This window comes from Exiguobacterium sp. s146, assembly GCF_018618415.1.
GTDB lineage: Bacteria > Bacillota > Bacilli > Exiguobacteriales > Exiguobacteriaceae > Exiguobacterium.
This window is the reverse complement of sequence record NZ_JACSMA010000001.1, coordinates 1082326-1139996: the sequence shown is the minus strand read 5'-3', so window position 1 is coordinate 1139996 and position 57671 is coordinate 1082326. Positions and strand designations below refer to the sequence as shown.

The 57671-nt window shown below is 53.6% G+C and carries 58 protein-coding genes (1 of these 58 running past the window's edge); 21 read left to right on the top strand and 37 right to left on the bottom strand.

What is annotated here, in order from left to right:
- A protein-coding gene (locus KNP83_RS05890) for a cation:proton antiporter (RefSeq protein ID WP_214761370.1) crosses the window boundary here: on the top strand, positions 1-501 show its final stretch. 675 nt of this gene lie to the left of the window's left edge; the window shows 501 of its 1176 coding nt (coding positions 676-1176); the start codon falls outside the window, past its left edge; the stop codon is at positions 499-501.
- A 43-nt stretch (positions 502-544) separates the two neighbouring features.
- On the opposite strand, the gene KNP83_RS05885 is transcribed toward KNP83_RS05890, so the two are convergent.
- Positions 545-1165: a DedA family protein gene (locus tag KNP83_RS05885; RefSeq protein ID WP_214761369.1), complete on the bottom strand. Its 621-nt coding sequence runs from the start codon at positions 1163-1165 to the stop codon at positions 545-547.
- Between the two features lie 101 nt (positions 1166-1266).
- On the opposite strand from KNP83_RS05885, the gene KNP83_RS05880 reads away from it, so the two are divergent.
- From KNP83_RS05880 to KNP83_RS05845, 8 genes are all read left to right on the top strand, one after another.
- A complete protein-coding gene (locus KNP83_RS05880; protein ID WP_214761367.1) occupies positions 1267-1824 on the top strand; it encodes a DNA-3-methyladenine glycosylase I in 558 nt (185 codons plus the stop codon).
- A 123-nt stretch (positions 1825-1947) separates the two neighbouring features.
- On the top strand, positions 1948-3435 hold the full coding sequence (gene putP / locus KNP83_RS05875; RefSeq protein WP_214761365.1) for a sodium/proline symporter PutP: 1488 nt from the start codon (positions 1948-1950) through the stop codon (positions 3433-3435).
- Positions 3436-3561: 126 nt separating this feature from the next.
- A complete protein-coding gene (locus KNP83_RS05870; RefSeq protein WP_251139195.1) occupies positions 3562-4710 on the top strand; it encodes a CapA family protein in 1149 nt (382 codons plus the stop codon).
- 126 nt (positions 4711-4836) lie between these two features.
- Positions 4837-6048 (top strand): argininosuccinate synthase, encoded by a 1212-nt coding sequence (locus KNP83_RS05865; RefSeq protein WP_214761363.1) that lies wholly within the window; start codon positions 4837-4839, stop codon positions 6046-6048.
- Positions 6041-7423 (top strand): argininosuccinate lyase, encoded by a 1383-nt coding sequence (gene argH, locus KNP83_RS05860; RefSeq protein WP_214761361.1) that lies wholly within the window; start codon positions 6041-6043, stop codon positions 7421-7423. The genes KNP83_RS05865 and argH overlap by 8 nt, the downstream gene beginning before the upstream one ends.
- A gap of 202 nt (positions 7424-7625) precedes the next feature.
- Positions 7626-7874, top strand: coding sequence for a helix-turn-helix domain-containing protein (locus tag KNP83_RS15210; protein WP_214761359.1), 249 nt, complete (start codon positions 7626-7628; stop codon positions 7872-7874).
- A gap of 138 nt (positions 7875-8012) precedes the next feature.
- Positions 8013-8543 carry a biotin transporter BioY gene (locus KNP83_RS05850; protein ID WP_214761357.1) on the top strand — a complete coding sequence of 177 codons (531 nt, stop codon included), beginning with the start codon at positions 8013-8015 and terminating at the stop codon, positions 8541-8543.
- A gap of 63 nt (positions 8544-8606) precedes the next feature.
- Entirely contained in the window at positions 8607-8801 is a 195-nt protein-coding gene (locus tag KNP83_RS05845) for a hypothetical protein (RefSeq protein ID WP_214761355.1), read from the top strand.
- Positions 8802-8935: 134 nt separating this feature from the next.
- On the opposite strand, the gene KNP83_RS05840 is transcribed toward KNP83_RS05845, so the two are convergent.
- From KNP83_RS05840 to KNP83_RS05805, 8 genes are all read right to left on the bottom strand, one after another.
- A complete protein-coding gene (locus tag KNP83_RS05840; RefSeq protein ID WP_214761351.1) occupies positions 8936-9784 on the bottom strand; it encodes a sulfite exporter TauE/SafE family protein in 849 nt (282 codons plus the stop codon).
- Positions 9785-9871: 87 nt separating this feature from the next.
- The gene (locus KNP83_RS05835) at positions 9872-10135 is read right to left on the bottom strand and encodes a transposase (RefSeq protein WP_214761349.1); all 264 of its coding nucleotides are present in this window, start codon (positions 10133-10135) and stop codon (positions 9872-9874) included.
- 110 nt (positions 10136-10245) lie between these two features.
- Complete coding sequence (locus tag KNP83_RS05830) at positions 10246-11001, bottom strand: hypothetical protein (RefSeq protein WP_214761347.1); 756 nt, start codon at positions 10999-11001, stop codon at positions 10246-10248.
- A 183-nt stretch (positions 11002-11184) separates the two neighbouring features.
- Complete coding sequence (locus KNP83_RS05825) at positions 11185-11496, bottom strand: WapI family immunity protein (protein ID WP_214761345.1); 312 nt, start codon at positions 11494-11496, stop codon at positions 11185-11187.
- Between the two features lie 91 nt (positions 11497-11587).
- The gene (locus KNP83_RS05820; protein ID WP_214761343.1) at positions 11588-12475 is read right to left on the bottom strand and encodes an alpha/beta hydrolase; all 888 of its coding nucleotides are present in this window, start codon (positions 12473-12475) and stop codon (positions 11588-11590) included.
- A 40-nt stretch (positions 12476-12515) separates the two neighbouring features.
- The gene (locus KNP83_RS05815) at positions 12516-13298 is read right to left on the bottom strand and encodes an AAC(3) family N-acetyltransferase (protein ID WP_214761341.1); all 783 of its coding nucleotides are present in this window, start codon (positions 13296-13298) and stop codon (positions 12516-12518) included.
- A gap of 5 nt (positions 13299-13303) precedes the next feature.
- Positions 13304-16315: an AAA family ATPase gene (locus tag KNP83_RS05810; protein ID WP_214761339.1), complete on the bottom strand. Its 3012-nt coding sequence runs from the start codon at positions 16313-16315 to the stop codon at positions 13304-13306.
- Positions 16312-17418 (bottom strand): exonuclease SbcCD subunit D, encoded by a 1107-nt coding sequence (locus KNP83_RS05805; protein ID WP_214761337.1) that lies wholly within the window; start codon positions 17416-17418, stop codon positions 16312-16314. The genes KNP83_RS05810 and KNP83_RS05805 overlap by 4 nt, the downstream gene beginning before the upstream one ends.
- Before the next feature lie 105 nt (positions 17419-17523).
- Between KNP83_RS05805 and KNP83_RS05800 the strand changes: the two genes are divergently transcribed.
- Genes KNP83_RS05800 through KNP83_RS05790 form a run of 3 tightly spaced genes read left to right on the top strand, consistent with a single transcriptional unit; the run spans position 17524 to position 20406 of the window.
- The gene (locus KNP83_RS05800; protein ID WP_214761336.1) at positions 17524-19257 is read left to right on the top strand and encodes an ABC transporter ATP-binding protein; all 1734 of its coding nucleotides are present in this window, start codon (positions 17524-17526) and stop codon (positions 19255-19257) included.
- A complete protein-coding gene (locus tag KNP83_RS05795; protein ID WP_214761335.1) occupies positions 19254-20126 on the top strand; it encodes an NAD(P)-dependent oxidoreductase in 873 nt (290 codons plus the stop codon). Before KNP83_RS05800 ends, KNP83_RS05795 begins: the two co-directional genes overlap by 4 nt.
- Before the next feature lie 46 nt (positions 20127-20172).
- The gene (locus tag KNP83_RS05790; RefSeq protein WP_214761333.1) at positions 20173-20406 is read left to right on the top strand and encodes a DUF2188 domain-containing protein; all 234 of its coding nucleotides are present in this window, start codon (positions 20173-20175) and stop codon (positions 20404-20406) included.
- 15 nt (positions 20407-20421) lie between these two features.
- Here the strand turns inward: KNP83_RS05790 and KNP83_RS05785 are convergent, their stop codons facing one another.
- The 12 genes from KNP83_RS05785 to KNP83_RS05730 form a co-directional block, all read right to left on the bottom strand.
- The gene (locus KNP83_RS05785) at positions 20422-21072 is read right to left on the bottom strand and encodes a DUF975 family protein (protein WP_214761331.1); all 651 of its coding nucleotides are present in this window, start codon (positions 21070-21072) and stop codon (positions 20422-20424) included.
- Between the two features lie 58 nt (positions 21073-21130).
- Positions 21131-21793, bottom strand: a complete 663-nt coding sequence (locus KNP83_RS05780) for a copper homeostasis protein CutC (RefSeq protein ID WP_214761329.1) — start codon at positions 21791-21793, stop codon at positions 21131-21133.
- A 14-nt stretch (positions 21794-21807) separates the two neighbouring features.
- Complete coding sequence (locus tag KNP83_RS05775) at positions 21808-22578, bottom strand: DeoR/GlpR family DNA-binding transcription regulator (RefSeq protein ID WP_214761327.1); 771 nt, start codon at positions 22576-22578, stop codon at positions 21808-21810.
- A 304-nt stretch (positions 22579-22882) separates the two neighbouring features.
- Positions 22883-23500, bottom strand: coding sequence for a glycerol-3-phosphate 1-O-acyltransferase PlsY (plsY, locus tag KNP83_RS05770; protein WP_483297894.1), 618 nt, complete (start codon positions 23498-23500; stop codon positions 22883-22885).
- Positions 23501-23511: 11 nt separating this feature from the next.
- Positions 23512-24447: a M15 family metallopeptidase gene (locus tag KNP83_RS05765; RefSeq protein ID WP_214761325.1), complete on the bottom strand. Its 936-nt coding sequence runs from the start codon at positions 24445-24447 to the stop codon at positions 23512-23514.
- A 75-nt stretch (positions 24448-24522) separates the two neighbouring features.
- A complete protein-coding gene (locus KNP83_RS05760) occupies positions 24523-24942 on the bottom strand; it encodes an acyl-CoA thioesterase (protein ID WP_214761322.1) in 420 nt (139 codons plus the stop codon).
- Between the two features lie 30 nt (positions 24943-24972).
- The gene (locus KNP83_RS05755; RefSeq protein WP_214761320.1) at positions 24973-27234 is read right to left on the bottom strand and encodes an AAA family ATPase; all 2262 of its coding nucleotides are present in this window, start codon (positions 27232-27234) and stop codon (positions 24973-24975) included.
- A 57-nt stretch (positions 27235-27291) separates the two neighbouring features.
- Complete coding sequence (locus tag KNP83_RS05750) at positions 27292-27975, bottom strand: hypothetical protein (RefSeq protein WP_214761318.1); 684 nt, start codon at positions 27973-27975, stop codon at positions 27292-27294.
- Positions 27976-28077: 102 nt separating this feature from the next.
- Complete coding sequence (locus tag KNP83_RS05745; protein ID WP_214761316.1) at positions 28078-29646, bottom strand: BCCT family transporter; 1569 nt, start codon at positions 29644-29646, stop codon at positions 28078-28080.
- A 126-nt stretch (positions 29647-29772) separates the two neighbouring features.
- Positions 29773-30261, bottom strand: a complete 489-nt coding sequence (locus KNP83_RS05740) for a DUF3939 domain-containing protein (protein ID WP_251139194.1) — start codon at positions 30259-30261, stop codon at positions 29773-29775.
- Positions 30262-30369: 108 nt separating this feature from the next.
- Positions 30370-33084, bottom strand: a complete 2715-nt coding sequence (acnA, locus tag KNP83_RS05735; protein WP_214761313.1) for an aconitate hydratase AcnA — start codon at positions 33082-33084, stop codon at positions 30370-30372.
- Between the two features lie 197 nt (positions 33085-33281).
- The gene (locus KNP83_RS05730) at positions 33282-34877 is read right to left on the bottom strand and encodes a peptide chain release factor 3 (RefSeq protein WP_214761312.1); all 1596 of its coding nucleotides are present in this window, start codon (positions 34875-34877) and stop codon (positions 33282-33284) included.
- 193 nt (positions 34878-35070) lie between these two features.
- On the opposite strand from KNP83_RS05730, the gene KNP83_RS05725 reads away from it, so the two are divergent.
- The 3 genes from KNP83_RS05725 to KNP83_RS05715 all read left to right on the top strand — a co-directional run bounded on the left by KNP83_RS05725 (position 35071) and on the right by KNP83_RS05715 (position 37707).
- Positions 35071-35502 carry a DUF2621 domain-containing protein gene (locus tag KNP83_RS05725; protein ID WP_021067576.1) on the top strand — a complete coding sequence of 144 codons (432 nt, stop codon included), beginning with the start codon at positions 35071-35073 and terminating at the stop codon, positions 35500-35502.
- A gap of 313 nt (positions 35503-35815) precedes the next feature.
- A complete protein-coding gene (locus KNP83_RS05720; protein WP_214761310.1) occupies positions 35816-36148 on the top strand; it encodes a DUF485 domain-containing protein in 333 nt (110 codons plus the stop codon).
- Positions 36145-37707 (top strand): solute symporter family protein, encoded by a 1563-nt coding sequence (locus tag KNP83_RS05715; RefSeq protein WP_021067578.1) that lies wholly within the window; start codon positions 36145-36147, stop codon positions 37705-37707. Before KNP83_RS05720 ends, KNP83_RS05715 begins: the two co-directional genes overlap by 4 nt.
- A 34-nt stretch (positions 37708-37741) precedes the next feature.
- Here KNP83_RS05715 and KNP83_RS05710 read toward each other — a convergent pair whose 3' ends face one another.
- Positions 37742-38194 (bottom strand): CcdC family protein, encoded by a 453-nt coding sequence (locus KNP83_RS05710; RefSeq protein WP_214761683.1) that lies wholly within the window; start codon positions 38192-38194, stop codon positions 37742-37744.
- Between the two features lie 19 nt (positions 38195-38213).
- Positions 38214-38912 carry a cytochrome c biogenesis CcdA family protein gene (locus KNP83_RS05705; protein ID WP_021067580.1) on the bottom strand — a complete coding sequence of 233 codons (699 nt, stop codon included), beginning with the start codon at positions 38910-38912 and terminating at the stop codon, positions 38214-38216.
- A gap of 192 nt (positions 38913-39104) precedes the next feature.
- On the opposite strand from KNP83_RS05705, the gene KNP83_RS05700 reads away from it, so the two are divergent.
- Positions 39105-39287, top strand: a complete 183-nt coding sequence (locus tag KNP83_RS05700; protein ID WP_214761308.1) for an aspartyl-phosphate phosphatase Spo0E family protein — start codon at positions 39105-39107, stop codon at positions 39285-39287.
- 80 nt (positions 39288-39367) lie between these two features.
- Here the strand turns inward: KNP83_RS05700 and KNP83_RS05695 are convergent, their stop codons facing one another.
- The 7 genes from KNP83_RS05695 to KNP83_RS05665 form a co-directional block, all read right to left on the bottom strand.
- A complete protein-coding gene (locus tag KNP83_RS05695; RefSeq protein ID WP_214761305.1) occupies positions 39368-41131 on the bottom strand; it encodes an ABC transporter ATP-binding protein in 1764 nt (587 codons plus the stop codon).
- Complete coding sequence (locus KNP83_RS05690; protein ID WP_214761681.1) at positions 41121-42875, bottom strand: ABC transporter transmembrane domain-containing protein; 1755 nt, start codon at positions 42873-42875, stop codon at positions 41121-41123. Before KNP83_RS05690 ends, KNP83_RS05695 begins: the two co-directional genes overlap by 11 nt.
- A 129-nt stretch (positions 42876-43004) precedes the next feature.
- Positions 43005-43235 (bottom strand): YneF family protein, encoded by a 231-nt coding sequence (locus KNP83_RS05685; RefSeq protein WP_021067584.1) that lies wholly within the window; start codon positions 43233-43235, stop codon positions 43005-43007.
- Positions 43236-43358: 123 nt separating this feature from the next.
- Positions 43359-45350 carry a transketolase gene (gene tkt, locus KNP83_RS05680; RefSeq protein ID WP_214761302.1) on the bottom strand — a complete coding sequence of 664 codons (1992 nt, stop codon included), beginning with the start codon at positions 45348-45350 and terminating at the stop codon, positions 43359-43361.
- Between the two features lie 198 nt (positions 45351-45548).
- Complete coding sequence (locus KNP83_RS05675; RefSeq protein WP_214761299.1) at positions 45549-45782, bottom strand: DUF896 domain-containing protein; 234 nt, start codon at positions 45780-45782, stop codon at positions 45549-45551.
- Positions 45783-45842: 60 nt separating this feature from the next.
- Positions 45843-46487, bottom strand: a complete 645-nt coding sequence (locus KNP83_RS05670) for a YneB family resolvase-like protein (protein ID WP_214761297.1) — start codon at positions 46485-46487, stop codon at positions 45843-45845.
- A gap of 72 nt (positions 46488-46559) precedes the next feature.
- Positions 46560-46796, bottom strand: a complete 237-nt coding sequence (locus KNP83_RS05665; protein WP_214761295.1) for a hypothetical protein — start codon at positions 46794-46796, stop codon at positions 46560-46562.
- A gap of 205 nt (positions 46797-47001) precedes the next feature.
- Between KNP83_RS05665 and lexA the strand changes: the two genes are divergently transcribed.
- Both lexA and KNP83_RS05655 read left to right on the top strand, forming a co-directional pair.
- Positions 47002-47622 (top strand): transcriptional repressor LexA, encoded by a 621-nt coding sequence (lexA, locus tag KNP83_RS05660; RefSeq protein WP_214761293.1) that lies wholly within the window; start codon positions 47002-47004, stop codon positions 47620-47622.
- Positions 47622-48062: a metal-binding protein gene (locus KNP83_RS05655; RefSeq protein WP_214761291.1), complete on the top strand. Its 441-nt coding sequence runs from the start codon at positions 47622-47624 to the stop codon at positions 48060-48062. Before lexA ends, KNP83_RS05655 begins: the two co-directional genes overlap by 1 nt.
- A 90-nt stretch (positions 48063-48152) precedes the next feature.
- Here KNP83_RS05655 and KNP83_RS05650 read toward each other — a convergent pair whose 3' ends face one another.
- The 5 genes from KNP83_RS05650 to hflX form a co-directional block, all read right to left on the bottom strand.
- Positions 48153-49256, bottom strand: coding sequence for a DNA alkylation repair protein (locus tag KNP83_RS05650; protein WP_214761289.1), 1104 nt, complete (start codon positions 49254-49256; stop codon positions 48153-48155).
- Between the two features lie 156 nt (positions 49257-49412).
- Positions 49413-50753 carry a type I glutamate--ammonia ligase gene (gene glnA / locus KNP83_RS05645; protein ID WP_214761287.1) on the bottom strand — a complete coding sequence of 447 codons (1341 nt, stop codon included), beginning with the start codon at positions 50751-50753 and terminating at the stop codon, positions 49413-49415.
- A 46-nt stretch (positions 50754-50799) separates the two neighbouring features.
- On the bottom strand, positions 50800-51198 hold the full coding sequence (locus KNP83_RS05640; protein WP_214761285.1) for a MerR family transcriptional regulator: 399 nt from the start codon (positions 51196-51198) through the stop codon (positions 50800-50802).
- 93 nt (positions 51199-51291) lie between these two features.
- On the bottom strand, positions 51292-52587 hold the full coding sequence (locus KNP83_RS05635) for a methionine gamma-lyase family protein (protein ID WP_214761679.1): 1296 nt from the start codon (positions 52585-52587) through the stop codon (positions 51292-51294).
- A 7-nt stretch (positions 52588-52594) separates the two neighbouring features.
- The gene (gene hflX, locus KNP83_RS05630; RefSeq protein ID WP_214761282.1) at positions 52595-53839 is read right to left on the bottom strand and encodes a GTPase HflX; all 1245 of its coding nucleotides are present in this window, start codon (positions 53837-53839) and stop codon (positions 52595-52597) included.
- Positions 53840-53941: 102 nt separating this feature from the next.
- Between hflX and KNP83_RS05625 the strand changes: the two genes are divergently transcribed.
- Positions 53942-54940, top strand: a complete 999-nt coding sequence (locus KNP83_RS05625) for a tyrosine-type recombinase/integrase (RefSeq protein WP_214761279.1) — start codon at positions 53942-53944, stop codon at positions 54938-54940.
- 62 nt (positions 54941-55002) lie between these two features.
- A complete protein-coding gene (locus KNP83_RS05620; protein ID WP_214761276.1) occupies positions 55003-55398 on the top strand; it encodes a hypothetical protein in 396 nt (131 codons plus the stop codon).
- On the opposite strand, the gene KNP83_RS05615 is transcribed toward KNP83_RS05620, so the two are convergent.
- Positions 55399-55947, bottom strand: a complete 549-nt coding sequence (locus tag KNP83_RS05615) for a GNAT family N-acetyltransferase (protein WP_214761274.1) — start codon at positions 55945-55947, stop codon at positions 55399-55401. It lies immediately after the preceding gene.
- A 144-nt stretch (positions 55948-56091) separates the two neighbouring features.
- Between KNP83_RS05615 and KNP83_RS05610 the strand changes: the two genes are divergently transcribed.
- Positions 56092-57252: an MFS transporter gene (locus KNP83_RS05610; protein WP_214761272.1), complete on the top strand. Its 1161-nt coding sequence runs from the start codon at positions 56092-56094 to the stop codon at positions 57250-57252.
- A gap of 52 nt (positions 57253-57304) precedes the next feature.
- On the opposite strand, the gene KNP83_RS05605 is transcribed toward KNP83_RS05610, so the two are convergent.
- Positions 57305-57649, bottom strand: coding sequence for a hypothetical protein (locus KNP83_RS05605; RefSeq protein ID WP_251139192.1), 345 nt, complete (start codon positions 57647-57649; stop codon positions 57305-57307).
- Positions 57650-57671 lie beyond the last annotated feature (22 nt).

The window sequence follows — 57671 nt, the reverse complement described above, 5'->3', positions numbered from 1 at the left end:
GGAATCGGGATGGTGTTCGGACTGTCTGAGATTCTCGGTGCGTTCATCGCCGGGATTATGCTGGCGGGCATCCACGACGTGCGCCCGTTGAAACGGTTGACCGTCCCCGTTCGCGATTTGTTTTTACCGATTTTCTTCATCTCGTTCGGAATTTCAATCAACTTGGAACAAGGCGTCATCGTCAACGCGCTCTTCTTCGTTTTAATCGTCTGGGGTGTGTTATCGAAATGGATCGTCGGCCGCGTCGGGGGCCGTCTGTATGGCCTGACACGTATTCAAGCCAACGAGGCGGGTTTCTCGCTCGCTCCGCGCGGGGAGTTCTCGATTCTGTTCACAGCCTTGTCGAACGGGGCAATCAACTTGTTCGTCGGGCTATATATCTTTGTCTCGGCCATCATCGGAATCGTTTTGTTCCGTTTCTCTGAGATTTTAGCGGCGAAGACGGAGGAAAAACTTGAAAGAGTCTTGCCTGACGAGAACAAGGATGATGCAAATCGATGAAACGACAAGGACCGATCTTCGTATGAGGATCGGTCCTTGTCGTTTAGAATGAAGAGGCCTGTTTCTTCTTGCGTTTTTTGCGCCAAATGAAAAACACGATTACCCCGACGGCCAGAAGTCCGTAAATGGCATACGAATACACATCCAAATAGCTTAAAATCGATTCCCAGTTCTCGCCGACACGAATGCCGATATAGATGAGAATCGTATTCCAAATTACCGTCCCCGCCGTACTGAGCAATAAAAATTTCAAGAACGGCATATTCGACATACCGGCCGGGATTGAAATCAAACTCCTCACGACCGGCATCAAGCGGCCAAAAAACACCATCCATCCCCCGTATTTATCGAACCAGGCGTCGGCCCGATGCACGTCGGCAATGTCGAGCCGAATCCATTTGCCGTAGCGTTTCGTCCATTTTTCGATCTGTTCGACATCCAAATACAGTCCGATACCATACAACAGGACCGCTCCTAGGATGGCGCCTGCCGTCGCTGCGAAGATGACGAGCGGGACAATCAAATCGGTCTTCACGGCGAAAAATCCGCCGAACAAGAGGACGACTTCCGAAGGAATCGGCGGGAACACGTTCTCAATAAAGATCATGAACGCGATACCGAAGTAACCGAACTGTTCAATGACCTGGATCATCCAGTCTCTCATGTGCTTCACCCTCCAATAGTTCCTACTATACCCGTCACGCCCGGTCAAAAACCGAAGCAACATGTTAAAATGAAGTACTTGAAAGAAAGCGAGGACATGACATGACTGAAGTTACACGTTGCCCATGGTGCGGTACCGACCCGTTGTACGTTCGTTATCACGATGAGGAATGGGGCAAACCCGTCCATGATGATCAAAAGCACTTCGAATGTTTGACGCTCGAGAGCGCCCAGGCCGGTCTCAGCTGGATCACCATCTTACGGAAACGCGAGCATTATCGGGACGCCTATGCCGGGTTTGACGTCACGACCGTCGCGACGTTCGACGAAGCGGACGTGGAACGGTTGCTGACCAATCCTGGCCTCGTCCGAAACCGACAAAAAATCGAGGCGTCCATCAATAACGCCAAGCGATTTCTCGAGATTCAACGAGAGTTCGGGACGTTCGATGCCTACATTTGGTCGTTCGTCGACAACACGGTGATTCGCAACGAGTGGGAATTGACCGACGACATCCCTGCCACGACCGAATTGTCCCATCAAGTGAGCAAGGACTTGAAACGTCGCGGATTCAAATTTTTAGGACCGACGACGGTCTATGCCCACCTGCAGGCGACAGGCCTCGTCAACGACCATCTCACGTCTTGCTTCGCCAAATAATTTGATTATTTGGTCAATCGTCAAACAAAATCGTGCACTTCATTCATTTTTGTGACAAAATTTTGTCATGGTGCAATCCATCATATTTGAAAGCGTTTTCATTATGAGTGAGGGGGATGTTGTATGAACGGTGTATTGATTTCGATTACAGTGTATATGGCGCTCATGGTGTTACTCGGTGTCATCGCCTATCGGCGGACTGAGAGCATCGGCGACTATATGCTCGGAGGACGCGGCCTTGGTCCGGCCGTGGCGGCTTTGTCGGCCGGTGCTTCCGATATGAGTGGTTGGCTATTGATGGGGTTGCCGGGGGCGATGTTTGCGACCGGACTCTCGAGCGGATGGATCGTCATCGGGTTGACGATCGGTGCGTATTTGAACTGGTTGCTCGTCGCACCTCGCTTACGGACATATTCGTATTTGTCCGAGGATGCCATCACGATTCCAGATTTCTTTGAGAAACGATTTAAAGATTCACGCGGGACGCTCCGGACGTTCTCGGCGGCCGTGACACTCGTGTTCTTCACGCTATACGCCACGAGCGGGTTCGTGGCCGGTGGTCGCTTGTTCGAAGCCGTCTTTAATATCAATTTCGGGACCGGGGTCGTCATTTTGGCTTCAATTATCATCTTGTATACGTTCATCGGTGGCTTTTTGGCCGTCAGTTGGACCGACTTCGTCCAAGGGCTGATCATGTTGTTCGCTCTCATCCTCGTACCGGCCATCGCCATCACGGCGACCGACGGGGTGAGCGCCGCGTTCCAGACGATCGGTGATATCGATGAGGCGTTACTTGATCCATTGACGGGGCAATCGCTCATCGGTATCGTCTCGCTATTCGCTTGGGGACTCGGTTACTTCGGACAACCGCATATCATCGTCCGTTTTATGGCCATCGAGAAGTTGCAGGACATCAAGAAAGCACGACGCATCGGCATCTCGTGGATGTTGTTCACCGTCGTCGGGGCGATGGCGACCGGATTGTTCGGCCTCGCCTACTACACCCAGCGCGGACTTGAAATCGACAACCCGGAAAATGTTTTCATCAATTTATCTGATTTGTTGTTCGTCGATCTCATCACCGGTGTGTTACTCGCAGCCTTGCTCGCTGCCATCATGTCGACGATCTCGTCACAGCTGCTCGTCTCATCGAGTGCCGCGACGACCGACTTCTATCAGAAGTTCTTCCGAAAAGACGCCGGCGACCGCGAACTCGTCATGGTCGGCCGGATTACCGTCATCCTCGTCTCGTTGATTTCGATTTGGCTCGCGTTCGGGGCGGATGACACGATTTTGAACTTGGTCGGCTATGCTTGGGCCGGATTCGGCTCGTCATTCGGGCCACTCATCTTGTTCAGCCTGTTCTGGAAGCGGACGACACGTCAAGGTGCGCTGGCCGGTATGTTGACTGGGGCATTGATCGTCATCGTCTGGAAAAACTTTGCTGCCGATTGGTTCGGGACCTTCGGCGAGCTGTATGAGATGATTCCAGCGTTCTTGTTGTCGAGCCTCGCCATCTATGTCGTCAGTTTGATGACACCGCCGCCGAGCTCGATCATCACGAACGAGTTCGAGGAAATGGAACACATCTTGAAGACAGAACGAATTTAACAAACAGTGTGCCAGGCTACGATTGCCTGGCACTTTTTTCTTGTCCCCTGACAAGGACATTCTTCTTCCATGGCGAATGAGTGAAGTAGACCTATCTGAACCATATGAAAGGAAGTGACTCGTCCGTTGAAACGAGTAATCCGATATAAACAAACGATGTTGACCTTGCCCCTCCTCCTGCTGTTCGGCTGTGCGACCGCCGACGTCGAGACGTCTACGGAACAACCGGAGACAGCCACGCCTGAGACCGAGGCGGAAGCTCCGGCACCCGTTCCCGAAGAGCCAGAACCGGTCGTGACGACAACGTCGCTCTATGCGATCGGCGACATCTTGTTACACGACAGTGTTTATAACGCCGCCAAGAGCGGGGACGGCTATGATTTCACTTCCGCCTTCGAACCGATTGCGCCGATTTTGACCGAGGCCGACATCGCCATCGCCAACCAGGAGAGCATGATTGGCGGCAGTGAGATTGGCTTATCGAGTTACCCTGCCTTCAACAGTCCGTCTGAGGTCGGCGATGCGCTTCAAGACGCGGGCATCGACCTGGTGACGACCGCGAACAACCATACGCTCGACCGTGGTGTGACGGCCATCGAGAACTCAATCGCGCATTGGAACGAGATTGGTATGCCATATACCGGCTCCTTCTTATCAGAAGCGGACAAGGCCGAATTGCGAACGCTGACCGAAAATGACATCTCGTTCGCCTTTCTTGCCTATACGTACGGGACGAACGGTGTCGTGCCGAAACAACCGTATCACGTCAATTACATCGATCTCGAGGCGATGACGCCAGAAATCGAAGCGGCCGAGCAAGCGGCCGACATCACGGTCGTCTCGCTTCATTTTGGGAACGAGTACGAGACGGTCCCGAACGAGGCGCAACAGACGCTCGTCCAACAACTGTCCGACCTCGGGGTCGACCTCATCATCGGCCACCATCCTCACGTGCTCCAACCGGTCGCCTGGGTCGAAGGCGCCGAAGGCAACCGGACGTTCGTCGCCTACTCGCTCGGCAACTTCTTGTCCGGTCAACAAGGGGACGACCGGAATACGGGCGGCATCGTCGGCATTGATGTCGTCAAGACGGTCGAGGACGACAACGAGACGATCGAACTCGCCAACCCGATGTTCTATCCGACGTTCACGCGCCGTGCAAGCGCAGACGGTCCGTTCGAGGTCGTCCCGCTCCAGTCGGCCAAGCCAGAGCTGTTTGAGGCCACGAGCCAACATATGTCCCAGTGGATGCCTGAGCTCGAAATCGTCCAATGAAGGATCACTTTCACAAGTGATTCTTTTTTTTTCGTCAAAAAGGTTGCTTTCCGATGAATCATACGTTAGAGTAATTCGTATATTTATAAATACAGATGAATAATTATGTATAAGGGGTGTAAGGAAATGAAACAAAAACTCGTATTAGCTTATTCAGGTGGACTTGATACATCGGTCGCAATTAAATGGTTGGATGAACAAGGGTATGACGTCATCGCCTGCTGTTTGAACGTCGGCGAAGGAAAAGACTTAGAGCGCATTCAACAGAAGGCACTCAAAGTCGGGGCCGTCAAATCGGTCGTCATCGATGCGGTCGATGAATTCGTCAACGATTTCGCCCGTTACTCGATGCAGGCCCATACGATGTATGAAGGCGTCTATCCGCTCGTCTCAGCCCTATCGCGCCCGCTCATCTCGAAGAAGCTAGTCGAGGTCGCACAAGCTGAAGGCGCTGTCGCCGTCGCTCACGGATGCACGGGGAAAGGCAACGACCAAGTCCGGTTCGAAGTGTCGATCCATGCGCTCGACCCGTCGCTTGAAATCATCGCGCCGGTCCGGGAATGGAAATGGTCACGGGAAGAAGAAATCGCCTATGCGGCCGAACACGGCATCCCGATTCCAATCGTCCAAGAAGAACCGTTCTCGATCGACCAAAACATTTGGGGACGGGCCGTCGAATGCGGAATCCTTGAGGATCCTTGGGCCGCTCCACCAGCGAGCGCCTATGAATTGACGGCGCAACTCGAAGACACACCGAACGAACCGACGTATGTCGAAATCGAATTCAACGCTGGAATCCCGGTCGCCATCAATGGACAAGCGGCGACGTTCACATCGATTCTTGAGCAGTTGAATATCGTCGCCGGAGCCCATGGCATCGGGAAAATCGACCACATCGAAAACCGGGTCGTCGGCATCAAATCGCGGGAAGTATACGAGGCACCAGGTGCGATGACACTCATCACGGCGCACCAAGCGCTCGAGGCGCTCACGCTCGTCCGGGAAGTCGCCCATTTCAAACCGATTGTCGAACAAAAGTTGACGGAGACGATCTATAACGGTCTCTGGTACTCACCGCTCACGAAGGCACTCCTCGCCTTCATCGATGAGACGCAACAGACGGTGACGGGTACGGTCCGGATGAAACTGTTCAAAGGACAAGCCATCGTCGACGGACGGAAATCGCCGATCTCGCTCTATGACGAGCACCTCGCGACATATACGTCAGCCGACACGTTCGACCAACAGGCGGCCGTCGGCTTCATCAAACTTTGGGGACTGCCGACGAAAGTGCAAGCGGAAGTGCTCGCCGAGAAAGGAACGATGGTGCATGAGTAAACTATGGGGCGGCCGGTTCGAACAGACGGCCAGTGAATGGGTCGACGAGTTCGGTGCCTCGATTCATTTCGACGCCCAGCTCGTGTTAGAAGATATCGAAGGGAGCATCGCCCACGTGACGATGCTCGGGGAGCAACAGATTTTGACGACAGAAGAAGTCGCACAAATCATCGCGGGTTTGCAGACGCTAGCTAAAAAGGCGCAAGCAAACGAATTGACGTTCAACGTCTTCCATGAAGATATCCATATGAACCTCGAGGCGTTGTTGCATGAAGAAATCGGACCAATCGCGGGCAAGATGCATACGGCACGCAGCCGGAACGACCAGGTCGCGACCGATATGCACCTTTATTTGAAACGCCGTATCCTCGAGACGATTGAAGGGATTGAAGCCGTGCAGACGGCGCTCTATGACCACGCCTCAGATAACGTCGAATCGATTATGCCAGGCTATACGCATCTGCAACGGGCGCAACCGGTCTCACTCTCCCATCACTTGCTCGCCTACTTCTGGATGCTCGAGCGTGACAAGGAACGCTTCAGCGACAGCTTGAAACGGATCGACATGAGCCCGCTCGGTGCCGGGGCACTCGCCGGGACGACGTTCCCGATCGACCGCCATCGTTCGGCCGAACTGCTCGGCTTCGCCAACGTATATCCGAACAGCCTCGACGCCGTCAGCGACCGGGACTTCATCTTGGAATATTTGTCGAACGCGTCACTCCTCATGATGCACTTGTCACGTTTCTGTGAGGAATTGATTCTCTGGAGCAGCGAGGAGTTCAAATTCATCACCATTTCCGACGTGTTCTCGACCGGCTCGAGCATGATGCCGCAGAAGAAAAATCCAGACATGGCCGAGCTCGTCCGTGGGAAATCGGGACGCGTCGTCGGCAACCTGATGGGACTGCTCACAATCATGAAAGGTCTCCCGCTCGCCTATAACAAAGATCTGCAGGAAGACAAAGAAGGCATGTTCGACACCGTCAAGACGGTCCAAGGCAGCCTCAGCATCATGGCCGGCATGATTCAAGACATGACGTTCCATACCGATACGATGAAACAAGCGACCGAGCGTGATTTCTCGAACGCGACCGAACTCGCTGACTATTTGACGGCGAAAGGGATGCCGTTCCGTGAGGCACACGAAGTGACGGGGACACTCGTCCGCTACTGTATCGACCATCGCCTGTATTTGGCAGAACTTCCACTCGAGACGTATCAAGCGCATTCCGAATTGATTGAGCAGGACGTCTACGTGGCGCTCTCGCCGGTGACGGCCGTCAAACGCCGCAACAGTTACGGCGGGACGGGCTTCGACTCGGTTCGCACCCAATTGAGCGAGGCAAAAGCGAAGTTACCGACTAAGGTGTGACGATGACATCAAAACAAGCGTCCGTTCCGCGAGGAATGGACGCTTGTTCGTGTGGATGACTCGTTGATTATAATTGTTCGCCATTCGATGCGAATCCGTGCTTATACCAATCAAATGACTTTTTCTTCTTACGCTCGAGCATTCCGTTGCCATAGTCGAACAGTTATACGAGGACACGTCGTTAAAGCGTGTCGCTCAGTTCGTGGGGCTTTATCCGAACTACTCGTCCTCGCTCTTTATAAAAGAGGTCGGCCTGTCATCTACGGAATACGTCTTGAGAGAAAAAGTGACGGTAGCAAAAAAACTGCTGAAGTATACGGATGACCCCATTTCAGAGATTTACACATGGCTCATTTTCCGTGACCAAAGTCAATTCTTGAAAGTCTTCAAACAATATACAGGCATGACCCCCAAACAATTCAAGTCGAGGGAAGCGATGACTGCCCTATAACCGTCATTGGCATTCGATGATCGTCATTTGTTGGAAGTTCCAGCCCTTTGTGACCAAGTCCTAATTTTCTACTTGTCATGACTCGGAATTGATGTTAACCTATTTTTAGTCAACGTTAACAGAAAAGAGGTTTACATAGTGAAAATTCATGATTTGACACAAATCGCCATCGGCGCCGCTCTGCTCGCGAGCATCGGCTCGATCGCCATCCCAATCGGTCCGGTCCCAATCACCCTGCAAATGCTCGGCATCATGACGGTCGCATCCGTTCTCGGTGCCAAAAAAGGCGGACTCGCCGTCGTCGTGTATCTGTTGCTCGGTTTAATCGGATTACCGGTGTTGAGTGGGTCAGGCGGACTCGCCCCGTTCGTCGGCCCGACGGTCGGCTATCTGCTCGCCTTCCCGATTGCGGCCTTCTTGATCGGCTGGTTATCGGAACGTCATCGTTCGTTCCCAGCGCTCGTCGCCTATAACGTCGTCATCGGACTCGGTCTCGTCTATGTGCTCGGCAGTCTCGGACTTCAAGCCGTGTTCGGCATAACATTCATCGATGCCCTCAAAGTGAACATCCCGTTCATCCTCGGAGACTCAATCAAAGCGGTGTTGGCGGCAGCCATCGCCTATAAGGTCGCGACCAATCCTCAAATGCGCCGAACTCTCGCTTCCTGAAGGTTTGAACGTTTCAGCGGAAAGTATAGGTGGAACGTATATAGTATGGAAGGGGGTGTCCTTATGAGCGATTCAACGTTTCGCAAGCGATTGGTCAAAGCGACCCATCTCCATCGTTCGCCGAAAGGACAACGCCACGGAGAAGACAAACCGCGGCGTGAAAAACGCGACATCGATGCGTTCGAAGAACGTCTTCGTGAAGCGAAGAGTAAGGTCGGGGAGATTCAGGAAAACATTGACCATATTGCTAGACGTTAATACCTCGTCTTCGGACGGGGTTTTTTTACTGTATTGAACAGGTGACCAACGCTCAGTACATTGCTCCTATCTGAACGGGATGCCGTTGTGTCATCTACACAAACAAACCCCCGTCCGAAGACGAGGGTTTGGCTTCACTTCGAACGTGGTCGGATGAACAGCGCGACGATGAACGAGAGCGCGAGCACGACGAGCAGTCCGAGTGAAATGTCATTATAGCCGAGCAAATTGAGAGCGACACTGATGGCGACGACGACATAGAAGCCCCCGAGCGCCTTTTTGACGAGTTGCGAACTGAACCGCTGCAACTGTTTCGCCCCAATCGGCGAACCAATCATCGCACCGGCGATGAGCGCCAAGCCGTGCCAATAGTTCACATCGGCGCCAGCGACGGCATAGTTAATCACACCCGAGACGACGATGAGGAAGGCCGCAGCGATACTCGTCCCGACGGCCCGTTTCATCTCGGTGTTGAGCAATTTGACTTGAAGCGGTGTCAACACGAAGCCGCCACTGACACCCATGAGTGACGAGATGAAGCCCCCGAACATTCCGATGAATCCGAGGCGAGGGACCGACTCCGAACCGACGCTGCCCTCCTCATGCTGTTTCGACCGGAAGAACGAGACGGCAAAATACGTCAACAGCGCGATATAGGCGAGCGAGATGACCGGTTTCGCCCCGTCGAGCGTCTCGAGATATAACACGAGCGGAGTCGCCACCCACGTACCGGCGACTCCAAACGCACCAATCAAGAGCGCATGTTTCGAGTTGACGTTCTTTAATTTGATGTGAGAGATCGTACCGGCCGTCGTCGATCCGAGCGTGAGCATGAGACTGAGGGCGATGGCCGCACTCGCCTCGTATCCGAAGACGAGCAGGAGCGGCGTGAGTAAAATCCCGCCACCGATGCCGAAGAATCCGCTCAAAATCCCGATGAGCGTTCCGAGCAACAGAAACGATAGTAATGCTGAGACGTCCATGAACAAACCTTCTTTCTTTCCTTTTCATCACTCATCATAACAAAAAAGGGACGCAGATTGCGCCCAGTAACATCAATTTTACATCCATCACGGATACAAGTCTTCCTCCTGTAAGTAACCAATGAAGGATTCTTGCAGTTCCCCTTCCGTGTCCACATCATCGAGCAGTACTGTCGCTTCCATGTCTGAATCATTGAGGGACGAACTACCGTCAATCACCCCGAAGACGTTAGAGACCGTATCCACCATCACGACTTCCATAAGATGCATCATTAACTTTTGTTGTTCCGCATCCATCTGTTGATACATGTGAATCGCCTGACTATACAGATCGGTATCTGATGATGACACTTCCTCTTCGTACATTTCCCTATACGTGTGAAGCCCTTCCTGTACGACGGTCTCGTATACAGCCTTTACAAATTGTTCTGTTTTTTTCCACCTCAGTCGCTCCCCCTGTTTTAAACGTCATCGAGCGAGAAGTCAGAAGACCGTAGCCACTCCGCTTCTTTCATCAAGTCTTCATCTATCACTTTTCTCAATAATACTCCTACACCGATATGCGTTCGGGCTGCTTCACGTCGTATCATGAAGCTTGGATCATCAAACGCCTCGGTCAGTTGAAAATATGCGCCGTCCGCTCCAGGATCAACCGCTTCCCAATCAAACGCTTCAATCGTTTCGATGTTTCCATGCTCCAGTAACGCGTGACTCCAATAGTTAATCCAACTCACTTCACGCACTTTTAAGAAACAGAACTCATCCCGCTCATATGTCCAAAAAATCGTATTGTCTAAAAGTTCTTGTGTATCTACAAATACATCCCTATCTAAATCTAGTCCAATTGATGCCCGATAAGGTTTCCATGTCTCACATACGAAACGAAACAGGTCGATCCATTTTGTTTGTTCCAACAGAAATTGCTGTTTACTAAGCACGAAGTCAAATCCCGCACTGCCTGGTAATCCGCCTCGAGTATTCATATTAATGTAACTCTTTCGTTTCTCTAATCTGCTCATAAAACTATAACTGTCCTCGAATCCGTCAATCCACATTTCTTGAAATACTTCTTTAGAAAATGCTTGCTTGACCGGCTCGTAAAATCCAACTCTTGATAGTTGTACCTCGAACTGATTCAACAACTCCAAAAAGTTCATGGCGTCACTTCTTGTCCCAATGTCCTCTTTAAAACAGAACCGTAACGAAATCGTCTCCATACCTTTCACTCCAATTTTAATTAGTTCCAGCAAATTGATCGAATATGTGACCGGTCCCTAATTGTTTACTTGTTTCAACGTGAATCAAGGCAAAAATGGCGGCGGTAAGATTTCAGTCATCTCCTGCTCCAACTGGCTATAGAACTGTTCCATCTCTTGTTGCGGGAAGAAGAATGCATCCACTCACTTCGGTCCACTCCTGGCCCAGAACGTCCATTTATATAAGGCGTCTGCTTTACGTTCAATCCTCAACACGAAATACGGTTCAATCGGATCGAGTAAATACTTGTCCGAGGTGCCATCTAGTAACGTTCTCATTTGAAACAATAGATCCTGGAACTCTGACTCGAGGAGTAACGACCCGTAAAACTTGAAGATGAATCGCTGTTCGACCTCGATTGTGAGCAAGGAAGCGATGAACACGTCATCCCCTGTTTCTGAATATTTTCTTGGGAACAATTCAATCGTTACGTCCTCATGTTGAATTTTTGCCATATGCCCACTCCAATCGGTTTCACGTTACTGATCGACAACGTGCCGATGCCCCTTCTCATAAAAAGAGTCCAGGTTTCCCTAGACTCCTCGTTTATAACACCCGCTCTAAAAACTCGAATACCGTCTGACGATATTCGGTCTGGAACGAGCGATGCGACTGCACGTGTCCATCATTCTCGGTCACCCATAGCTCGACATCTTCCCCGGCCGCAGCCAATTGCTCGCTCTCGCTCACCGGGATGGCATCGTCACCTTGACTATGAATCAATAATACCGGTGCCTCGATTTGAGGCATATCATCAATCGGTTTGACCACATCCGCGTCGAGCCCGGTGAACCAAGGCGTCACCGTCATGATGACCGGCGTGAACGGGAAGTTCGGCAAATCGCTCCATACCGGCAAGTTCGTCTCAAGGTAGCCACGGAGGTCACTAAACGGGCTATCGGCGATGACGGCAGCCACATCGGTCTCGTCAGCCGTCGCGAGCGCCGTCGCGGCACCCATCGACACGCCATACAAGACGATTGGTCCGTCCGAGCGTTCTTTCGCATATGCGATGGCCGCAGCAAGGTCGGATTGCTCTTTCGCTCCGACCGTCACACGGTCCCCTTCGGAAATCCCGGAGCCACGGAAGTCGAACGTCAAGAACTGATACCCTTGCTCATGGAATTCCGGAATCAATTCTTTGAGCGGCAAATCGGTCTGTTCCCGGTTCTTCCCGTAACCGTGCGCGAAGACGATCGTCGCGCGCGGCGTCGGATGCGGAATCCACCAGCCGTATAAATCTTGTTTATCCTCTGATTCAATCGTGATGTTCTCATACTTGACGCCTAGCGTCTTCGGGGTGAACGTCAACGTCTCCCGTTCAGGTGACGTCAATTGATCCCCGATATGGGCCGAGATGCCCACGACGGCAAGAAACGCGACGAGCACCAACACCCCGACAGCGATTCCAACATATTTGACCCAGCGATTCATCGCAGTGCCCCTCTCCTAAATATAGTTCGCATCAACCGTCTTACCGGAGCCAGCTCCGTAAGGCGACGAGCGCGTGTTGTACCGGCTCCCACGTGTCAGACGGGATGACGTAACACGTCGCCTCGTGAATCGTGAACGTCTTGACGTCGGCCCGCTTGACGATATTCTCTCCGATGGCGCCGAACGGGTCACTGTTGACATCGATATGTTCGAACGTCTTCCACACCCGTCGACCGTTCTCCATTAACGCACATTCGAACGGTTTCACCGGACCGTCAATCCCGTATTCGGCATAATGCCATAACGTCGTCGCATCGAGCGGCGATCCGAGATGGACAATCTTTGCATCGCGCTCAATCATCCGCTCGAGCGGCGACCCTGGCCCGAAGCCGACGTCAATCGTATGCCCGGCCACGATTTGTTTGGCGTCCCGTCCCCATGCGGCGACCGACCACATCGGGTGGTCGCTCCGGAATACGTCCGGATACGTTCGGAACAGTTCTGGGACCCGGCCCATGCCTCGGGTCGCTGTTTTCGCCGGGTCATACGCCGGCATCTCATCACGGATCGTCTGCCACCATTCGACCGGGACCGGCGGGGCTTCCCATTCCGCAGGATTTGAATTGTCCCCGCTCTGGGTCGCCATCATGATGAGCCCGTCCGGTCCGACCGCTTCTTGGAGCGCCTCGATGACGGTCTGAGGACCGCCGCATACCCAGCCCAGTTTGGATAGGGACGTATGGACGAACAGTGCGTCCCCTTGGCGTATGCCCGCCTGTTGCAGGTGGGCCACTAACGTTGTTTTCGTTTCCATATGTTTCATCGGTCTCACTCCACGATGAGCTGGATCGTCGACCCGCTCCTTGATTTCTTGACTTCAATCCGGGCGTCGACCCGGTCCTTTAATTCTTGGACGTGGCTGATGACCCCGACGAGCCGACCGCTCGATTGTAGCGACATGAGCAGTTCAATCGCTTGATCGAGTGATTCGGCGTCGAGCGTCCCGAACCCTTCGTCGATTAGCATCGTCTCGAGACTGACCCCGCCACTCAATTGCTGGACGACTTCGGCCAGTCCGAGAGCGAGCGAGAGCGATGCTTTGAAGCCCTCGCCGCCCGATAAGTTTTGGACCCGGCGTGACTGACCGGTATAGGCGTCAAAGACTAATAATTCGAGACCGGACTTGGCATTTCCTTTCGCCGTCTCGATTTTCCGCTCCAATTGGAACTGTCCGCTCGTCATCTGATCGAGATGGACGTTGGCCGCATGGAGTATTTGATCGAAGAACGCCGTCTGCACGTACGTCTCGAACGTCAATTTTTGTGGATTTTGGCCCCGCCCCGTGTCGGCAATCAATTTGACCGTCTCGAGATTCCGTTGATCCTCATCCGTCTTCTCGCGAAGCGCATTCCATTCGTCAACGATGTGGCGATGGCGTTTCAGCTGCCCGTCTGCCGTCACGTGTTGTTCGGACAGTGCGTCAAACGAACGGCTTTCCTCCTGTAGTCGTTCCTGGAGCTGTTCTAGATTTGGTCGCGGGCGGTCCCCGATTTTCTCATTGAGCGCCTTGAGCGCGTGTTCGAGCCGGACCCCTTTTTCAAGCTCGGTCGCTTGACGCTCGCGCAGCTCGGGCAGTTGCTCGACGCGCGCGCGATACTCTTTGAACATGGCTTCGGTCAACTCGACCTTTTCAAGCGCCGCCTCGAGTTCAGTCGTCGCTTCGGAAAGACGACCGTGCTCGAACTCGAGTTGTTCGCCGAGGAGACGGAGCCGCTCCGCTTCTCCCCACTTCAATCGATTAAGTTCGTCGAGCCGACGTTCATACGCCGTCACGTCCCGTTCGATGCTTGCAAGTCGCGTCGTGAGCTGACTCCGCTCGGTCTTTAGCATCTCTAACGTCGTCCCATCGGGTTGACGCATCGACTCGAGTTTCTCTTGAACGGTTTGGAGCTGTTCAAACAGCTTTTGGCGCTCATCAGCCTGTATACGTTTCGCTGTCTCGAGTTGCTTCAATTCGGTCGTCGTCGCACGCAGGAGACGTTCATGCCGTTGACGTTCTTCGGCCTGTTGACGCAACTGTCGGACACGTGCGTCTTGGTGTTGCAACGCGGTGTCAGCCACACCGTCGAGTTTCAATTCGACCTGAGCGAGATCGCGTTCACGAATCAGTTCATCGAGTTGTCGTTTGAGCGCCCGATAATCCGCGCGCGCCTCATGGAGTTCAGCCTCAATCCGTTTCAATGCCTCAACGGCTGAACGATGACCGGCCTCATCAATCGACGTCTCTGTCCGCTCGACGTGTCCGTGGGTCAATGAGCCGCAGACCGGACAAGGTTCGCCCGTCTCGAGCTGTTCACGCAGCATGTCGGCCATGCGGGCGTGCTCGGCCTCAACGAATTGGTCGACCCGTTCTGTTTGAGAAGTGAATTGTCGTTGGATGTCCTTGCCGCTCCGTTCACAGGCGGCGAGCCGTTCCGTGACCTCGACCACTTTCGCCTCGAGTCGAGCCTGTTGTTGGAGCTGACTATAGCGCCGTTCCGCCTCGACAAGCTCGTCTGGGTCCGGAGCGTGCTCGAGTTTGGCCAGAAGGTCGGCTTCAGTCGCTTGGAGTTCCTGGAGACGCGCTTCTTCTGAGAACTGGCCGAGCGGCTCTAGCTGTCGCTTCAAGTCTTCCCGATGTCGCGTGGCACGGTGCCATTCATCGACGTACGGGAGCATCTCGTCAATCGCATTGACGCGCCTTGTGGCTTGATCGGCTTCCTGGCGCATGCCCGTGATGGCCACGGCTTCTGCTTCCAACGCCTTCAGCTGTGTGGCGTAGCCTTCGTCCCGTTTACGAGATGCATCGCGTTCACGTGTTAACCGCTCGATATCGTGCCGCACCGTTTCGGTACGTTGATAGAGCGGATTGACGCTCGCCACTTGTTCCAGTCGCTGGATGAGCGTTTGACGTTGTTCGCGCGCCTCGGCCGCTTTACGGAACGCCTCGAGCGATGTCTCGTGCACATCCCGCTCTTCCATCAACTCGACGAGCGCTGTCGCCTGATTCACATCTCGGCGCAACGCCTCGAGCCGTTCCTCACCAGTCCGACGCTGTGCCTGTAGCGCGTCCCTCGTCGCCAAGAGACGTTCCTCCCGGGCGTCGAGCCACGTCACGATGTCAGGCAAGTTGCGGGTCGACATGTCTTCGACGGCCTCATCTTCGAGCTCCAACAGTTTTAGACGCGTCGTCTCGACCGCCCATTCGACACGTTTGCGGTACTTGCCGTAACGTTCAATCCATTCTTCCTGAAAGGCGCGGTACGCCTCCGTCTTGAAGATCGATTGTAAAATCTGTTGCTTCTTCGTCGAATCGGAATCGAGGAGCTGACGGAACTGGTTCTGCGGTAACAGCAAGATTTGGCTGAATTGCTCATAGCTCAGCTGCAACAACGATTCAATCGTCTGCTCGACGTCGTTCACTTTCGTCGCGAGCGGCTTCCAGGCGTCCTTCCATTCATAGAGCACCGCCTCATGCGGAATCGGCGTCTTGTTTTTCGGGTGCGGTTGTTGCGGTTGCCGGACGATGCGATACCGTTCGTCGCGAATCGTGAACGAGAAGTCGATTTCGGTCTTCCGTTCCGGATCCGCGTATTGGCTTCGGAAGTCGCTGGCGTTCCGGAGCGCCCCACTTGCCCGGCCATAGAGCGCGAACGTCATCGCGTCAAAGATTGTCGTCTTGCCGGCACCGGTCCGGCCACTGATGACGAACATCGAACGTCCCTCGAGTTGCGTGAAATCGATGTGTTCCGTCTCGGCGTAAGGACCGAAGGCGGTGATGGTCAATTGTTCCGGTCTCAAATCGATTCCTCCCCTTCTAAGAAACGTCGCACCGTCGCATCGGCATCGCGGCCATGGACGGCTTTAAAAAAGTCCATATAAACGTCCTCGACCGATTGCCGCTCAAGTTTTTCTCGTTCGAAGCGAGACGTCTGGTCTTGACGCCGCAACAACTCCAGTTCGAGATGCAAGATGTTCGGATAGACGGTCCGTAACTTCGCCATCGGGTCGAACAACGCACGCTCATCGGTCAAGACGATCTTCAAATAGTCGTCGACGGCCTCGTCTTGATAAAATGACGGGTCGAGCAACTCGTTCAGCGTCCCAGTCAAGATGCGCAAGTCTCGACGAGCTGTTAGCGGGCGCCGACGGCGTGTCCATCCCCCGTCCCACTCGATGATGTCGACCGATTTCACATGGGTCGCCTCGGAGAACGAATATTTCATGAGCGACCCGCTGTACGAGATGCGGTCGTCGCGGATGGCGTCGCGGTTATGCAGGTGTCCGAGCGCAGTATAACCGAACGGGGCGTACAGCCCTTTCGCGACTTGCCCGGCCGTCCCGACGGACAGTTGCCGTTCGGAATCGGTCTCGAGGCCGCCGGCGACGAAACTGTGTCCGACAGCGACGGCTTTCGGGTCGATCGTCCCGTAAGATTCCACGACCGCGGCGAGCGCGTCATGATGGGTCCGAATCGACTCGTCGCCGAACGCATAGCGGATACGCGCCGGCTCCAGGAACGGCATCAAATAAAACGGGATGTCGTTCACGACAATCGGTCCTGCGCCTGGGTCAACCTTCCCGACGATATGGAGCCCGACTTTCGTCAACAGTTTGGAGCTGTATTGGAGCCGCTCGGCCGAATCGTGATTGCCGGCGATGGCGAGCACGGGGATGCCCCGCTCGAGGACGAGCGCACGCCACATCTCATCGAGCAGGTCGACGGCCTCGACGGGCGGCACGGCCCGGTCATATAAGTCACCGGCGACGACGATGGCATCCGGCTTCTCCTCGTCGACGATGTGTAAGAATGACTCAAATAAAATAATTTGTTGTTCTTCTGTCATATGGCGGCCATGGACGATTTTACCTAAATGCCAATCGGCCGTATGTATCCATTTCATGCGACTTCACCTCTGATTCCATTCTAGCATTATTCCGGTGTACGATTCGACGTCTTGACACTTGTTTTCGAAACAGCGAAAGTTAATAGGAAAGGGGGACGAATCATGGAGTCCACATCCACATGGCAAGCATTTCTACGCTTGTTCCGTGTCGCTCGACCACCGAAAGGTCTGTTTATCGGTGCCGTATTGATTTCATTGCTTCAAGCGATGGCGTCACTCGCCATCCCGCTCATCTTGCAACGCGTCGTCGACAATTGGAGCGAGGCCGCACTCGACGCCCGCCTCGTCGCGATTTTCGTGGCGGCATTCCTCATTCAAGTCGTCTCGAGCGCGATTTCGATTTACTGGTTACATATCGTCGGACAACGAGTCGTCGCCAATTTGCGGACGACATTATGGGAGCATCTCGTCGCACTGCCAATCCCGTTCTATGACAGCGTCAAATCAGGCGATCTCGTCTCGCGGTTAAATAACGATACGACGACGTTACAGCAACTCTTGTCCGAACAGAGCGTCCGTCTCTTGACGTCGTTCGTCTCGGTCATCGGCGCCGTCGGAATCTTGTTCACGCTTGACTGGCAGATGACGCTCGTCATCTTGTTCTCTGTGCCGACGACCCTCTTGATCGTCATCCCGCTCGGACGGAAACTTCGCAAAATCGCCAAGGCGACACAACACGAGCTCGGCGACTTGTCGGGATTCTTCGCCGAATTGCTCGGAGAGATTCGGCTCGTCAAATCACAGGCGACCGAATCCGTCGAGGTCGCAGAAGGAAAACGCCGAATCGAGCGTCTCTTCGGCCTCGGTGTGCGTGAAGGACGAATTCAGGCAATTTTGATTCCGCTCTTGAACGTCACGTTGACCGCGATGCTCATCGCTATTCTCGGCTTCGGGGCTTATCGGGTCTCGACCGGCGCCTTGTCGACCGGCTCATTGCTCGCGTTCATGCTGTACTTGTTCCAAATCATCACGCCGCTCATCACGATGACGGAATTTATCACCCGGCTTCAGAAAGCTCGCGGGGCGACCGAACGAATCTCCGAGCTGCTCGCCATCGAGCCAGAACCGTATACGGATGACCCGTCGACGATTCGGCAGTCGTCACTCTCGTTTGAGGGCTTGACGTTCCGCTATGGCGACCAACCGGTCATTGACGACGTGTCGCTCACTGTCCCGTTCGGTGCCACGACGGCCATCGTCGGACGCAGCGGTGCCGGCAAGACGACACTGTTCGCCCTCGTCGAGCAGTTCTACCTCCCGTCGAGCGGTCTCATCCGTTACGGGGACCAAAACATCGCAACGTATGGCCGAAACGAATGGCGACAAGTCATCGGCTACGTCGCCCAAGATTCGCCCGTCCTATCCGGGACGGTGCGGCAAAATATCCTATACGGCTTGACCCGGACCGCGACCGAGGATGAGATTCGTCACGCCTGTGACATGGCCAACGCCTGGTCGTTCATCGAGGCGATGGCGGACGGGCTCGACACAGAGATCGGCGAGCGCGGTGTCCGCTTATCGGGCGGACAGCGCCAACGGCTCGCCATCGCCCGTGCACTGTTACGTGACCCGCAAATCTTATTACTCGACGAGGCGACGTCAAGCCTTGACTCGGAATCCGAGCGCGTTGTCCAGGAAGCGCTCGACCGGCTCATGACAGGACGGACGACGCTCGTCATCGCCCACCGCCTCTCGACCGTCCAACATGCCGACCAAATCGTCGTGCTCGAGGATGGCGGCATCAGTGGGCTCGGGACGCATCAAGAGTTGCTTCGAGACAACGCGCTCTATGAACGACTCGTGAAACAACAACTTTTAGGAGGCAATCAACTATGAAGACAGTCGGATTTATCGGACTCGGTGTGATGGGTCAATCGATGGTCAGAAACTTGATGAAGGCGGGATTCGAAGTCCAAGCGTATACACGGACAAAAGAGAAGGCTACTGATTTATTGGCGGAAGGTGTTCGTTGGTGTGATTCGGTCGAAGCCGTCTGTCAACACGCTGATGCCGTCATCACCATCGTCGGTTACCCGTCTGACGTCGAGAGCCTTTATTTCGGGGACGGAATGATTTTACAATCAGCCGAGCCGGGCACGCTCGTCATCGATATGACGACGTCTTCACCGCTCCTGGCCGAGCGAATCGCCGAGGCCGCCATCGATCGCAGCTTGCTCCCACTCGACGCTCCGGTCACGGGTGGTGACGTCGGGGCCAAGAACGGCACGTTGTCGATTCTCGTCGGCGGTGGCGAATACGCCTTCACGAAGGCGCGACCGCTGTTCGAGGCGATGGGTCAATCGATTGAGCGGATGGGCTATGCTGGAAGTGGACAATATGGGAAGCTCGCCAACCAAATCGCCATTGCTGGTATCATGATGGGCAACGCCGAGATGCTCGCCTTCACGAAACGGGCCGGGCTCAATCCCGATCAATTACGCCAGACGATTCGGGGCGGCGCCGCCGGTAGCTGGACGCTCGAGAACCTTGTTCCCCGGATGATTGTCGAGGACTATGCCCCTGGTTTCTTCATCAAACACTTCCTGAAGGACATGAAACTCGCCCTCGAGAGCGCCGAACAGTTGAACATCAAACTACCGAGCCTTGAGTTGGCGTATAAACTTTACTCCATCCTCGAAGAGAACGGTTATGGTGAGAAAGGGACCCAGGCGCTCATCGAATACTACATGCATCAGGACGTTTGAATCGTCCCGGTCGTGGAATTAGTAGTACAGAAGGGAGCGATGAGAGATGCCATGGAACATGAAAGACTATCCAGAATCACTGAAAAACTTCGACCCGCTCGTCAAAAAGAAAGCCATCGATATCGCCAACGCCTTGCTCGCCCAAGGATACTCCGATCAAAAGGCGATTCCGATCGCCACGGAACAAGCGAAGAAGTGGCATGAAAATGCCTCAAAAGAAGAGAAAGCTGAGTTCAGCGCCGCCCCCGACCCGAAAAAGTCGGATCGGCACGGCACATAAAAACAACCGGTCGGCTCATAAGCCGACCGGTTGTTCGTTTGCATCTGTCTGCGCCTTGATTTCGAGATATAATCCTGCGAGCGCCGTACTGATATAGGGTTGCACGAAAATATAGGCCAATCCCCCCGTGAACATGACGAGCACATACCAGCCGATGAAACTCGCATACAAGCGTAACATCGTCCGTTTATGGCCGCGCATGAGACGCTGGCTTGCCCGCATCGCTTGAAACGCGGACAGTTCCGGTTGGTCCCGTAACACGAACGGGACCATGCGATACGTCAAATAGAACCAGACGCCCGGGACGATGAAGAACAGCATGAGCACGTTCAACCCGAGGTAAAAGACGGCATAATACGTGACCGCTCGAACGTAATCTTTGAGCGAACCGAACGCATCGAACAAGAGCCCGAACAAAGGCTTCTCCGCTTTGGCGATATCGAGGAACACCCAGTTGCGACCGAGTTCGAGCGGCGCGAGCAAGACGGTTGCCGCGTACAGCAGACCGATTGACACGAACAGGACGCTCGGATCCGTCGATTCCAAATCGAGCTGCGTCGTGATGACCGCCTGAACGAGCATCGTCGCCACGACCGCGAGAAGCGAGATACCCCAGTTACCGGACAACATCCGGAGGGCAAATTGTTTATAGACTGATGATTGCATGACTTCACCTACAGTATCGTTTTCTTCATTATAGCAAAAAAACAGTCAGCCGACTGTTTTAGCGTGCCATCTGTTGCTTGATTGCCTTGAACTTGTGCTCATCCAAACGGCCGTCAGTACGCACACCGCCACCGACATGGACGAAATCAACACCGAGCCGATCGATGAGATTTGCCACATTGTCGGCCGTGATGCCGGCACCCGGGAGGATGTTCATCTCCGCCACCTCATGCATCGCACTCAATCGCTCTAAACCTTCGAGCGCTGTCGCTTGTCCGCCGGACGTCAGGACGTGGTCGACTTCTGGGAAATCGTTCAATACCGTGATCGCGTCCATCAAGTCGGCTGCGTCATCGATGGCCCGGTGGAACGTAAGCGCCATCTCGCCCTTATGTTTAATCACTTCCCCGAGTAGCGCCTCATCGATGCGCCCGTCCGCCGTCAAAGCACCGAATACAATCCCGTCGGCCCCAAGTTCACGGCACAGACCGATATCCGCCAGTATCGTCTCGGCATCGTCAGCGTCATAGACGAACGAATCCGTATGGGGACGAATCATGACATGCACGGGAATCGTCGCGTGTTCCAAGACGTTTCGAATCGTCCCAAAGCTCGGCGTCGTTCCTCCTGCCTGCATATCCGCAATCAGTTCGAGGCGGTCCGCCCCATAACGTTCGGCCAGTCTGGCCTCTTTCAATGTCGTCACAATCACTTCAATCATGAAATCACTCCTCCTTATGGAGCGAAGCGCCATTCGACCTCGTGCTCCGCTAATACGCGTTTCCAATCCGTCGGTTCCGGGAAGTCCGAGATGACCGTCGTTACTTTTGAAAAGTCGGAGACGCGGTATCGTTTTTGTTGGTTGAACTGGGTATGATCGGCGAGCAAGTAACATTGACGGGTTTGATCGAGGACCGCCTGCGTCACGGTCGAGAGACCATGGGCGTCACACGTCAAGCCAAGCGAGGCATCGACCCCCTCGACGGACAAGATGGCCATATCGAACACGTACGTCTTCAGTTGCTGCAGGACGTGCTCGCCGACGGTGACGAGGTGTTTCGGGTCGATCGTTCCGCCGAGCAATTGGATGTCTCCCGTGAATACACCCTTCGCTCGTTGCTCGAAGAGCGCCTTGGCGACCATGAGCGACGGGGTGACGACGGTCAAATTCCGTCCGCGAAGCCGGGCCGCGACCTGTTCCGGAGCGACGCCGTGTCCGATATAGAGCAACATGTCATCCTCGACGAGCTGGAACGCCGTATAGGCGATGCGGCGAATCCCATCCATATTCGAGATCATCATCGGCTGGAACGAGACGCTCTGATGGAGCACCGCTCCGCCATACACCCGTTTAATGCGATGTTCTTTCTCCAATTCTTCTAAGTAGCGCCGAATCGACTCCCCCGAGACGTTCAACCGTTCAATCAACTCGCTCGTCTTCACTTTGCCTTCCCGCTCTATCCATTCAACAATCTTTTGTTTACGTTCTTCTCCAATTAAAGACACTTCCCTGCCTCCTCCGCAAATATCGCTTCCTTTTTCAGTGTAGCGAACGGATGTAAATTTAACGTAAACAGAAAGTAAAGAACGGGCAAATCCAACACTTTTTTCGTAATTATCGTCAAAAATCAACGGAAATCCACAACAATCATCTCGTAAAGAGTGATTCACCACTCAATTTTTTTTGTAACTCACGAAACATATGTCAATGCATCGGTCGGATCGATCCAATCTAACATGTGCGTCCCTCCTACAAAAATAGACCAAACCAACACTCCCATACAGAGAGATAATCAGTTCGGTCCAGTCGTTATCCTTTTCGTTTTTGAAACAGCGGCACTTTCGGTTCCGTGCCCGCACGGATGCGTTCCCAGTTCGAACGGTGCTTGATGATGATGAACAAGGCGAGCGGGACGATGACGATGAGCGGCAACCAGTCTTTCGTCATGAGGCCATAGACGACGACCGTCACGAGTGCGACGACAGAGGCTGCCATCGACGAGAGCGACACCATCTTTGAGACGAGCAGCGTCACGATAAACGTACCGACGACGACGACGAAAAACCACGAGAACGCCGCGAGCAGCACGCCCGCGCTCGTCGCCACCGATTTTCCGCCCTTGAATTTGGCGAAGATGGGATAAGAGTGGCCGATGATGGCCGGAATCCCGGCGAGGAGCAGGCTCATCTCGCTCCCGAATAGGAGCGGCAATAACGCTGCGACCAAGCCTTTCCCCATATCGCCTAGCAGGACGATCGTACCGGCTTTCTTCCCGAGCACGCGAAACGTGTTCGTCGTGCCCAAGTTCCCGCTCCCGTGCTCGCGGACATCGACTTTATAGCCGAGCTTACCGACGAGGAGGGCGAACGGGATTGAACCGAGTAGATAGCTGATGATGATCATGATGATTTCTGTCAAATAAGGCATCGCGATTCCCCTTAATTCATGGATTGCTCGAGATAGCGTTCGAACGGGACGTTCGTCTTGTGAACGTTCGTCGCATGTTCCACCCCGATGTAGCGTAAGTGCCACGGTTCAAACATATAACCCGTCTCCGCTTCGTAGGCACGTTGATAGCGGACGATGAACCCATATTTATGGGCGTTGTCGGCCAACCACTTGCCTTCTTTCGTCTGCTCAAGGCTTTGTGTCAATTGATACCCGACCGAGGCGCTCGAGACGTCGATGGCGAGTCCCGTCTGATGTTCAGAATGGCCCGGCGGTGCCGAATACTTCATCGCTTGTTCTTTTCCGTCTTTGGCGACGTAAGCGTTAAACAATTGGACTTGATAGTCGTATGAACGGAACGCGCTCGTCCCTTTCAAATCGATTCCGGCCGTTTTCGCACCGGCCATCAATTTCTCGATCGCCTGTGCGGCTTCTTTACGGAGCATTCTCCGCTCCCCGGACGCCGTATCGACGAAGTCGATGTTTGCCGTCACGAGGTCGTTCGGTTTGTAACCGGCCGGCAAGGCGATTTGTTTATTGACGAGGATGAGCGTATCGAGTTTCAGATTCGCCGTCCCATTTTGCTCGAGCGGCTCGCTCGGCGTCTGAGCCGGTTCTTCCACAGGCGGTGCCTCGGCAACAGGTTTTTCTTCGCCCTCAGGCTCGTCTGTTGCCGGTTCTTCTGAAGGCTTGTCTTCCGCAGGCTTGTCTTCTGCCGGTGGCTCGGCTTCAGGCGCCGGAGCTTCTTCCACCACTTCGTCTTCTGTATCCTTCGGCACATCGGCCGGCGTTTCTGTTCGTTGTTCAGTCTCGGTTTCAGCCGGTTTGTTATCGGCTTCTTCCGCTTCGTTTTGGTTGCTTGTGTTACAGCCCACCAAGGTGAGCGTCAAGGCGCAGCATACCATCAACAGAGATGGTTTTCGCATGCGATCTTCCCCTTTCTTTGTACAAAAAATACCGTCAAGATATGATACCATACTGACGGTACAAAAGAACCACTGTTATGTGACGGGACTCATGACACGCATATACATGTCATGCCACTCTGGAAACTCGCGGTCGAGACGGATTGGTTTGAAGTCACCCTGTTTGACGACGACGTGGGTCGTCTTCGCCGAACCGACGAGATTCCCGTCTTGATCGGTCAATTCATAGCCATAGACCGTCCGAATCTTCGAATAGCTGTCGACCCATACCCGGACGTGGACCGTGTCCCCGAACGTGACGCTCTTCTTATAGTCAACCGAGACGTTCGTCACCGGAGAGACGAAGCCCGCCTGTTCCATGTCTTTATATTCAACCCCGAGCTCGCGCAATAACTCAGTTCGAGCAATTTCGAGATAGACTAAATAGTTCGCATGATAGACGATGCCCATCATGTCGGTCTCTTGGTAGCGGACCGGAATCTGAATCGTATGCATTGAATCGTCCTCGCTTTCAAGGTCATTATATTATAACTTGGTCTTAATATCTACTACTAAAATATGATTCAAGTCCTCAGTTTCAGCCTGTCCGTCCATCAAACGATAAGACTGTCTCGCGATGGCTTCGTCAATCAACGACAGCGCCGTTCGCGCGTTTGGTCGCTCGATGCCGGACAGTCGCTCCATGAGCGCTTGCTCCACCGCCTCGTCATACGTATAACCAAATTTCGCGGCATACGTCTTGGCGATCTCGACGAGTTGGTCGGTCGAGTAATCCTCGAACTGGATGGTACGTTTGATTCGACTGTTCAGCCCCGGGTTCGACTCGATCAATCGCCGCATCGGCGCCTCGTAACCCGCCATGACGACGACGAGGTTGTCCCCGTGTTTCGGCATCTCATCGACGAGCGTATCGATCGCTTCACGTCCGTAGTCGTTCGGACCGCCGTTCAAACTGTACGCTTCGTCAATCAACATCACGCCGCCGAGCGCATCGCGGATTGCCGCTTTCGTCTTTTGGGCGGTCTGGCCGACATAGCCGCTGACGAGATCGGCCCGGCTGACGACTTTCAAGTGTCCCCGTTTCAAATAACCGGTCTTCTTCAACAGCTGGGCATACAGGTGCGCGAACGTCGTTTTCCCTGTCCCGCTGTTGCCGACGAGTGCGGCATGAAGTTGGACCGGTGCCGTCTTCAATCCAAGTTCGCGGCGTCGTTTTTGAATCGTGACGAGCGCTTCGATTTCACGCAGTTGACGTTTCGCCTCGTCCATCCCGACCAAATCGTCGAGTGTCGGGGCTGATGTGTCCTCGGTCGCATCCATCTCGAAATCGACTTCTGTCAACAAGGCCATCTCGTCGAGCGGGGCATCGGCACCGAAGCGAGACCCTTTTTTGAACATGGCATCGAGCAGAATGTTATGCACCGTGCGCGCGTTCCCGAACGTGGCGTCGACCCGTTCCCGGTCGATGCGCGCAATCAAGGCGCGTTTCGCCTCGACCGTCAGGACGTAATTGTTCTCTGCGGCGACTTTCTCCCCGATGGCGACGAGCTCGTCGTCACTATAGTTCGGCAACTCGTAGTGGTTCGATTCCGGGAAGCGCGAACGTAACCCCGGATTGGCCAAGAGGAAGTGACGCATCTCTTCCGGATAACCGGCGAGGATGACGACGAATTTACCGGCGTACTCGCCACTCGTCATCGCGGCGACGAGCGTATCGATGGCGGCCTGGCCATAGTCACTTCCGCTCGCGTCCTGCCGTTTGAGCGCATACGCCTCATCGATGAACAGGACTCCCCCCTCGGCTTCTTTCACTTTGTTCATGACTTGCTCCTCGGTCTGTCCGACGAACGCGCCGACAAGACTCGACCGATCGGCCTCGACGACGTCGGGACGGGCGAGTAGACCGAGCTCAAAATAAATCTCGGCCATGAGACGCGCGAGCGTCGTCTTGCCCGTGCCGGGATTTCCGGTGAACACGAGATGGAGCGATGGTTGATGTTTGGACGAGAAGCCCGCCTTTTCCCGTTCTTTTTGGAACAAGAGGAAACGATACCATGCTTTGACACGTTGCTTCACGTCCGAGAGCCCAATCATCGCCTCGAGGGATTCGATGGCGCTCGAACGGACCTGTTCCGTCTGCTCCGGCAAATGCTCGACTATCGTGGCGAGCCGCTGTTTGACGAGATCGACCCGTTCACCAAAACGGTGGAACGATTCACGGCTGAAGTAATTGCCTTGCATCGACGCCAAGAGCGAAGCCGTGTCATCCTCGAGTGCGGCCACTTCTTGCATCGCCTCGATGACGACGAGGAATAACCGCTCGAGTTGACCTTTGAACTCCGAATCACGAAGGTCGGATTTGGCACGTTCAATCTCGTCGTGGAGCTGTTCGAGTTGCTCGAGCAATTCAGACGTCTTCGCCTCGTACTCGGTCAAGATTTGGACTTTCATCGACGCATAATCCGTCTCCCGTAATTTTGGCCATTCGACGTGCAAATGCTGTTTGTGACGTCGCAGCACTTCGTATAATTGACTGACGCGTAGTGCTGGCGGCAATGCGTTGAGTGACTCCAATTCTTTGACCCAACGATGTAACAACGGGTCGATGGTCTGGCGCGCTTCGAATCGTCTCGAAGCGAGGAGCGTCAAGGTGCGAATCAACTCTTGACGGTGCCCGGTCGCGCGGGACCAATGGGCGTAAGACAATAACGCCGCTTCCTCGATGCGCCCGCCCGCTTCCCACGCCGTCAAGTCCGATTGCACTTGATCTAAAGTGATTTGTTTCATAGTATTCTCCTTTTTAGACGACAAAGGAGCCGACGTTTCAGTCTGCTCCTCGCCGGGTTATCGTGATTCAAAAGAAGTCATTCGAATCGAATGGAACAACTTTCCGTTGTTGCGTGATTCGGCGGCGAGCAAGATGCGCTCGTTCGCATCGACGTAATACGTCACGGCCTCTTCATTCTCATCTTCACTGAAAATCGATGGATACTTTTCGACCCACTCTGCCGGGACAGCCTCAGGCGACTCTTTTTTGACGAACGCTTGCGCGGTGCGATTGATGATATCGACGTCACCTTCGCTCGAACCGAGCGTGCCATCGTCGAGCCATTTGCGAATCTGCTCATTCGTCGCGCGCGACAGGAATGGGTGCGGTGCCACGGCGCCGGAGCTCGTCTCTTGGCTGTTCGTCTCCTCACCGTCCGGATTGAACTCACGATAAACGGTACCGTCCCATTCGGCCCGGGCCCCGACGTTAGGACCTTCCACGACCTCAGACACGAAATGACCGTCTTCATCGTATGTCACTTCATATTCACGAACTTCCAACGTCTCGCCGTTCTCCGGCAGTTTCTTCTCTTCATAACCGATCACGACGGATGTGTAGAACGGTTCGGCCCGGTTGACGCGGCCCTCGTCGTCATTCAAGTTCATGATCGAGTAAAAGTTATAGGCGAGCAGGACGCCGACAATGAGGATTCCGGCAAAAATCACCCAACTCAATCGCTTTTTCACATGTTGTTTCATAGAATGCCCTCCCAATCTTCTTCACTTACTATCCTACACTAGCGAGAGGGTCCTGCAAAACATTTACAACCAAAAAAGGGCCTCAACCGAGACCCTTTCGCTTTATCCGAGCTTATCTTCTTCTTCCTGCTTATACGCTTCAATATACTTGTCCCGTTCGTCCGGTTCATCGGACAAATCTTTGAACAAGGCGACAATCATCAGGATTAACACGAAGATGAAGGGGAACGCGACCAGGATTGCGACCGCTTGGAGCGCTCCGAGTCCACCGACATATAAGAGTACGGCGGCGATTGAGGACTGAATGAATCCCCAGACGAGCTTGATTCGCATCGGTGGCACGAGTTTACCGTTCGTCGACAACATGCCGAGCACGTATGTCGCCGAGTCCGCTGACGTGATAAAGAAGACAGAGACCAAGAAGATGGCGACAATACTAAGGATTGTCCCAAACCCACCAAACGTCTCGAACAAAGCGAACAATCCGACTTCCGTGCCGATCTCGTTGACCGTGGCAATCAAGTTTGCTCCGCCGTTCAAGTCGGCCCAGATAGCGGCACCTCCGAAGACGGAGAACCAGAGTAGACCGAACGAGGTAGGTACGAGCAGGATACCGATGATGAACTCACGAATCGTACGTCCTTTCGAGACACGGGCGATGAACGTCCCGACGAATGGTGACCATGAAATCCACCAAGCCCAATAGAAGATCGTCCATCCGTTGATCCATTCACGTTCCGCTGGCTCAAATGCAGCCGTCCGGAAACTCATCGACGGTAACTGTTGCAAGTATGTCCCGATCGTCTGCGTGAACAAATCGAGGATGAAGGCACTCGGTCCGACCATGAGCGTCGCAATCAATAGGACGATGGCGAGAAAGATGTTCGTATTACTTAGGATACGAATCCCTTTCTCGAGTCCCGTCGAGGCACTGATCATATAGAGCACGGTCACGATAGCGATGATGACTAACTGTGTCATAAACGCATTCGGTACGCTTGGAATCAAGAAATGAAGGCCACCGGCAATTTGCTGGGCCCCGAAGCCGAGCGATGTCGCCACACCGAACGCGGTCGCGATGATGGCCAACACATCGACCGTCCGCTTGACCGATGTTTCGTAGCGGTCATTGACGAGCGACCCGATCGTCTCCCCGATTGTCGCCGGGCGACCTTTCCGGAACGTCGAGTAAGCGATGGCGAGCGCGATCATCGCGTAAATCGCCCAAGGATGCAAGCCCCAGTGGAAGAACGAATAGCGCATCGCGGTACGCGCATCGCCTTCAGGTGAACCCGACTCGAATGGCGGCGCGTGAAAATGAGACAACGGCTCCGCTGCCCCCCAGAACACGAGTCCGATACCCATCCCGGCGCTGAACAACATGGCGAACCATGATAGATAGCCGAATTCCGGACGATCCGTATCTTTCCCGAGTCGAATTGACCCGAACCTCGAGAAGATTAAAAAAATGGCGACGAGGAGAATTCCGGTCGCACTGAGTAAATAAAACCAACCAAAGCCGTTCGAGAGCCAGCCCTGCAGTTTCGTCGTCACATTTAAGAGACTGGCGTTGCCGAGGACGCTCTCTGGGATGACACCCCAGATCGTGAATAAGACCGTAATGATGGCTGAAACGAGAAAAACGGTCGTTACTTTGCTTTTCCTTTCCATAATCTCACTCCTATTCAATTTTCTTATTTTCATATACGTTTTCCACCGTAACATAGTTTGTAAACCCGACTCAACCCCATGACGTGCTCGGCCGGCCATGTCAAAAAAAGTGACGATGGTATGTCGTCACTCCAGCGGTTTCGGTTCCAAAGACACGATTAACGTCTCATCAACGACGTAATAAGGCCGTTTTGGCAGTACTTTCAAGTAGCCACCCTCACGTAATCGAGTCAAATCCAATTGCAATGTTTGTTGAAATTTTCGAAACGGTATTTTTTTTTCTTGTTCAAAATATAAATCGAGCGCCCGCTGCACTTGATCCATCTCATAAACCAATTCCCGCTCGTCCTCGGGGACGATATGAAACGTCTCTTTTGACATATAAAACCGCTGTCTCGGTTTTCCGGGCAAGTGTTTTTTTAGTCGAGCCAAATCGATTTCTTGGGCCTCGTCGAGTAAGACCGTACGATTGACGCCTTTCGGTAACGTCTGCTCATATTCATGGATGGCTTCTCGCAACTGTGGAAGCGTAAGGTCAATCTCTTCCTCCGGCATTTCCTCTTTTTGCGTCAGCCGTTGCCACCAGCTTTTACCTGATTTCGTCTGTCGTTCCATACACTCCCCCCTCTCCCCATTCTGTTCCCGATATGAGTCATCCTCTCACCTCATATTCGCACATTCACAAAAAAAACCTTCCTTTTTTGCAAAAGGAAGGTCATTGGCTTACTTCAATTTGTTGCGGAGAACCATCTGTAAGATGCCACCGTGACGGTAGTAATCGATCTCGACTTCAGAATCGAAGCGAGCGACGACTTTGAACTCGGTCACTGTGCCGTTCTCATGTGTTGCTTTGACGTTCAGGATATCACGTGGGCGGACTGACTCGTCGACTTGGATGTCGATCGCTTCTTCGCCTGTGAGTCCGAGAGAGTCGGCCGACTCCCCGTCCATGAACTGGAGTGGCAAGACGCCCATCATGACGAGGTTCGAGCGGTGAATCCGTTCGAAGCTCTGTGCGATGACGGCACGGATGCCGAGAAGATTCGTTCCTTTGGCTGCCCAGTCACGCGACGAGCCCATACCGTAGTCGTTTCCTGCGAAGACGACGAGGCCTGTACCTTGCTCTTTGTACTTCATGGCTGCATCATACATCGGCATGATTTCGCCGGTCGGCCAGTACGTGGTGAAGCCGCCTTCAGTGCCTGGTGCGACTTGGTTACGAATGCGAATGTTCGCAAACGTCCCACGCATCATGACTTCGTGGTTCCCACGACGTGAGCCGTACGAGTTAAAGTCGAGCGGTGCGACGCCCTTCGACTGAAGGTACTGTCCAGCTGGTGTCGTCTTCGAGAACGCACCGGCCGGTGAGATGTGGTCGGTCGTGACCGAATCGGCAAACTTCCCGATGACACGAAGGCCGTTCAATGCGTGAACTTCTCCAGCCTCTGGCTCGAGGTTTTCGAAGAACGGTGGGTTTTGGATGTACGTCGAGTCGTCTGAGAAGTCATACAAGTTGCCTTCTGGGACGTCAAGCGCGTTCCAACGTTCATTGCCCGTGAACACTGTATCGTACTCTTTGCGGAACGCTTCCGGTGAGACGACGTCTTGAACGACCATCTTGATTTCATCGTTCGATGGCCAGATGTCTTTGAAGAAGACTTCATTGCCATCTTTGTCCGTTCCGAACGACTCGTTCATGATATCGAAGTTGACCGACCCGGCGAGCGCGTATGCGACGACGAGTGGCGGTGACGCCAAGAAGTTCGCTTTTACAAGTGGGTGGACGCGGCCTTCGAAGTTACGGTTCCCCGAGAGGACCGACGAGACGAGCAAATCGTTCGATGTGATCGCTTCTTCGACTTCGCGGTCGAGCGGACCCGAGTTGCCGATACATGTCGTACAGCCGTAACCGACGGTGTTGAAACCGAGTTGGTCAAGGTATGGCGTGAGACCGGCTTTGTCGAGGTAGTCGGTAACGACTTTCGAGCCCGGTGCGAGCGACGTCTTCACGAATTTAGGAACCGTGAGACCACGTTCAACGGCTTTCTTCGCGACGAGACCTGCGCCGACCATGACGTATGGGTTCGATGTGTTCGTACAGCTCGTGATGGCTGCAATCGCCACGTCACCCGTGCGCATGTCGACAGCGCCGTCCGTGTAGTTGACAGCTGCCGTTTTGTCGAGCTCAGCCCGGTCAAGTCCGAAACCGCTGTGTCCGGCTGGTGCCGTCACGCTGTCGACAAATGCTGACTGAAGGTCTGACAAGTTGATTCGGTCTTGTGGACGTTTCGGTCCAGCAAGTGACGGTTCCACTTTCGACAAATCGAGCGTGAGCGTCTTCGTGAATGACGGATCCGCTTGGTCTGGCGTGTAGAACAAGTCGTTCGCTTTCGAATACGCTTCGACGAGGTCGATCAATTCTTCTGGGCGACCTGTCGTGCGCATGTAGTTGAGCGTCTCGGTGTCGACTGGGAAGAAGCCACAAGTCGCACCGTATTCTGGTGCCATGTTGGCAATCGTGGCCCGGTCTGAGAGCGGCATCGTGTGAAGCGATGGACCGAAGAACTCGACGAACTTGCCGACGACTTTCTCGTTACGGAGCATCTCGGTGACGACGAGCGCGACGTCTGTCGCTGTGACACCCGGATTGACTTCACCGATGATTTTGACGCCGACGACGTCTGGTACCGGGAAGTAAGACGGTTGGCCGAGCATGCTCGCCTCGGCTTCGATTCCACCGACACCCCATCCGAGGACGCCGAGACCGTTGATCATCGTCGTGTGCGAGTCTGTCCCGACGAGTGAATCTGGATACGCGACATTGCCTTCACCATCGTTCTTCTCGAGGACGACCGAAGCCAAGTACTCCAAGTTGACTTGGTGAACGATCCCTGTCGCAGGCGGTACGGCACGATAGTTATCGAACGCTGTCTGCGCCCAACGCAAGAACTTGTAACGCTCTTCGTTGCGCTCGAACTCGATGTCCATGTTTTTCATGAGTGCGCCGGCAAATCCGTACGCATCGACTTGGACCGAGTGGTCGACGACGAGGTCGACCGGGATTTCTGGGTTGATTTTGTTCGGGTCTCCCCCGAGATCGCTCATTGCTTTGCGAAGCGAGGCGAGGTCAACGACCGTCGGAACCCCCGTAAAGTCCTGAAGGACGACGCGAGCCGGTTTGAATGGAACATCGATGTCTTTCGAAACTTCGGCAGTACCCCATTTAGCCAAGTTTTCGACGTGTTCTTTCGTGATGGCGCGGCCATCCTGTTGGCGAAGCACCGATTCGAGCAAGACACGAATCGAGTACGGAAGTCGACTAAGTTCCGTCACCCCTTCTTCTTCAAGCTTTTTAAGCCGGTAATAATCGTACGCTTGTCCATTGACCTCGAACTGCGTCCGAGATTTGAAAGCGTCTAATACGTTCGTCTGTTCCATACGATATCCCCCTTTTTGAAAGCGGCGACTTCGGCACGTGCCGTAATCGCTTACTTATCACATGTTTATCATAATACAACTATAGCGTGACGTAAAATACATTCCGTCACAAATTAGTCATAAGTAAAACTTATTAGCGACGTCAAACTCACTGAAACGAGAAAAGACGGCCCTTGGACAAGAGCCGTCTCGAATCATTATTCTGCGCCAATCTCGACGTTGACGTCGAGGGCGTCGACGAGCGTGAGCTCGTCTTCATACCGTTCTTTGAAGCGGTCGAACGTGAACTCGTTGGCGAACAAGAACACGGGACGCTCCCAACGATCCGTCACGAGCATGTTGCGTGAGTCTTGGAACGGCTTGAGCGCCTTCAGTTCCTTGTCCTTCACCCAACGCGCGACGCTGTACGAGACCGGCTCCATGCGGATGTCGACACCGTATTCATTGTTCAAGCGATACTCGAACACCTCAAATTGGAGTTGACCGACCGCACCGAGATAAATCTCGTTGTATTCGTTGCGATACACTTGAATCGCTCCCTCTTGGGCGAGCTGTTCCACACCTTTGTGGAAATGCTTCGATTTGAGCGAGTTGATCGGCGAAACGCGCATGAACAGTTCAGGCGGGAACGTCGGCAACGCCTCGAACGCGATTTTTTGTTTTGATGTGGTGATCGTGTCGCCGATTTGGTACGTTCCCGAATCGTAAATCCCGATCACGTCCCCCGCGAACGCCTGATCGACCGTCTCCCGGTCGTTGGCCATGAGTTGCGTCGATTGGCTCAACTTGATTTTCTTCCCAGTCCGTGTGAGCGTGACGTCCATGCCGCGCTCGAACACGCCCGAACAGATGCGGACGAAAGCGATACGGTCACGGTGGGCCGGGTTCATGTTCGCTTGAATCTTGAAGACGAAGCCGCTGAACTCTTCTGATGTCGGGTCAATCGGACCGACGTTCGACTTGCGGGCCTCAGGGGCCGGTGACATCTCGAGGTAATGGTTCAAGAACGATGTCACGCCGAAGTCGACGAGGGCCGTCCCAAAAAAGACCGGAGTCAGTTTCCCGTGCTGAATCGCATCGACTTCGATTTCATTGCCGGCACCGTCGAGCAAATCGATTTCGTCTCGGAGGTTCGTCAAGTTCTCTTCCGTCAAATAGTCGGCAAGAATCGGATCATTGACGCCGTCCTCGTTCAACGTGAGCGTCGATTTCTCGCCGCGGAACAAGTGGACTTCGTTCTTCAGGCGGTCGTACACGCCTTCGAACTGCATCCCGCTCCCAATCGGCCACGTGACGGCGACCGAAGGCATGCCGAGCACTTCTTCGAGCTCTTCCATAAGTTCGAGCGGGTCTCTCGCTTGGCGGTCCAATTTGTTCATGAACGTGAAGATCGGAATCCCCCGCATCCGACAGACTTGGAACAGTTTCTTCGTCTGCGTCTCAATCCCTTTGGCCGCATCGATGACCATGACGGCACTGTCGACTGACGTCAACACGCGATACGTATCTTCCCCGAAATCGTTGTGACCTGGCGTGTCCATGATCGAGACGACCTTGTCTTGATAGACGAACTGCATGACCGACGAGGTGACCGAGATTCCACGTTGTTTCTCGATTTCCATCCAGTCCGACTTGGCATGCTTGGAATTTTTGCGGGCTTTGACCGTCCCCGCCTCACGGATGGCGCCCCCGTGAAGGAGCAACTTCTCCGTTAGCGTCGTCTTACCGGCATCCGGGTGCGAGATGATGCCGAAAATCCGACGCTTCTCTACTTCTTGTTTTAATTGATTCATGTATGGCTCTTTCCTTTCTGGACAATACGATTTATACGATGTCTTGCTCATTGCAACGCTATCTATTCTAACGAAACCGGCCCGTTTCGTCCATCTTTATAGTAGGGAACGGATAGCTGTAGCTTTTGTATCGCGCCCCTTTTTTGTATACTTAGCATGAATGAACGTGAAATGACAGAACGGGGGAAAGACGATGCCAGAAAACTTGATGATGTATTTCATTGTCTTCTGGGGATTCGTGATGATCGGGTTAATGTCGATCGGCGGTTACTTTATGTTCCGTAAATTTTTGAAACGAATGCCAAAAGAAGATGGGCGCTCACTCCTCGACATCGAGGATGACTACATCGACAAGACTCGCCACTTATGGACGCCGGAGACGCGCACGTTGCTCGACCGCCTCGTCACACCGGTACCGGAGCTGTTCCGGGACGTCGCCATCCGCAAGATCGCCGGTAAGATCGGACAGTTCGCCCTCGAGACCCGGGCCCGTGAAATGACGACCGAGCTCGTCGTCAAAGGCTATATCGCTGCGACACCGAAGCGGGATCATAAGTTTTTAAAGAAGGCGCTTGAAGAAGAACAAATCGATTGGAAAGTGTACCAACATTACTTCCAGCAATGAGACGAGATGTCAGGCCATGGGCCTGGCGTCTTTTTTTGTCCAACTCTTCATGACGACTCGATGCAACCGACTGGTTATGTCTCCCGCTTCTCAAATTGTGCCATACGACTAGTAGGTCAAAAGTACCTTTTTCAAGAGAATTAACTATCCAAAGATAACGTTCATAATATAGACAATATTGAAAACGCTTACATAAAAGTGGTATGACCAATATCAGTATAACAATTTCATTTTGGACAATAAAAAATGGATAGCTTTTCCTTTATTTACATTTCTATAATGTACGTATCTTGATACCGAAGGAGGTCCTTACATGCATGATGTCACGCACGTCACGCAAACCGACAGTACCCGCTCGGCCGAAGCGATTGTCGAGAGCCAAACGTTCCACAAATTGATGCGAGAAAAGAATCGGTTCATTGTTCCATCCATCATCTTCTCCCTCATCTTTTATTTCACGTTACCGATTTCGACTAGTTACTTCAGCTTTTTGAACATCCCCGTCGCCGGGGACATCACGTGGGCTTGGGTGCTCGCCTTCGCCCAATTCTTCATGACCTGGACGTTCTGTGTGATGTACAGCCGCCGGGCCCGTCGGTTTGACGAACTCGTCACCGCCCTCAAACAAGAGGAGGACGACCGATGAACTGGACCGCCATTCTCTTATTCCTTGCGATTGTCGGGCTCACGCTCGTCATCACGTTCTTCGCCGCCCGGAAGACGAAGACCGCAAGTGACTTTTATACGGCCGATGGGGGGCTGACCGGTTTCCAAAACGGGCTCGCCATCGCCGGCGACTACATGTCGGCCGCTTCTTTCCTCGGAATCGCCGGGATGATCGCCCTCGCCGGGTTTGACGGGTTCTTCTACTCAATCGGTTTCTTAGTGGCTTATCTCGTCGTGCTCTATCTCGTCGCCGAGCCGCTTCGTAACCTCGGGAAGTACACGATGGCCGATATGATTGCGGCTCGTTTCAACAAACCGCGCGTCCGCGGTGTCGCCGCCATGAACGCCATCGTCATCTCGATTTTCTATATGATCGCGCAGCTCGTCGGGGCCGGTGCGCTCATCGAGCTATTGCTCGGTATCCCGTATACGACGAGTGTCGTCGTCGTCGGCATCTTGATGACGGTGTACGTCGTTTTCGGGGGGATGACCGCGACGTCATGGGTCCAAATCACGAAAGCTGTCCTATTGATGATCGGGACCGCCATCATCTCGTTCCTCGTGTTCGCCCGCTTTGACTTCTCGGTGTTCACGATGTTCTCCGAGGTCAGCAAGGCGACACCGCTGGGAGACAGCTTCTTGGACCCGGGCAACAAGTTCAAACTTCCGCTCGACACCATCTCACTCAACTTGGCGCTCGTCCTCGGGACGGCCGGTCTGCCCCACATCCTCATCCGTTTCTTCACGGTCAAGGATGCGCCGACGGCACGCCAATCTGTCGTCTATGCGACATGGGTCATCGGTGCGTTCTACATATTGACGATTTTCCTCGGATTCGGGGCGGCCGCGTTCGTCGGCTCGGATGCCATCATCGCGGCCAACCCTGCCGGAAATATGGCCGCACCGCTGCTAGCCCAAGTGCTCGGTGGTGACTTGTTGTTCGCCTTTGTGGCGGCAATCGCCTTCGCCACGATCCTTGCCGTCGTCGCCGGCCTCGTCTTGTCGGCCGCTTCGGCGTTCGCCCACGACTTCTACGGACATATCGTTCGGAAAGGGGAAGCGACCGAGAAAGAACAAGTCACAGCGGCCCGGATCGCTTCAATCGCGGTCGCCCTCGTCTCAATGGGACTCGCGTTCTTCGCCCAGTCGATGAACGTCGCATTCCTCGTCTCGCTCGCGTTCGCCGTGGCCGCCAGTGCGAACTTGCCGGTCATCTTGTTCACGATTTATTGGAGACGGTTCAACACCGGAGGCGCCGTGTTCGGTATGATCGTCGGCTTGTTCTCGTCGCTCTTCCTCGTCGCCATCAGCCCGAACGTCTGGGCGCCGGACGGTTCGGCCATCTTTATCGGCGAGGCGCTATTCCCGCTCACGAACCCGGGTATCGTTTCGATTCCGCTCGGTTTCCTCGCCGCCATCGTCGGCACGTACGTGACGAAGTCGGATGAAGTCGCCGGAAACTTCGAACGGATCCTCGTCAAGGCGAACACCGGAATCGATGCCGAGACCGAGGCAGCCATGACCAAAAAATCTTCTTAATCGACAAAACGGCGTCCCCCACAAGGGACGCCGTTTATGATGCTACGATTTGTTTGTACTTTTGGTACATCGCGATGCGCCACGGGACGATCATGCCCCAGGCGATCAAGTAGAACAGGCCACCCGTCGCGAAAATATTGACCTCATCCCCGATGAACGCCTTCATGACCGTGCGGATGGCCAATAAGACAAACACGACGATAAAGAACGCTTTCGAACGGGACAAGTACACCTCTCCGTCACGTTTCTCGAAGTTCGACGTCTTGATGAGAAACACGCTGAAAATCAATCCGACGATCAGCGCCTCTCCGACTTCGAGCCAAGTCAATCGAAACGCCGGGACGAGAAATTGTAACATGCCCGTCGACATCGCGAGCGGTGGAATCAAAATCTTTTTCGCATTCGTCGGACGTGCTGACGCTTTGACGCGAACGAAGCTCGCAATCAAACCCATCATCAGTGCGACGAGGGTCGATCCCCAAAATATCGACATTCGGTCAACCCCTTTAAAATCCGGTGAATCCTACTAATTCGCTCATCCATGCAGCGAAGCGGTTCATGCCATCAAAATATAATACGACGCCGAAAGCCATCATCAAATAGCCTCCGAATCTTGCTACCTTGGCACTGTTGCGTGCCAAATACTTGATTTTGCCGACAAAACCGGCCATGACGAGGAACGGGATGGCAAAGCCGATGACGTAGGCCAACATATAGCCCATTCCCTGACTCGGGTTCGAAGCCGCGAGGGCGATGACGCCAGCAAGGATTGGTCCGGTACAAGGTGTCCACCCTGCCGCGAACCCGATTCCGATGAGTGCCGTCCCAAAATAGCCGCTCTTGCGCTCTCCCAATGCGAGCTTTTTCTCGCGCATCATAAAGCGTGGTTGCCATAGACCTGCCAAGAAGACACCAAATACGAAGATGAGGATGGCACCGAACATGCGCAAACTGTCTTTGTATTGAATGAACACGTCGGCAATCAGCGAGGTCGACAAACCGAGCACGAGAAAGACGATGGAGAAACCGAAGAGGAATGAGAACGTATGAAACCATGCCGTGCGCTGCCGCAGTCCCTCGCTCTTCAAGTCAGAGACAGAGACCCCAGTGATATATGATAAAAAGACTGGATACAACGGTAGCGTGCACGGAGACAAAAATGACAAGACGCCCGCCCCAAATGCGAGCCAAAGGGTAACTTCCATGCGATCTTCCACCTTTCAGCCCCATTATAGCGAAAACCTTTTCAAAATGCTCGCATCTTTTTCTATGGCGATTGTTTGATTGAAATTGTAATCTTTGAAATGGAAATGAAACTTGTAAACAGTAGTGTCAGATGCTAAGATTTGGATATTCCTAAGAAACAGTTTTGACTTTATAATGATGGGGGAAATACCGTGGCGGTCATCACAGCTGAAAACTTACATTATGCCATTGAACAGAAACGCGATGAACTGTACGAAATCGCTTCACAGCACAGTTGGACGTCTCCTGAAGTGATTCACGTCAGCCAAGAGTTAGACAAGCTGATTACACGTCACGTGCTGGCTATACATGCTTCAGAACCCTTAATCTTTTAAATGAACGGCTCTCCACCTATCAATTGTGGAGAGCGTTTCCATGGAAAAAAGACGCCGATTCCGGCGTCTTTTTTTGTAATTTATGACATCAGACGTTGGCCTGATTGAAGTTCATACATCTTTTTATAAAGCCCATCTTGTTTTAACAACGATTGATGATTGCCTCGTTCGACGATTTCGCCGCGGTGAAGGACGAGAATCAAATCGGCATCTTGAATCGTCGAGAGCCGGTGGGCAATGGCAATCGTCGTTCGACCACGCCGCATCCGGTCGAGGGCGAGCTGGACACGCTCCTCGGTCTCGGTGTCAATCGAACTCGTCGCCTCATCCAGAATCAAGATTTTTGGATCTCGGGCGACCGTCCGGGCGAAGGCGAGCAACTGTCGTTCCCCGCTTGAGAATGTCGCCCCCCGTTCCCCGACCATATGCCCGTAACCAGCCTCGAGTTTCTCGACGAACGTATGGGCTTGGACGAACTCGGCCGCTTCCCGGACTTTGTCCGAGTCGATTGTCGGGTTGAACAGTTTCAAGTTGTCCTCAATCGTCCCAGTGAACAAGAACGGGTCTTGGAGCACGAGCCCGACTTTGGCCCGGAGCTCGGCTTCCTCGAACTGCTCAATCGGATGGCCGTCAATCGTGATTTGTCCTGATTGGTACGGATAGAACCGGGTCAACAAGTTGATGATTGAACTCTTCCCGCTCCCGGTATGTCCGACGAGGGCGACCGTCTCACCAGGCTTGGCGACGAACGAGATTTGTTTCAACACATCGACTTCCCCGTCATAGCTGAACGTGACGTTCTCAAACCGGACTTCCCCGGAGCCGATTTCAGCCGCTCCCTCCAGGCTTTTCCCTGGTGCCGGCTCATCCGTGTCCAGGATTTTAAAGACACGGTCCGCCGAGACGACCGCCTGTTGAAACTCGCTTAAACGCTGCATGATATCGAGCACGGGACGGAAGATGCGCTCGATGTAGCTGATGAAGGCGTAGACGACTCCGACTTGCACTTGCTCGGTCGTCGACAAGACGCCGTAATAACCGAGCAGCCCGATGATGGAGAAGGCGAGCAACAATTCGATGATCGGCCGCAGCAACATGCTGTCGAGCTTCAAGTTCCGATAACGCGCCTCTTGATGGGCCTCGTTCGTCTCTTCGAATTGGCGGACGAGCCGCTCTTCTTGACGGAACTGTTGTACGATTCCCATCCCATTGATCGACTCATTCAGTTGTCCGTTCAATTGCGACAATAGGTCACGGACTTGGGCGAAGTACTTCGTCGAGTAGCGACGATACACCCAGATGATGAGCCAGAACAACGGCACGAGGACGAGTCCCATCGTTGCGAGCGTCGGTTCGAGGATGTAGAGGAATATATACGTCCCGAGCAGCTGAACGGCCGACTGGACGAACGTACTCATCACCCCGACGTACAATTCTTTCACCGCCTCGGTGTCGTTCGTGATGCGCGAGACGAGCACGCCCGCCGGCGTCCGGTCGAAATAGGCGAGCCGCATGCCCATGACATGACGGAAAATATCCATCCGGATGTTTTGCACGATTTTCAAGGCGATTTTTTGAAACGAGATGGACTGCAAATAGTCGAAGATGATTGCCGACACATGCAGCACCAAATAGACGACGAGCAACGTGACGACCCAGTTCGTCGGATAGACGCCTGGCGTCACGAACTCATCGATAAAGACTTTAATCAAAAACGGTCCGGCAAGTTTTGCCCCGGTGGCGAGCAACAAGAATACGAACGCGAGACCGAGTTGACGCGCGTAACGATTCGTGTACGCCAAGAGACGTTTGATGACCGCCCATTCCTGAACGTCATGCTTCATGGTGGCCACCCCCTTCTACGATTGCTTCGAGCTGTTGACGATCATACGTGTCTTTGTACCATCCCGGTTCGCGAATCAAGTCCTGATGCCGGCCCCGTTGAATGATGCGACCGTCTTCGAGGACGAGAATCTCATCGGCGTGCTCGACGGCGGACAATCGGTGCGCCACGATCAAGCGGGACTGATCGGGATTCCCGGCTCGGAAATGATCGATGATCGCTTCTTCCGTCTTCGCATCGACGGCAGAGAGGGCGTCGTCAAGAATCAATACGTCCGCCTCAATCATAAGGGCACGCGCGATTGAAATCCGTTGTTTCTGGCCGCCCGATAGTGTCACGCCCCGTTCGCCGACGAGTGTGGCGTATCCTTCCGGTAACCGCATGATGTCATCATGCACTTCGGCGATTTTGGCCGCCTCCATAACCTCGTCGAGTTTCGCTTCCGGTTTGCCGAACGCGATATTGTTCGCGATCGAGTCGCTGAACAAGAAATGGTCCTGCGGCACGACGGCGACCTTGTCGAGCAGAAGTGACTTTTTCACTTGTCGAATGTTGATGCCCCCGATTTTGATGGTGCCGTCATGGACATCATACTCCCGCGTCAACAATCGAACGAGCGTCGTTTTACCGGAACCGGTCCGCCCGACGATGCCGAGCGTGCGACCGCGTTCAATCCGGAACGACACGTCCTGCAAGACTGGCGTCTCATCATAGCGAAAGACATGAATGTCCGCCTCGATTTCCGAATGCGCGAGTTTCGTCGCCGCCAACGGGTCATCTTGAATCTCTGGTTTGACGGCGAGCATCCGCTCAATCCGATCGTACGATGCACGACCGCGTTCGACGATATTGAACAGCCAGCCGAACGCGAGCATCGGCCAAGTGAGCAAGCCGAGATACGCCGTGAAGCTGACGATTTGACCGATCGTCAGCTCGCCTTGTTCAATCAAATAGGCGCCATAACCAATCGACAGGATATACGAGAGGCCGACGATTCCGAAGATGGTCGGATCGTACAAGGCATCGATTTTGGCGACGCGAACGTTCTTCGCCATGACCTCGTCCGATAACTTCTCGAACGAGTCGACGTCGCGGCCGACTTCCCCAGTCGATTTCAAGACCCGGACGCCACTGACGCTCTCTTGGACTTTGTCATTCAGTTCGGAGAACGCCGCCTGGGCGACCCCGAACCGGTTATGTAATAGTTTGCCGTATCGTGTCGTCAACGCGACCATGACCGGTAGCGGCAACAGCGCCACGACCGTCAACTTCCAACTGATCGTCGTCACCATCGTGATGATGACGAACGTCCCCATCGTAATACTGTCGACGAGTGTCAAAATCCCCGCACCCGCCGTCGTCGAGACGGCTTGCACATCGTTCGTCGCATGGGCCATCAAATCTCCGACCCGCGACTTCTTATAAAAGCGTTGATCTAAATCGGTGAAGTGGCGATAGAGCTGACTCCGTAACATCCGGCCGAGCCGAATCGAGGCGCCGAAGATAAAGTATCGCCAGAAGAAACGGGCCACGTAGTTCCCGATTCCGACGGCCGCGAGTCCGCCGAGCAAGAGCCACAATAAATCCGTTTCGAGCGATTCTCGGTTGATTTCATCGACGATTCGGCCGATGATGCGTGGCGGCACGAGCTCGAGCGCCGCGACGAACATGAGTAGGACGATGCCGAGCGCATACGTCCGCCATTCGAGCTTGAAGAACCAAGCCAGTTGTTTGAACACACGAATTGGAAACACCCCCTATGTCGTCTTGAATTCAGACTATTCTATTAGATTAGCGAAAGTTTGTTCGATTGTCTAACAAAAACTGGATGAAAAAAGCACTTTGCGGGCGCAAAGTGCTTCGGTCAATCCGTTTTATTTCTTTTCGTTCTTCATTTGAACGTTCATGGCACGCATCACTTGGTTAACTTTCTTCTGTGACGGCTTTTGACCCATTTGCATCATCAATGTACGAATCATATCTTCGTTGATCGGCGGGTTCTGTTCGAGGTAGTTCATCATGTATTTACGAGCGATAAAGAAACCGATCGCAATACCCCCGATTAGTGCTGCCACGATCAGAAGAATCCAGAATAATGTACTCAAGGCTTAACCTCCTCTACCATATGAAACATCGTTTTTTACTATACACTATATTACGCTAATTCGCTAGTCGTCTGTAAAAAAAGTGGTGACCCAAAACGATGGGCCACCACTGCTCGCAAGCGATTAAAGTGATTTGACGGCAGCGACGACGTTGTCGACCGACATGCCATATTCTTTCATGAGGAGATCCCCAGGGGCAGAGGCGCCGAACTTGTCGATGCCGAGTACTTTACCGCCGAATCCGACGTATTTGTACCAGCCGAGTGTCGCGCCCGCTTCAAGCGAGACGCGCTTCGTGATGGACGATGGAAGCACCGACTCTTTGTATTCTGCCGATTGCGCTTCGAACAATTCCCACGAAGGCATCGAGACGACAGCCGCGTTCACACCGTCAGCCGCGAGTGCTTCGCGCGCTTCAACGAGGACGTGGACTTCAGAGCCTGTACCGAGAAGAAGGACGTCCGCCTCGCTCGAGTTACCGGCGACGACGTAACCACCTTTGGCCGCGTCTTCAATCGACGTGCCTTCGAGTTCTGGTATCGCTTGACGCGTCAAGACGAGAAGCGATGGTGTCGTCTTCGTTGTGACTGCTTGTTTCCAAGCCGCAATCGTCTCTTTCCCGTCAGCAGGACGGAGGACAGACAAGTTTGGCATCGCACGGAAGCTCATCAAGTGCTCGACCGGCTCGTGCGTCGGGCCATCTTCGCCGACCGCGATCGAATCGTGCGTCAAGACGAACGTCGATGGGATTCCCATGAGGGCCGCGAGTCGAACCGCTGGACGCAAGTAGTCTGAGAAGACGAAGAATGTCGCACCGTACGGAAGGACTCCACCGTGGAGTGCCATACCGTTGACGGCAGCAGCCATCGCGAATTCACGGACACCGAACCAGATGTTACGCCCTGCTGGATCTTCATCGAAGTCCGCAGCACCTTTAATCATCGTGTTGTTCGAACCCGCGAGGTCAGCCGAGCCACCAAAGAGTGTCGGGACTGCCTTGGCGATCGCATTCAACACTTCACCGCTCGTTTGGCGTGTCGCTTTCTTCGAACCGACTTCGAACGTCGGCAATTCGCTGTCCCAGCCTTCTGGAAGCTCGTTGTTCATTGCACGCTCGAATTGGGCACCGAGTTCAGGGTGTGTCGATTTGTAAGCCGCGACGAGTTCGTTCCAGTCCGCTTCCGCTTTGGCGCCTGGCTCAACGACTTTCTCGTTGAACAAGTCGTACACTTCGGTCGGTACGTAGAAGTTCTCGCCTTCCCACTTATAGAACTGTTTCGTGAGTTCGATCTCAGCTTCGCCGAGCGGCGCGCCGTGTGAGGCTGATTTCCCTGACTTGTTCGGTGAACCGAAACCGATGACCGTCTTCACTTCGATGAGGGTCGGTTTCGACGTTTCCGCTTTCGCTTCATCGATTGCTTTCGCGATCGTATCGATATCCGTGCCGTCTTCGACGCGAATCACTTGCCAGCCGTAAGCGTTGAAACGATCTTCGACGCTCTCTGAGAACGACTTGTGAAGGTCGCCATCGAGTGAGATGTCGTTTGAATCGTAAAGGACGACGAGCTTGCCGAGTTTCAAGTGACCAGCGAGTGAGGCAGCTTCTGCCGACACGCCTTCCATCAAGTCACCGTCTCCGCAAATCCCATACGTGAAGTGGTCAACCACTTTGAACTCATCACGGTTGTATGTTGCTTCCAAATGCTTCTCAGCCATCGCCATACCGACTGCCATGGCGATCCCTTGGCCGAGCGGTCCAGTCGTCGCGTCGACACCGGCCGTGTGACGGTACTCTGGGTGTCCAGGCGTCTTCGAATCCATTTGACGGAACGATTTGAGATCGTCGAGTGAAAGGTCGTAACCAGATAAGTGAAGAAGCGAGTACAAGAGCATCGAACCGTGTCCCGCTGAAAGAACGAACCGATCGCGGTTGAACCAGTTCGGGTTTTTCGGGTTGTGACGCATTTTATCCGTCCAAAGTGTGAACGCCATCGGAGCCGCACCCATCGGCATCCCCGGGTGACCAGAGTTCGCTTTTTGGACCGCATCAATCGAGAGCGTCCGAATCGAGTTAATCGCTAATAATTCTTTAGTAGTTGTTTCCACTAATTTCATCCTCTCTGTTGTTACAAAGTTTCTACCCGTCATATTTTAGCACACTCATTCGTGTGTCACAACTAATTAATTAGTATAACACATTGATTGGAATCGTTTACTTTCTTTCGCTTGAAAACGGTCCAATAGGCCCCCCTGATCGCCGTTCGCGTATAACAAACATGCACACCCTATATGAAATAGGATGTGCATTCGTGGTCACTCTGAGCGATGTCGTTTCTGCTCGTCTTTCAATTTTTCAGGCGTCACGTCGTTTCCGTCTGGATCGACGACCTTCATCCCCATCATCTGTGATTTGAATGATTGGCGGAACGCTTTCAAATATTGTTGGCGCAGCGCTTGCTGCTCGTCCATCTCTTGTGATGACAGTCCATCGGTCTTCGCTTTGTTGGCGAGAAAATTGATTCGCTCCAACTGTTCAGGTGCTAGCATCAGGCTCGCCCCCTCTCTACTGAATTTGTTCTTCTACTGTACAAAATCAGCGAGCAGGAATCAAGTTTCTGGCACTGATACGTGCTCCAAATAGCGGCGGTTCACGGTCGCTTTCGACACCTCGTAGCCAAAACCACGGAGCGTGGCGGCAATTTCAGCGAACGTCAGCCCGCGTTCGCGCAGTTGAACGATCTCCTCGATCGGTACTTCGATACGGCTCCGGCCGCCTTGGTCGTGGTGCTGGATATTGCGGTGCGGGTTGAACCCGTTCGCGACCGCCCGACGCATGCCGCGTGAGATTTTTGCGTTATGGATTTTACGCTGGTACTCCTCGACGACGCTGACGATTTCGAGCACCATCTTCTCGGCATCCGAGACGACGTATTCATCGGACGATTGCATCGTCAACAAGCGGACGTTATGTTTCATGAGCGTATGCAAGATGGCGATTTTCGCGTTCCCTCGTCCGAGGCGGCTGTCATCGCTGACGAGCACGGCATCGAGATCGGACGTCGAGACGTGCTCCAACAGATCGAGCAACCCCGTCCGGTTCACTTCATACCCGCTCTCCTGCTCACTGATCACATCGACGATTTCGGCATCAAGACGTTTCGCCATCCGCGTCAGTTCGTCCGCTTGGCGATCGAGTGACGTCTCTTGCGTGGACTTGTTCGTCGACACGCGACAATAAATGACGACTCGCATCCCGTCACTTCCTTTCTTTCCATTCGCCCTCTACGATACACAGGTTCGGGGACTATTCGCAATCAGAAAAGATTATTCGGCGGCGAACCACGTCGTCTTGTCGTCTTCTTCCTCAGCCCGTTCGGCGAGAAGCTGTGCTTCGAGTGACTCAGCCTCCGTCAAAGCGACTTCTTCTTCGACGCTATGTTCAATCACCGGTTCGGTCGCGACGACGTCGACGTCGTGGCGCATCTCCCCGACCATATAAAACGCGAACATTCCAAGTGCCAACATGCCGACTAAAATGATTCCATTGATTGTGTCTCTCATAACGATTACCTCCTGGGAATAAGAATACACGTTCTCGAGAACGTCTGTTCGTTTATCTGTTCTCATCATAAAACAAGAACTTCTGTTCGGTCAAGCAGAAAAAAACGAACGAATGTTTGTGCGCTCATGTGTTCTTGTGTTAAACTAAACCCATAAAGAATAGGATGCGTTCGCAGGTTATTCGACATAATCGAGGTGAAATCCATTGAAAAAAATGTCAGCAAGACAACAACAGATTCTTGATTTTATAAAAACCGAAGTTCGGGCGAAAGGGTATCCCCCTTCTGTTCGTGAAATCGGTGAGGCAGTCGGACTCGCTTCGAGCTCGACCGTTCACGGCCACTTGGACCGTCTGGAGAAGCGTGGATTGATTCGACGTGACAAGACGAAGCCCCGTGCCATCGAGATTTTAGATGAAGAGATGTCAGTCGTCGAAGACCATGATGCCGTCATGTACGTGCCTGTCATCGGGAAAGTCACGGCCGGTACGCCGATCACGGCAATCGAGAACGTGGAAGAACATTTCCCGCTCCCGGCCCACGTCGTCGGTTCCGACAACGTCTATATGCTCTCGGTTTCGGGAGACTCGATGATTAACGCCGGCATCTTGGATGGGGATCGTGTCCTCGTCCGCCAACAGAACACGGCCGACAATGGAGAGATTGTCGTCGCCATGACAGATGAAGGCGAAGCGACCGTGAAGCGAATTTATAAAGAAGCTTCGAAAGTGCGCCTCCAACCGGAGAACGATGAACTTGAAGCGATGTATTTCGATAACGTGTCGATTTTAGGGAAGGTGATCGGTGTATACCGGACGATTCACTAATGGCGAGTGGCAAGACACATACCCGTACGAATCTCGTGGCAATCGGTGCTCTTGCGATTGCCACGCCTTTTATTGACATCGATGTCCCGACCGTATTCCTACTCGGCGCTTTGATTGGGACGTTCTGGCTCTCCCCGGACCTTGATTTGAAGTCGGACGCCTATTATCGCTGGGGACCGCTCCGGGGCTTTTGGCTCCCTTACGTGAAGATCATGCCCCATCGGTCGTTATTCTCACACCTGCCGCTCTTGAGCGATCTCATTCGGGTCATCTATCTCGGTTTCCCGCTCACGCTCGTGCTTACGTTCACGCCGTATGAAGAAGCTGCCAAATCGTGGCTCGACCTGAACGGGGCGGCCTGTTTCTTCGGGCTCGTCTTCGCGACGACGCTACATACGACGCTCGACTATGCGTCCACGTTCTTCAAACGTGCCTTTTAATCATTTATGCGATACGTCCAAAAGGGCAACCCCGTCGACTAGACAGGGTTGCCCTTTTTTCGGACCGCTTATTGAATCCGAGAGTATAAATCAATCGTCACGTTGATGCAACACGATGCGACTCTCAGCGACTTTTCGTCCATTTACCAACAAAACGATTCGATGCGCACCTGGATAATGGCGACGCGTCGTCAAATCTGACCAATTGTGCACTCTGCTCGCTGAAAGTCGTGCACCCCCAGCGACAATCCGATTTGCTAACAGGAATGATTTACGATTCGCTTTCCCGTTGGCCTTTATGAAGTCAATCGCATATTCGACTCGAATATACGCCTCATCAACTGGACGAATCGACAACTCGTATTGAATCTCGCACGCCTCCCCGATGCTGAGCACGTTCGGATGTATCGTAAGCGATGCGTGGACGGTTAATGCCGCATCTTGGGCATATCCGAACAAGGTTAAGGCGTCGGGATGTGCGGATTTGATCAATGTTCGACACCCATGTCTGATAATCCAATCGGTATGAGGATGTTCGCCCTGCCAACGTTTCGAGACCGCGAGCACGACTTCCGGGTGATCTTTCGAGATATCGTTGAGGTTGTTGGCGACACTCTTCCTCACATATACTGATGGGTCTTGTTTTAATAACTCTAAAATCGCCAACACTGGAGCCGGGTCTTCTTTAAACATCGGTAACGATTCCGCCCAAGGAAGACGAGGACGGCAGCCTTCACTTGCCAATCTTCGTACATGCTCATTCGGATGCTCGGCCCATGCCATCATGCGATTCAACACTCGTTTCGAATCACGAAGCAGAAACGGTCGGATCGCGAATTCAGAAGACGATTTCTGCGTGAAGAGTTCGAGCGCAGACATCGAACGTTCCCAATGTTCTTCCGCCTGTCCATGGACTGCTACGAAGTCCGGAAAGAATAAATATGGAAAGCCGATACAATCGTCAGCAATTTCAATCAGTACGTCCAAAGCCGATTCGTAATGTGGAGGTAAGTACTGCCCGAGTCTTGTCGAGATTCGGCGAGTACGTCCTTTCAATGCTAACGCTTCCCATGATTCATCTACAATCGATGCGACAAACGCCTGTACGTCAAACGATGGGTAAACGGATTGAACACGTTGTCCAAACGCGAACAAAAAGTCTTCATGATATACCTCTTTTAATGCCAGTGCCACTTGCTGCACCTCCTTCCGCTTCTTCTATTGCGCTCATCTAGCCATCCATGCTCCCTCATTATATAGAATGACAGAAAAAGAGTCCTGAATAAGTTCTCCTTGCGAAGACTCGTTCAGGACTCTGATTGGTAGGGTTAACGTCCCCAGTTCATCGACTTAGTAGAGCGTCATGTACTGATCGCGTTCCCACTCTGTCACTTGTGTGCGGAACATATCCCACTCGATTTCTTTTAACTCGAGGAAGTGTTCACCGATGTGGTCACCGAGAGCATCCATCACGACTTTGTCGGCACGAAGGACTTCGAGTGCGTCGAAGAGTGTAGCCGGAAGGTCGTCGATGCCGTTCGCAACACGCTCTGGCTTGTCCATCACGTAGATGTTGCTGTCGATTGGCTTCGGAGCCGCCATGTCCTTCTCGATTCCGTCAAGGCCAGAAGCCAAGAGAGTCGACAAGGCGAGGTATGGGTTCGCCGCTGGGTCAACCGAACGTACTTCGATACGCGTCGAGAGGCCACGGGCCGCAGGTACACGAACGAGTGGTGAACGGTTGCGCGCGCTCCATGCTACATAGCAAGGTGCTTCGTAACCAGGTACGAGGCGCTTGTACGAGTTGACAGTCGGGTTACAGACGGCCGTGAACGCACGAGCATGCTCGAGAATCCCTGCCGTGAAGGCACGGGCTGTATCTGACAATTCCATTTCGCCGTTCGGGTCGTAGAAGACGTTCGTGTCGCCTTTGAAGAGCGACATGTTGGCGTGCATCCCAGAACCATTGACACCGAAGAGTGGCTTCGGCATGAACGTCGCGTGGAGGCCGTATTTCGCTGCGATCGTCTTGACGACGAGTTTGAACGTTTGGATGTTGTCAGCCGTAGTGACTGCATCCGCGTATTTGAAGTCGATTTCGTGTTGTCCAGGAGCGACTTCGTGGTGTGACGCTTCGATTTCGAAGCCCATGTTTTCGAGTTCGATGACGATCTCTTTACGGCAGTTCTCACCGAGGTCGACCGGTGCCAAGTCGAAGTAACCGCCTTGGTCGTTGAGTTCGAGTGTCGGTTTGCCGTTCAAGTCTTTCTTGAAGAGGAAGAACTCAGGCTCTGGTCCGACGTTGAACGCTGTGAAGCCGAGCTTTTGCATACGCTCGAGGTTACGCTTCAAGCTACCGCGCGGGTCACCGCTGAACGGTGTGCCGTCTGGGTTATAAATATCACAAATCAAGCGAGCGACTTTACCGCTGCCGTCCGTCCACGGGAAGACAACCCACGTGTCGAGGTCTGGATAGAGGTACATGTCTGATTCCTCGATGCGTACGAAACCTTCGATTGAAGAGCCGTCGAACATCATCTTGTTATCAAGTGCTTTGTCCAATTGGCTGATTGGCACCTCGACGTTTTTAATCGTACCGAGGATATCCGTGAATTGAAGACGAATAAAGCGTACGTCCTCTTCTTGTGCGATCCGTTTGATGTCTTCTTTCGTGAACGTTTTTCTAGCCATGGTAAAATGTCCCCTCTCACATTGTGTAATGGTTAATGTACTGGCGTCATCGATAAAAACGTGACAGCTCACCTTGAATGAGCGACGTCTTATTGAAACGGCCAGCTTCTTGAAGCTGTGTTTTCAATAGTTTGTGTAACTCTTGTTCAGAGATCTTCGGTGGTTCCTCGACCGGTGCTTTTGGTGATTCCACTTCTTTGGCGTCCGCATTGTCGAGCATATGGCGAATCGCCGCCAAGTTGAAACCTTGATCGATGAAATCCTTGATCGCGAGTAGACGTTCGACATCATTAAAGGAATAGAGCCGTCGTTTCGATTCCGTCCGACTAGGCGAAATCAGACCCTGTTCTTCATAGTACCGAATCTGCCTACCTGTCAGTTGCGTCAAATCTTGAACGATTCCAATCGGAAACAACGGGTTGGAGCGACGAAATTGATCGGCCATCTCTTACCCCTCCTTTTCTGTCTCACACTGTGAGAATAATACATGACAACTAACCTGTCAATAGATGTTAAGAAAGTTAACATGACATTTCGGTTACAACTTTTGTGAGATTTTATCACGGTCAAATGTGACGAGCTCTTTCGTCCGCAATTGGCTCAAGGCGAGCATGAGCGCGACCTTGACGTGGGCGTATGTCAAGCCGCCCTGCACGTAGGCCGTGTAAGGGGCACGGAGCGGCCCGTCGGCCGACAGTTCAATCGATGAGCCTTGAATGAACGTCCCGGCCGCCATGATGACATCATCTTCATAACCCGGCATATAGGCCGGTACCGGCAACGCGTGGGCATTGACCGGCGACGCCATCTGGATGCTCTGGCAGAAGGCGATCATCTTGTCGCGATCGCGGAACGTCACCGATTGAATCAGATCGGTCCGGGGCGTCGTATAGTGCGGGTCGGTCTCGAACCCGAGCAATCCGAGCAGGCTCGCCGTCAAGTGCGCCCCTTTCAACGCTTGGGCGACCGTGTGCGGCGCCATATAAAAGCCTTGATACATCTCTTGGAGCGAATAGAGCGACGGACCGGCCTCGCTGCCGATGCCTGGCGTCGTCATGCGGAACGAGCAACGTTCGACGAGCTCTTTCGTCCCGGCGATATAGCCACCCGTCTTCGCCAAGCCGCCGCCCGGGTTCTTGATGAGCGAGCCGGCCATGAGGTCGGCCCCGACATGGGTCGGTTCAATCGTCTCGACAAACTCACCGTAGCAGTTGTCGACGAAGACGAAGACGTGCGGATGCGCCGCTTTGATTGTCGCGATGGCCTCCCCGATCTCTTGGACCGGGATGCTGCGGCGATTGGCATATCCTTTCGAGCGTTGGATGCCGACGAGCTTCGTCTCAGGGCGAATCCGTGCGATGACGGTCTCGACGTCGATTTTGTCGTCTTTCAACTCGACCGTGTCGTAGCCGACACCGAGCTCTTTGAGCGAGCCACGGCCGTCTCCCCGAATCCCGACGATCTCTTCGAGCGTATCGTACGGCTTGCCGGTGATATAGAGCAGTTCATCCCCCGGCAACAACACACCGAACAAGGCGATCCCGATGGCGTGCGTCCCCGAAATGATTTGCGGGCGGCACAGGGCGAGATCCGCCCCGAACACGTCGGCATAAATCGATTCGAGCGTGTCGCGCCCGATATCGTCGTAGCCGTACCCGGTCGTCGGATTGAAATGGAAATCCGACACTTTATGCTTCTTGAACGACTCGAGGACGCGGTATTGGTTAAATTCTGCCGTCGCCTCAATCGTTTCAAAATATGGTTTTACCCGCGCTTCCGCCTCGGTCACGAACGGGGCCAATTCATCATAGTACGCAATCTTTTCTTGCCACATCATTGTTTCACACCTCAAATTGTTTCAGCGTCGCATAAAGACGCGTGTCTTCTCTCATATAACCGACCAGTTCGACCGAACCGTCATCGAGGAACTTCTCCTCGAGCCGATACATCGAGTCTTTGGCCGGATGGTAATGCTCGAACGAGCGGACCGGCAAGATGACGTGTACTTTCGTCAACACGTCGGCAATCTTATCTTCAATCGCGCCGATGAGCGTCTCGATATCGGCCGAGTCGAGTGCCGAGATGACGAGCGGTCCGCCGACGAAGTCTTCGGTCAACCGGTCTTTCTTATTGTATACCTCGAGCTGCGGCACCTCACTCGCGCCGAGTTCCGACAAGACCGAGTTCGTCGTGTCGATTTGGTTCATGTAGTGCGGGTTAGACGCGTCGATGACGTGCAGGACGAGATCGGCCCCGAGCACTTCCTCTAACGTCGAACGGAATGCGGCGACGAGTTTCGTCGGCAAGTCGCGAATAAATCCGACCGTATCCGTGATGAGCACTTTCCCACCGCGCGGGAGTTCAAGTTCACGCGTGAGCGGGTCGAGCGTCGCGAACAGCTCGTCCTGTTCGTACGTGTCGGCGTCCGTCAAGCGGTTGAAAATCGTCGATTTGCCGGCGTTCGTGTAGCCGACGAGCGCGATTTGGAACACACGGTTCTCTTTCCGACGTTCGCGGTAACGGTCACGGTGCGCGACGGTGCCTTCGAGTTGTTTCTTAATCTCATCGATGCGGCGTTTGATGTGTCGGCGGTCCGACTCGAGTTTCGTCTCACCCGGTCCCCGTGTCCCGATTCCGCCTCCGAGACGTGACAGCTGCGTGCCTTGTCCGATTAAACGCGGGAGCAGGTAGTTCATCTGGGCGAGCTCGACTTGGAGCTTCCCTTCTTTCGATTGGGCCCGTCCGGCAAAGATATCTAGAATCAATTGCGTCCGGTCAATCAGTTTCATCTCGTCCGGGTCGTTCAGCGAGATGCGAATGTTCTTCGATTGGGCCGGCGACAGCTCGGCGTTGAAGATGACGATGTCCGGCTCAAACTGCTCGATGAGCACCGCGAGCTCCTCGACCTTCCCTTTTCCGATGAACGTGCGGCGGTCGACTTGTTGCCGTTTCTGGTCAAGACGGGCGACGACCTCTCCTCGTGCCGTATCGACCAATTCGACGAGTTCCCCCATCGATTGTTCATATGTCCAATCGTCGACGGTCGGTAATTGACATCCGACGATAATGACTTTCTCTCGTTGCATAAAAATCCCTCATTCCTATAAGTCTCATCCTCCATCTTACCACGAAACGACGAATGGAGAACGTCCGTTTGTGGTACGATATGAGGAGAAGGAGGAACGTCCATGACGAAACGTAGAAAAGAGTATCCATTGCCTGAATATATCGAGGCGTACTTGTTCCATCTCGGGGCGAGCGGCCGTCAACCGTCGACGCTGAAACGCTATCGGTACGATTTAATCGATGTGCATAAATACTTTCATGACCATAACGTCGAGCTCGATGCCCCGGAGGCCTGGCTCGCCGTCCCGCTCGAATCGTGGAAGACGTTCGTCAACGACTTCCTCATCGAGGAGAAGCAATATCAACAGGCGACGGTCGCCCGAATCGTCACCGTCATCAATAGCCTGACCGTCTTCTTGAATCCGCTCCGGAAAAAGATGCTCGCCTACGCCCAACCGGCCCATACGCTCACGGTCGACCAGATTGCCTTGCCGGCCGAGTTCAGCAAGCTCGTTCGGACGATCCGTTCGACAAGCGGGCTGAGTGAGAACCAGCTTCAGGCGCATCCGTATCTCGTCAATCGGAACGAGCTGATCGTCACGCTGTTCTATAAATATGGACTCCGCGTCCATCATATCATCCGTCTCCGGATGAACGACCTGCATCTCGCGAGCCACGAGTTCGACGTCTATGACCGGCTCGGCAACCGGTACACGTTGAAACTCAGTCAAGAGGATCAGACACTTCTCATGAACTATTTGGCCGACATCCCGACGCCGGTCCGTCCGCGTTGGTACTCGGACGATCCCGTCTTCGTCTCGTTCGACTTCTCGCGGATGACGTTCCGCTGGGTATATGCGAAGAACCAGCCGAAACAGCTGACGATCGTCATGATCACGAAGATGATGCGCCAGTTGAATGAACGCAGCGGCCTTACCCGCTCGGTCACGCCGTCGATGCTCCGGAACGCCCACGTCTTGAAGACGTACGCGACCGACATGACATCCCTCGAACGCATGAACGTGACGTGTATGCATAAAGAGTCATCGCTCCGGCGCTATGAGCAGGCGTATGCGGAGTTCGGCGCAACGCTCTATGAATCAGGGGGCGTCACCCCGTAACCCGTCGTCATCTTTGCAGGTGACGGCTTTTTTTACTTGATGATCCGAAAGGTGGGCGTCCCGTGTTCTTTCAAAAAATCCAATCTGCTCTCATCAGTCTATTCATTATTCCTTTCGTGTTGCCGCTCTTCTTTCCCGACGCGCTCGATTTGTCATATGGACCGAGCGTGGCTGTCTATTTGCTCTATGCGATCCCCATCGTGTTCATCTACGGGACGTTCACTTCTCTACTGTCCGAGTATATAAGCCAAAAGACGCCATTCCGTTCGAAACGGATGACGTCTTTCGTGTTCCATCTGATTGCTGGCTGGTTGTTCGTGGTCCCATATGGACTGTTATTCGATCCATCCATCTTCGAGACAGGTATATTCAACCTCGCATCGTTACTTGGCGTGTCGAGCGCCTTCATTTTCTATGCGGTCGACCAACTGCTTGGCCATCATTTCAAAACGCTGTAGTCAGTGGGCCCACTCATTTCGCAACAAGCCGTATACGACGTGGTCGACGTAGCGGTCATATAGCCACTCCGCGTTGCGAAGCACCCCTTCTTCGAGGAAACCGAACCGTTCCGGCAAGGCCCGGCTCTTCACATTCCCGGTTGCGACCCGAATCTCGATTTTATCGAGTTTCAAGTCACGGAATCCATAATCGATGACCGTCTCGAGCGCTTGACTCATGATGCCCTTGCCTTGAAACTCTTGGCCGAGCCAATAGCCGACCGTCCCGCACTTGATACCCCGGTCGATGTCATTGAAGCCGATCGTCCCGGCGAGCTCGCCCTGATACATAATCGCGAACGACTTCGGATACCCACCCGTCTCTATCAACCCTTTGATCCGTCCTTCGATATTTTGTCGCGAATCGTCGACCGTCTCGGTGTAATCGAGCCAGCCGAGCCACTCGCGAAGGTATGGCTTCGATGCCATCGTCAATTGGAACAACGCCTCCGCGTCATCGATGGTGAACATTCGTAATTGAAGCTGGTCGTTGATGTCAAAGCGTAACATGTCGTTTCCCCGTTTACTTTCCAATTATTGTACTCTTGATGATTTTATCGTAAACTATTTGTAAATAATTTGAAAGCGGTGAAAGTATGTAATTCGCCATCATGTCATCCACCCAAAATTGAATAGTTCTGGAGGAGAGTCATGATGAAGTCGTTTTACCTGCTACTGGTCAGTCAATGGCTGGCCAATATCGGTGACGTGCTCTATATCGTCGCCTTGATCGCGTTATTGTATCAACAGACCGGTTCCGCCCTAGCCGCCGCCGGTTTCCCAATTGCCGTCACGATCGGCATGACCGGGAGCGGTCTGTTCTTTGCCCGTGTCTTGTCCCGATTCACCCTCGGTCAGACGTTGCTCGTCACGCAACTATTGAAGACGGTCTTGCTCGGGGTCGTCATTTGGTCGGAGTCGATGCTCGTCCTCGGACTCGTCGTGCTCATCGCCTTCTTGGACGGGTTCGCCCGACCGGTCCAGGCGTCGTTCATCCCACGGTTGACGACGAATCGCCAACAAGCGAACAGTCTCGTCCAAGGGTCGAACCAGTTCATCCAGCTGGCGATGTGGCCGCTCGGCACGATGGTCGTCGCTTCTTTCTCGAGCGCACTCGCTCTGACGATTGCGTTGATGTTGTTCATACTTTCGACGCTCGTCACGTTTCATTTCGTTCGTTCGCTCGACCGCGACGTGACAGTAGAGGATGGCGAATCAGACATATCACTTAAAGACAGCCTCGCCTTCGTGCGCACGGCTCCTTTCGCCAGATTGATCACGGTGTTCGTCACGTTCGAGTCGTTCGTCAGCACGCTCTGGATTTCGGCGCTCTTGCTCGTCTATCTGGAACGCCACCTCCACATCGATACCGGCTGGTGGGGCACGATGAACGCGAGCTTCTTGGTCAGCATGATTCTGGCCAGCGCGTATCTGTACCGCGCAAAGCGCAACAGCTCACTTGCCGTCAGCTCCATCTTGTCTGTCGGGGCGGCCTTGTTATTCGGGGTGACATCTCACATCGCGTTCGCGCTCATCGCGCTCGCGGTTCAAGGCTACGCCACCCAGCTCCGCATCATCCAGACGAACACGGTGCTCCAAGAAACGACACCGGCCTCGCAACTTCCGTACGTGTATAGCGTTCAACAGACGGCCTATACCCTCGCCTTCAGCATCGGCAGCCTGACGTTCGGCTTGCTTGCGGACGGATTGCCGATTGCGATCGTCTATCTGATCGGCGCAGGTTTGACCGTTCCGCTCGTCTGGCTCGGTCGACACATCGATTTGACGGACGATGTGGTACAATCTGCACAATAAGAAGGCGCCTTCTCGGTCAGAGAGGGCGCCTGTTTGCTGTTGTACGTACTTCTTACGATTGCTCGTAGAAATACTTGCCTCCAAAATAGTAACTCGGGCTCCCGCGACGAATGCATTTTAACCCGATCGCCGCCTCGACCGTCGGATCCGACATTGTGATGATCTCGAGGACCGTATCCAAACCGTAAATCCGATAGTGGCAAAATGTAACAACGTCCGGTTTGATGTCTTCCCACAATCGAAAACGTGTTTCTTGGAGCTGCTCGAGATAGCCGGATCTCGTGTAACGAACGATTTGATTTCCTTCAGATTGGTCGTGGGGCGTAATCACCACCCCATCGGCATACGATTCATCGATGACTTCCATGTAAATGATGTCTTCAAAGCAGAGCTTCACGTTCACCACCTCGCTTTGCGAA

What these genes read in the sequence shown, in the direction of transcription:
- KNP83_RS05885 (WP_214761369.1), bottom strand. Translation starts at nt 1,165, where the DNA reads ATGAGAGACTGGATGATCCAGGTCATTGAACAGTTCGGTTACTTCGGT.
- KNP83_RS05880 (WP_214761367.1), top strand. Translation starts at nt 1,267, where the DNA reads ATGACTGAAGTTACACGTTGCCCATGGTGCGGTACCGACCCGTTGTAC.
- putP (WP_214761365.1), top strand. Translation starts at nt 1,948, where the DNA reads ATGAACGGTGTATTGATTTCGATTACAGTGTATATGGCGCTCATGGTG.
- KNP83_RS05865 (WP_214761363.1), top strand. Translation starts at nt 4,837, where the DNA reads ATGAAACAAAAACTCGTATTAGCTTATTCAGGTGGACTTGATACATCG.
- argH (WP_214761361.1), top strand. Translation starts at nt 6,041, where the DNA reads ATGAGTAAACTATGGGGCGGCCGGTTCGAACAGACGGCCAGTGAATGG.
- KNP83_RS05845 (WP_214761355.1), top strand. Translation starts at nt 8,607, where the DNA reads ATGAGCGATTCAACGTTTCGCAAGCGATTGGTCAAAGCGACCCATCTC.
- KNP83_RS05840 (WP_214761351.1), bottom strand. Translation starts at nt 9,784, where the DNA reads ATGGACGTCTCAGCATTACTATCGTTTCTGTTGCTCGGAACGCTCATC.
- KNP83_RS05830 (WP_214761347.1), bottom strand. Translation starts at nt 11,001, where the DNA reads ATGGAGACGATTTCGTTACGGTTCTGTTTTAAAGAGGACATTGGGACA.
- KNP83_RS05825 (WP_214761345.1), bottom strand. Translation starts at nt 11,496, where the DNA reads ATGGCAAAAATTCAACATGAGGACGTAACGATTGAATTGTTCCCAAGA.
- KNP83_RS05820 (WP_214761343.1), bottom strand. Translation starts at nt 12,475, where the DNA reads ATGAATCGCTGGGTCAAATATGTTGGAATCGCTGTCGGGGTGTTGGTG.
- KNP83_RS05815 (WP_214761341.1), bottom strand. Translation starts at nt 13,298, where the DNA reads ATGAAACATATGGAAACGAAAACAACGTTAGTGGCCCACCTGCAACAG.
- KNP83_RS05805 (WP_214761337.1), bottom strand. Translation starts at nt 17,418, where the DNA reads ATGAAATGGATACATACGGCCGATTGGCATTTAGGTAAAATCGTCCAT.
- KNP83_RS05800 (WP_214761336.1), top strand. Translation starts at nt 17,524, where the DNA reads ATGGAGTCCACATCCACATGGCAAGCATTTCTACGCTTGTTCCGTGTC.
- KNP83_RS05795 (WP_214761335.1), top strand. Translation starts at nt 19,254, where the DNA reads ATGAAGACAGTCGGATTTATCGGACTCGGTGTGATGGGTCAATCGATG.
- KNP83_RS05790 (WP_214761333.1), top strand. Translation starts at nt 20,173, where the DNA reads ATGCCATGGAACATGAAAGACTATCCAGAATCACTGAAAAACTTCGAC.
- KNP83_RS05785 (WP_214761331.1), bottom strand. Translation starts at nt 21,072, where the DNA reads ATGCAATCATCAGTCTATAAACAATTTGCCCTCCGGATGTTGTCCGGT.
- KNP83_RS05780 (WP_214761329.1), bottom strand. Translation starts at nt 21,793, where the DNA reads ATGATTGAAGTGATTGTGACGACATTGAAAGAGGCCAGACTGGCCGAA.
- plsY (WP_483297894.1), bottom strand. Translation starts at nt 23,500, where the DNA reads ATGCCTTATTTGACAGAAATCATCATGATCATCATCAGCTATCTACTC.
- KNP83_RS05765 (WP_214761325.1), bottom strand. Translation starts at nt 24,447, where the DNA reads ATGCGAAAACCATCTCTGTTGATGGTATGCTGCGCCTTGACGCTCACC.
- KNP83_RS05760 (WP_214761322.1), bottom strand. Translation starts at nt 24,942, where the DNA reads ATGCATACGATTCAGATTCCGGTCCGCTACCAAGAGACCGACATGATG.
- KNP83_RS05755 (WP_214761320.1), bottom strand. Translation starts at nt 27,234, where the DNA reads ATGAAACAAATCACTTTAGATCAAGTGCAATCGGACTTGACGGCGTGG.
- KNP83_RS05750 (WP_214761318.1), bottom strand. Translation starts at nt 27,975, where the DNA reads ATGAAACAACATGTGAAAAAGCGATTGAGTTGGGTGATTTTTGCCGGA.
- KNP83_RS05745 (WP_214761316.1), bottom strand. Translation starts at nt 29,646, where the DNA reads ATGGAAAGGAAAAGCAAAGTAACGACCGTTTTTCTCGTTTCAGCCATC.
- KNP83_RS05740 (WP_251139194.1), bottom strand. Translation starts at nt 30,261, where the DNA reads ATGGAACGACAGACGAAATCAGGTAAAAGCTGGTGGCAACGGCTGACG.
- acnA (WP_214761313.1), bottom strand. Translation starts at nt 33,084, where the DNA reads ATGGAACAGACGAACGTATTAGACGCTTTCAAATCTCGGACGCAGTTC.
- KNP83_RS05730 (WP_214761312.1), bottom strand. Translation starts at nt 34,877, where the DNA reads ATGAATCAATTAAAACAAGAAGTAGAGAAGCGTCGGATTTTCGGCATC.
- KNP83_RS05725 (WP_021067576.1), top strand. Translation starts at nt 35,071, where the DNA reads ATGCCAGAAAACTTGATGATGTATTTCATTGTCTTCTGGGGATTCGTG.
- KNP83_RS05720 (WP_214761310.1), top strand. Translation starts at nt 35,816, where the DNA reads ATGCATGATGTCACGCACGTCACGCAAACCGACAGTACCCGCTCGGCC.
- KNP83_RS05715 (WP_021067578.1), top strand. Translation starts at nt 36,145, where the DNA reads ATGAACTGGACCGCCATTCTCTTATTCCTTGCGATTGTCGGGCTCACG.
- KNP83_RS05705 (WP_021067580.1), bottom strand. Translation starts at nt 38,912, where the DNA reads ATGGAAGTTACCCTTTGGCTCGCATTTGGGGCGGGCGTCTTGTCATTT.
- KNP83_RS05695 (WP_214761305.1), bottom strand. Translation starts at nt 41,131, where the DNA reads ATGAAGCATGACGTTCAGGAATGGGCGGTCATCAAACGTCTCTTGGCG.
- tkt (WP_214761302.1), bottom strand. Translation starts at nt 45,350, where the DNA reads ATGAAATTAGTGGAAACAACTACTAAAGAATTATTAGCGATTAACTCG.
- KNP83_RS05675 (WP_214761299.1), bottom strand. Translation starts at nt 45,782, where the DNA reads ATGCTAGCACCTGAACAGTTGGAGCGAATCAATTTTCTCGCCAACAAA.
- KNP83_RS05670 (WP_214761297.1), bottom strand. Translation starts at nt 46,487, where the DNA reads ATGCGAGTCGTCATTTATTGTCGCGTGTCGACGAACAAGTCCACGCAA.
- KNP83_RS05665 (WP_214761295.1), bottom strand. Translation starts at nt 46,796, where the DNA reads ATGAGAGACACAATCAATGGAATCATTTTAGTCGGCATGTTGGCACTT.
- KNP83_RS05655 (WP_214761291.1), top strand. Translation starts at nt 47,622, where the DNA reads ATGGCGAGTGGCAAGACACATACCCGTACGAATCTCGTGGCAATCGGT.
- glnA (WP_214761287.1), bottom strand. Translation starts at nt 50,753, where the DNA reads ATGGCTAGAAAAACGTTCACGAAAGAAGACATCAAACGGATCGCACAA.
- KNP83_RS05640 (WP_214761285.1), bottom strand. Translation starts at nt 51,198, where the DNA reads ATGGCCGATCAATTTCGTCGCTCCAACCCGTTGTTTCCGATTGGAATC.
- KNP83_RS05635 (WP_214761679.1), bottom strand. Translation starts at nt 52,587, where the DNA reads ATGTGGCAAGAAAAGATTGCGTACTATGATGAATTGGCCCCGTTCGTG.
- hflX (WP_214761282.1), bottom strand. Translation starts at nt 53,839, where the DNA reads ATGCAACGAGAGAAAGTCATTATCGTCGGATGTCAATTACCGACCGTC.
- KNP83_RS05625 (WP_214761279.1), top strand. Translation starts at nt 53,942, where the DNA reads ATGACGAAACGTAGAAAAGAGTATCCATTGCCTGAATATATCGAGGCG.
- KNP83_RS05615 (WP_214761274.1), bottom strand. Translation starts at nt 55,947, where the DNA reads ATGTTACGCTTTGACATCAACGACCAGCTTCAATTACGAATGTTCACC.
- KNP83_RS05610 (WP_214761272.1), top strand. Translation starts at nt 56,092, where the DNA reads ATGAAGTCGTTTTACCTGCTACTGGTCAGTCAATGGCTGGCCAATATC.